The 47,130-nt window shown below is 71.9% G+C and carries 48 protein-coding genes, 3 tRNA genes and 1 pseudogene (1 of these 52 only partly in view); 23 read left to right on the top strand and 29 right to left on the bottom strand.

Features of this window, described 5'->3' with window-relative positions:
• The 13 genes and pseudogenes from ACERM0_RS12230 to ACERM0_RS12170 all read right to left on the bottom strand — a co-directional run.
• A pseudogene (locus ACERM0_RS12230) lies at positions 1 to 559 on the bottom strand (hypothetical protein); the annotation flags it as partial.
• Between the two features lies 1 nt (position 560).
• Positions 561 to 989, bottom strand: a complete 429-nt coding sequence (locus ACERM0_RS12225) for a pilus assembly protein TadG-related protein (protein ID WP_373678870.1) — start codon at positions 987 to 989, stop codon at positions 561 to 563.
• Positions 986 to 1,399 (bottom strand): TadE/TadG family type IV pilus assembly protein, encoded by a 414-nt coding sequence (locus ACERM0_RS12220; RefSeq protein ID WP_373678869.1) that lies wholly within the window; start codon positions 1,397 to 1,399, stop codon positions 986 to 988. Before ACERM0_RS12220 ends, ACERM0_RS12225 begins: the two co-directional genes overlap by 4 nt.
• Positions 1,396 to 1,782, bottom strand: a complete 387-nt coding sequence (locus ACERM0_RS12215) for a TadE/TadG family type IV pilus assembly protein (RefSeq protein WP_373678868.1) — start codon at positions 1,780 to 1,782, stop codon at positions 1,396 to 1,398. The genes ACERM0_RS12220 and ACERM0_RS12215 overlap by 4 nt, the downstream gene beginning before the upstream one ends.
• A 1-nt stretch (position 1,783) precedes the next feature.
• Positions 1,784 to 1,978 carry a hypothetical protein gene (locus tag ACERM0_RS12210; protein WP_373678867.1) on the bottom strand — a complete coding sequence of 65 codons (195 nt, stop codon included), beginning with the start codon at positions 1,976 to 1,978 and terminating at the stop codon, positions 1,784 to 1,786.
• 13 nt (positions 1,979 to 1,991) lie between these two features.
• On the bottom strand, positions 1,992 to 2,873 hold the full coding sequence (locus tag ACERM0_RS12205; protein WP_373678866.1) for a type II secretion system F family protein: 882 nt from the start codon (positions 2,871 to 2,873) through the stop codon (positions 1,992 to 1,994).
• Positions 2,873 to 3,721: a type II secretion system F family protein gene (locus ACERM0_RS12200; RefSeq protein WP_373678865.1), complete on the bottom strand. Its 849-nt coding sequence runs from the start codon at positions 3,719 to 3,721 to the stop codon at positions 2,873 to 2,875. The genes ACERM0_RS12205 and ACERM0_RS12200 overlap by 1 nt, the downstream gene beginning before the upstream one ends.
• On the bottom strand, positions 3,712 to 5,055 hold the full coding sequence (locus tag ACERM0_RS12195; protein ID WP_373678864.1) for a CpaF family protein: 1,344 nt from the start codon (positions 5,053 to 5,055) through the stop codon (positions 3,712 to 3,714). Before ACERM0_RS12195 ends, ACERM0_RS12200 begins: the two co-directional genes overlap by 10 nt.
• Positions 5,055 to 5,936, bottom strand: a complete 882-nt coding sequence (locus ACERM0_RS12190; protein ID WP_373678863.1) for a chromosome partitioning protein — start codon at positions 5,934 to 5,936, stop codon at positions 5,055 to 5,057. Before ACERM0_RS12190 ends, ACERM0_RS12195 begins: the two co-directional genes overlap by 1 nt.
• Positions 5,933 to 6,625, bottom strand: coding sequence for an SAF domain-containing protein (locus ACERM0_RS12185; protein ID WP_373678862.1), 693 nt, complete (start codon positions 6,623 to 6,625; stop codon positions 5,933 to 5,935). Before ACERM0_RS12185 ends, ACERM0_RS12190 begins: the two co-directional genes overlap by 4 nt.
• Positions 6,626 to 6,635: 10 nt before the next feature.
• Positions 6,636 to 7,220, bottom strand: coding sequence for a hypothetical protein (locus ACERM0_RS12180; protein WP_373678861.1), 585 nt, complete (start codon positions 7,218 to 7,220; stop codon positions 6,636 to 6,638).
• A gap of 251 nt (positions 7,221 to 7,471) precedes the next feature.
• Positions 7,472 to 8,422, bottom strand: coding sequence for a hypothetical protein (locus ACERM0_RS12175; RefSeq protein WP_373678860.1), 951 nt, complete (start codon positions 8,420 to 8,422; stop codon positions 7,472 to 7,474).
• Positions 8,423 to 8,588: 166 nt separating this feature from the next.
• Positions 8,589 to 8,795 carry a helix-turn-helix domain-containing protein gene (locus tag ACERM0_RS12170; protein ID WP_373678859.1) on the bottom strand — a complete coding sequence of 69 codons (207 nt, stop codon included), beginning with the start codon at positions 8,793 to 8,795 and terminating at the stop codon, positions 8,589 to 8,591.
• 882 nt (positions 8,796 to 9,677) lie between these two features.
• Between ACERM0_RS12170 and ACERM0_RS12165 the strand changes: the two genes are divergently transcribed.
• The 4 genes from ACERM0_RS12165 to ACERM0_RS12150 all read left to right on the top strand — a co-directional run bounded on the left by ACERM0_RS12165 (position 9,678) and on the right by ACERM0_RS12150 (position 15,659).
• Positions 9,678 to 12,965 (top strand): hypothetical protein, encoded by a 3,288-nt coding sequence (locus tag ACERM0_RS12165; protein ID WP_373678858.1) that lies wholly within the window; start codon positions 9,678 to 9,680, stop codon positions 12,963 to 12,965.
• 239 nt (positions 12,966 to 13,204) lie between these two features.
• Positions 13,205 to 13,846, top strand: coding sequence for a hypothetical protein (locus tag ACERM0_RS12160; RefSeq protein WP_373678857.1), 642 nt, complete (start codon positions 13,205 to 13,207; stop codon positions 13,844 to 13,846).
• A 268-nt stretch (positions 13,847 to 14,114) separates the two neighbouring features.
• Positions 14,115 to 14,666 (top strand): AAA family ATPase, encoded by a 552-nt coding sequence (locus tag ACERM0_RS12155; RefSeq protein ID WP_373678856.1) that lies wholly within the window; start codon positions 14,115 to 14,117, stop codon positions 14,664 to 14,666.
• A 567-nt stretch (positions 14,667 to 15,233) separates the two neighbouring features.
• Complete coding sequence (locus tag ACERM0_RS12150) at positions 15,234 to 15,659, top strand: hypothetical protein (RefSeq protein WP_373678855.1); 426 nt, start codon at positions 15,234 to 15,236, stop codon at positions 15,657 to 15,659.
• Positions 15,660 to 16,067: 408 nt separating this feature from the next.
• Here ACERM0_RS12150 and ACERM0_RS12145 read toward each other — a convergent pair whose 3' ends face one another.
• The 9 genes from ACERM0_RS12145 to ACERM0_RS12105 form a co-directional block, all read right to left on the bottom strand.
• Positions 16,068 to 17,219, bottom strand: coding sequence for a tyrosine-type recombinase/integrase (locus ACERM0_RS12145; protein WP_373678854.1), 1,152 nt, complete (start codon positions 17,217 to 17,219; stop codon positions 16,068 to 16,070).
• Positions 17,220 to 17,385: 166 nt separating this feature from the next.
• Positions 17,386 to 17,458: transfer RNA gene (locus tag ACERM0_RS12140), tRNA-Lys, on the bottom strand.
• A gap of 48 nt (positions 17,459 to 17,506) precedes the next feature.
• Positions 17,507 to 17,581 (bottom strand) — tRNA-His (locus ACERM0_RS12135).
• 100 nt (positions 17,582 to 17,681) lie between these two features.
• A complete protein-coding gene (locus ACERM0_RS12130) occupies positions 17,682 to 18,848 on the bottom strand; it encodes a response regulator (RefSeq protein WP_373678853.1) in 1,167 nt (388 codons plus the stop codon).
• Between the two features lie 76 nt (positions 18,849 to 18,924).
• Positions 18,925 to 19,101, bottom strand: a complete 177-nt coding sequence (locus ACERM0_RS12125; protein WP_373678852.1) for a hypothetical protein — start codon at positions 19,099 to 19,101, stop codon at positions 18,925 to 18,927.
• Positions 19,102 to 19,133: 32 nt separating this feature from the next.
• Entirely contained in the window at positions 19,134 to 20,378 is a 1,245-nt protein-coding gene (locus ACERM0_RS12120; RefSeq protein WP_373678851.1) for a DUF2254 family protein, read from the bottom strand.
• Positions 20,379 to 20,531: 153 nt separating this feature from the next.
• Positions 20,532 to 20,608: transfer RNA gene (locus ACERM0_RS12115), tRNA-Arg, on the bottom strand.
• Between the two features lie 58 nt (positions 20,609 to 20,666).
• Entirely contained in the window at positions 20,667 to 22,658 is a 1,992-nt protein-coding gene (locus ACERM0_RS12110) for a transglycosylase domain-containing protein (RefSeq protein ID WP_373678850.1), read from the bottom strand.
• Between the two features lie 70 nt (positions 22,659 to 22,728).
• Positions 22,729 to 23,145 (bottom strand): cytochrome c, encoded by a 417-nt coding sequence (locus ACERM0_RS12105; protein ID WP_373678849.1) that lies wholly within the window; start codon positions 23,143 to 23,145, stop codon positions 22,729 to 22,731.
• 145 nt (positions 23,146 to 23,290) lie between these two features.
• On the opposite strand from ACERM0_RS12105, the gene ACERM0_RS12100 reads away from it, so the two are divergent.
• A complete protein-coding gene (locus tag ACERM0_RS12100) occupies positions 23,291 to 24,088 on the top strand; it encodes an FkbM family methyltransferase (protein ID WP_373678848.1) in 798 nt (265 codons plus the stop codon).
• A 24-nt stretch (positions 24,089 to 24,112) separates the two neighbouring features.
• On the opposite strand, the gene ACERM0_RS12095 is transcribed toward ACERM0_RS12100, so the two are convergent.
• Both ACERM0_RS12095 and ACERM0_RS12090 read right to left on the bottom strand, forming a co-directional pair.
• Complete coding sequence (locus tag ACERM0_RS12095; protein ID WP_373678847.1) at positions 24,113 to 25,588, bottom strand: HD-GYP domain-containing protein; 1,476 nt, start codon at positions 25,586 to 25,588, stop codon at positions 24,113 to 24,115.
• Complete coding sequence (locus ACERM0_RS12090; protein WP_373678846.1) at positions 25,588 to 26,466, bottom strand: sigma-70 family RNA polymerase sigma factor; 879 nt, start codon at positions 26,464 to 26,466, stop codon at positions 25,588 to 25,590. Before ACERM0_RS12090 ends, ACERM0_RS12095 begins: the two co-directional genes overlap by 1 nt.
• A 293-nt stretch (positions 26,467 to 26,759) precedes the next feature.
• On the opposite strand from ACERM0_RS12090, the gene ACERM0_RS12085 reads away from it, so the two are divergent.
• Complete coding sequence (locus tag ACERM0_RS12085) at positions 26,760 to 27,164, top strand: hypothetical protein (RefSeq protein WP_373678845.1); 405 nt, start codon at positions 26,760 to 26,762, stop codon at positions 27,162 to 27,164.
• Positions 27,165 to 27,224: 60 nt separating this feature from the next.
• Here ACERM0_RS12085 and csrA read toward each other — a convergent pair whose 3' ends face one another.
• From csrA to flgN, 5 genes are read right to left on the bottom strand one after another with little or no spacing between them, the layout of a single operon-like run.
• Complete coding sequence (gene csrA / locus ACERM0_RS12080; RefSeq protein WP_373678844.1) at positions 27,225 to 27,485, bottom strand: carbon storage regulator CsrA; 261 nt, start codon at positions 27,483 to 27,485, stop codon at positions 27,225 to 27,227.
• A gap of 5 nt (positions 27,486 to 27,490) precedes the next feature.
• Positions 27,491 to 27,937 (bottom strand): flagellar assembly protein FliW, encoded by a 447-nt coding sequence (gene fliW, locus ACERM0_RS12075; protein WP_373678843.1) that lies wholly within the window; start codon positions 27,935 to 27,937, stop codon positions 27,491 to 27,493.
• Positions 27,934 to 28,869: a flagellin gene (locus ACERM0_RS12070; protein ID WP_373678842.1), complete on the bottom strand. Its 936-nt coding sequence runs from the start codon at positions 28,867 to 28,869 to the stop codon at positions 27,934 to 27,936. The genes fliW and ACERM0_RS12070 overlap by 4 nt, the downstream gene beginning before the upstream one ends.
• An 11-nt stretch (positions 28,870 to 28,880) precedes the next feature.
• A complete protein-coding gene (flgK, locus tag ACERM0_RS12065) occupies positions 28,881 to 30,347 on the bottom strand; it encodes a flagellar hook-associated protein FlgK (protein WP_373678841.1) in 1,467 nt (488 codons plus the stop codon).
• Positions 30,348 to 30,351: 4 nt separating this feature from the next.
• Entirely contained in the window at positions 30,352 to 30,864 is a 513-nt protein-coding gene (flgN, locus tag ACERM0_RS12060; RefSeq protein ID WP_373678840.1) for a flagellar export chaperone FlgN, read from the bottom strand.
• Between the two features lie 172 nt (positions 30,865 to 31,036).
• Between flgN and ACERM0_RS12055 the strand changes: the two genes are divergently transcribed.
• The 17 genes from ACERM0_RS12055 to ACERM0_RS11975 form a co-directional block, all read left to right on the top strand.
• Complete coding sequence (locus ACERM0_RS12055) at positions 31,037 to 31,702, top strand: C40 family peptidase (protein ID WP_373678839.1); 666 nt, start codon at positions 31,037 to 31,039, stop codon at positions 31,700 to 31,702.
• 133 nt (positions 31,703 to 31,835) lie between these two features.
• Positions 31,836 to 32,534, top strand: coding sequence for a response regulator transcription factor (locus ACERM0_RS12050; protein ID WP_373678838.1), 699 nt, complete (start codon positions 31,836 to 31,838; stop codon positions 32,532 to 32,534).
• 43 nt (positions 32,535 to 32,577) lie between these two features.
• Positions 32,578 to 34,593: an ATP-binding protein gene (locus ACERM0_RS12045; protein WP_373678837.1), complete on the top strand. Its 2,016-nt coding sequence runs from the start codon at positions 32,578 to 32,580 to the stop codon at positions 34,591 to 34,593.
• 1,048 nt (positions 34,594 to 35,641) lie between these two features.
• Positions 35,642 to 37,096, top strand: a complete 1,455-nt coding sequence (locus ACERM0_RS12040) for an HNH endonuclease (protein ID WP_373678836.1) — start codon at positions 35,642 to 35,644, stop codon at positions 37,094 to 37,096.
• Between the two features lie 329 nt (positions 37,097 to 37,425).
• Entirely contained in the window at positions 37,426 to 38,253 is an 828-nt protein-coding gene (locus ACERM0_RS12035) for a flagellin (RefSeq protein ID WP_373678835.1), read from the top strand.
• Between the two features lie 87 nt (positions 38,254 to 38,340).
• Positions 38,341 to 40,236 (top strand): flagellar filament capping protein FliD, encoded by a 1,896-nt coding sequence (fliD, locus tag ACERM0_RS12030; RefSeq protein WP_373678834.1) that lies wholly within the window; start codon positions 38,341 to 38,343, stop codon positions 40,234 to 40,236.
• Positions 40,237 to 40,247: 11 nt separating this feature from the next.
• A complete protein-coding gene (gene fliS, locus ACERM0_RS12025) occupies positions 40,248 to 40,643 on the top strand; it encodes a flagellar export chaperone FliS (protein WP_373678833.1) in 396 nt (131 codons plus the stop codon).
• The gene (locus ACERM0_RS12020; RefSeq protein WP_373678832.1) at positions 40,640 to 40,945 is read left to right on the top strand and encodes a flagellar protein FliT; all 306 of its coding nucleotides are present in this window, start codon (positions 40,640 to 40,642) and stop codon (positions 40,943 to 40,945) included. Before fliS ends, ACERM0_RS12020 begins: the two co-directional genes overlap by 4 nt.
• A gap of 164 nt (positions 40,946 to 41,109) precedes the next feature.
• A complete protein-coding gene (locus tag ACERM0_RS12015) occupies positions 41,110 to 41,448 on the top strand; it encodes a flagellar basal body rod protein FlgB (RefSeq protein WP_373678831.1) in 339 nt (112 codons plus the stop codon).
• On the top strand, positions 41,445 to 41,855 hold the full coding sequence (locus ACERM0_RS12010) for a flagellar basal body rod protein FlgC (protein ID WP_373678830.1): 411 nt from the start codon (positions 41,445 to 41,447) through the stop codon (positions 41,853 to 41,855). Before ACERM0_RS12015 ends, ACERM0_RS12010 begins: the two co-directional genes overlap by 4 nt.
• The gene (gene fliE, locus ACERM0_RS12005) at positions 41,855 to 42,160 is read left to right on the top strand and encodes a flagellar hook-basal body complex protein FliE (RefSeq protein ID WP_373678829.1); all 306 of its coding nucleotides are present in this window, start codon (positions 41,855 to 41,857) and stop codon (positions 42,158 to 42,160) included. The genes ACERM0_RS12010 and fliE overlap by 1 nt, the downstream gene beginning before the upstream one ends.
• A gap of 53 nt (positions 42,161 to 42,213) precedes the next feature.
• Entirely contained in the window at positions 42,214 to 43,707 is a 1,494-nt protein-coding gene (gene fliF, locus ACERM0_RS12000) for a flagellar basal-body MS-ring/collar protein FliF (protein WP_373678828.1), read from the top strand.
• Positions 43,704 to 44,711, top strand: a complete 1,008-nt coding sequence (gene fliG, locus ACERM0_RS11995; RefSeq protein ID WP_373678827.1) for a flagellar motor switch protein FliG — start codon at positions 43,704 to 43,706, stop codon at positions 44,709 to 44,711. Before fliF ends, fliG begins: the two co-directional genes overlap by 4 nt.
• A complete protein-coding gene (locus ACERM0_RS11990) occupies positions 44,704 to 45,261 on the top strand; it encodes a hypothetical protein (RefSeq protein ID WP_373678826.1) in 558 nt (185 codons plus the stop codon). Before fliG ends, ACERM0_RS11990 begins: the two co-directional genes overlap by 8 nt.
• Positions 45,258 to 46,556, top strand: coding sequence for a FliI/YscN family ATPase (locus tag ACERM0_RS11985; protein ID WP_373678825.1), 1,299 nt, complete (start codon positions 45,258 to 45,260; stop codon positions 46,554 to 46,556). The genes ACERM0_RS11990 and ACERM0_RS11985 overlap by 4 nt, the downstream gene beginning before the upstream one ends.
• Entirely contained in the window at positions 46,553 to 46,975 is a 423-nt protein-coding gene (locus ACERM0_RS11980; protein WP_373678824.1) for a hypothetical protein, read from the top strand. Before ACERM0_RS11985 ends, ACERM0_RS11980 begins: the two co-directional genes overlap by 4 nt.
• Positions 46,972 to 47,130, top strand: the 5' end (the start) of a protein-coding gene (locus ACERM0_RS11975) for a lytic transglycosylase domain-containing protein (protein WP_373678823.1). It continues 543 nt past the right edge of the window; 159 of the gene's 702 nt are visible here — the first part of the coding sequence; it begins with the start codon at positions 46,972 to 46,974; its stop codon lies off the right edge, out of view. Before ACERM0_RS11980 ends, ACERM0_RS11975 begins: the two co-directional genes overlap by 4 nt.

Below are 47,130 nucleotides of genomic sequence, written 5' to 3'. Positions count from 1 at the left end.
GCCAGGTCGGTGCCGCGCCTCGCTCTGGTGCGTCGGCGGGTGGTGCTTCGACGGACGTCGGCGCTGCGGCGAGGTGCATTCGTGGCTCACCGGTACTCCGGGGGAGGGGCGCCCCAGGGAGGGCCGGAGCTGGCGGCGCGGTGGCGAGCGCGACGTGGAGCTCGGGGGGTGGGGGTGTGGCGGCGTCGGCGAGACGTCCTGCCGAGCTGAACAGCAGCGCTGCGGTGGTGACGAGGTTCGCGGCCGCGTGCCGAAGGGCACGGGAGCTCGGCACGGTGGTGGCTCGGCGGCCACGCACGATGGCGACGAGCTCGACGATGGCGCTGGCCGCCAGCTGTGCCCAGGCGAGCCACACGAGGACCGTGAGCGCCTTTACGAGTGTCCAGGTGTCGAGTTCACCGTGGGTCAGCGTGCGTTGGAACGCGATCCAGGTCGGCAGCTCGGTGGGCAGGGGCCAGCCGACGGCGGTGACCAGGGCGATGGGCAGGCCGACGAGTAGCGCGAGGAGCAGGGTCAGCGCTGTGAGGCCGCGGAGGAGGTCGAGGTGTCGTAGGTGCACGTCAGCCTCCTGGTCCGGTGATGCCGCGCACGGCCCGGGCCTCGCCGGTGCCGGTGACGGTGCGGGTGTGCAGGCCGACGGCGCTGAGCAGGTGGGTCTCGACGGTGATGGCGACGACCACCTGGACCCGGTCCCCGTCGACGTTCACGGTGCCGGTGTGGCCGACGCGCGCCAGGTAGTCGTGAACGGCACGGCTGGCGGCTGCAGGGTCGAGGCGGGTCGTGCCGCTGCCGCGCAGAGCGCCGACGTCGAGGGCTTGGGCGCCGGCGCGGGCGGCGTTGTCGGCGACGGCGAACGCTTCCCGCCGGCCGGCGAGGATGTGGCCGCCGTCGTAGAGCAGCCCGGCGACCATCAGCAGGGCGGTGGCCAGCCCGACCACGAGGATCGACACGCTGCCGTCCTCGGCCCTGGAAGCAGCGCCGGCGGTCACGGGAGGCCACCTCCTCGGTACACGTCGACCACCTCCACGGCCCGCGAGCTCACGGTGCGCTGGCCGGGGAGGCCGGTGAACGCCACGTCGCCGAGCGCCACGGTGCAGGTCACCTCGACGGTTACGTCCCCGCCGGGCCGGAACCGGCTCGTGTCTACCGCCACGTCCAGCCGGCTGCAGGTGACACCGTGGTGGTCGAGGTTCGCCCGAGCCGTCGCGCCCGCAGCGGAACGGGCAGCGTCGGCGGTGCCGGTGAGCGTGCCGGCGCGGGCGGCCTGCTGGGCGGCGTGGGTCACGGCCCCGTCGACCTCGCCGATCCGGCCGGTCATGACCACGAACCCGAGCAGCACCAACAGGACCGGGGTGAGCAGCACGACCTCGGTGGTGATCGACCCGTCCTCGCGTCTCATCGGTCGGGCTCCGCCACGAACCGCTCGACCGGCCCCTCGGCGACCCCCGTGACGCCGAGAGCCGTACCCGGGATCACCGCCGGGGTGGTGCCGGTCACCACGACACGGGCGGTCGTCAGGTCCCGGGCGGCGTCGACGCGCACCTCGCGCAACCCGCCGGCCTGGGTGAGGAACGCCACGGCACGGCCGTGGCCGGCGGCGGCAGTGCCCGTCTCGACCTGCGCGGCGACCAGCCCTTCCTGTGCGGCGGCGGTGGCAACCTGGCGGGCGTGCAGCCACAGGCCAAACTGCACGATCAGCAGAACCAGCAGCAGCACGACGGGCATGAGCAGCACCAGCTCGGTGGTGGCGCTGCCGGACTGTCCACGGCTGCTGGCGGGCATGTCAGTCGGTCGGAATCGACTCGGCCTTGGCCATCACCTTTGCGACGATGATGGCGCCGGCCGCGAGCGCGAGCCCGGCCAGGATCGCGGTGATGATGGCCGTCTCGGTCGTGATGGCGCCGTCCTGGTCGCGGGAGGCGTCGAGGCGGGCCAGGTAGCGGTGCCACAGGACGGTGAGTAGGCGGAGCTCGTTCATGTCCTCCTCCTGTCTAGAACCCGAGGATCTCGTAGGCCGCCGGGTAACCGACGAACACGATGAAGCCGACGACCAGCACGACCGAGGGCACCGACATGCGCTCGGTGGCGGCCTCGGCGTGGCCTTCCATGTCGGAGAGGTCGCGGTTGCGCATTGCCTGGGCGCGAGCCTGCAGCGAGGCCCGCACGCGCGCGCCGTGGGTACCGGCCAGCGCGAGCCCCGATGCGGTCTCGCGCAGCTCCGGCAGGTCGAGCTCCTCGCCGAGCCGTTGGAAGGCCCGCCACGGGCTCTCGCCAGCGAGCCGGGCCCGGGCGAGCGCGGATCGCAGCTGGTCGAACGCCCAGCCGCGGCCGGCGTCGGCCGCGTCGGCCAGCGCGGTCTCGACCCCGGCGCCGGCCGCGAGGATCACGTTGACCAGGTCGAGGTAGCTCGACAGGGCGTAGCGGAACCCGCGACGGCGTTCGGCGGCCAGCCGGCGCAGCAGCAGGTCGGGCAGCACGAACCCGGCCATGGCCAGGCCGGCGGCGGCCAGCACCGTGAACCCGATCGGTACCGGCACCCCGCCGAGCGCGACGATGATCGCGAGGACGGGCGGGAGCGCGAGCCCGGCCACGAACGCGAGAAGCTTGTCGACCAGGTGTTGCTCGCGGGTCCGTCCGGCGACCTGCAGGTCGCGGTCGAGCTCGGGCCGCTCGAGCCCGGCTTGGGCGAGCAGGTCACCGGCCCGGCCGACCGACCTCGCACGGGCGTCACGCCGGTCGGGTGCCGGGGCCGGGTGTCCGTCGAGGCGGGCGAGTGCGCTCGCGAGCGGTTCGGGCCGGGCGAGCAGCCCCGCGGCGGCCAGCAGCAGCCCACCTGCGATCGCGGCGCCTGCCACCAGTCCGGCGGTGACCATCAGCTCCACCGCCCCTCGGACGGGCGGGCGAGGAACCGTTCGGGTGCCTCGATCGCGGCCATCTTCTGCAGCAGCCACCAGCCGGCCGCGAACACCACCCCGACCCCGAGCAGCACCAGCTGCCCGACCGCGGTGCCGTACGGGGCGAGGTAGGGGCGGTTGAACAGCAGCAGCCCGCCCGCGAACAGCCCGAGCGTGCCGACCACGACCCGCACCGCGGTGCGGATCCGGGCGCGGCTGACGTGCACCCGTAGCCGCATCTCGGCTTCCGCTCGTGCGGAGCGGGCGAGCTCGGTCAGCAGCGGCACCAGCTCCCGGGCTTCGCGGCGGGCGGCGGTCAGCAACGCAGCGACCACGAGGTCCGCGGCCGGGTTGGCGAGCTCGTCCGCGAAGCGTTCCAGCGCGTCAGGCAGCGTCCCGTGGTCTAGGCGGCGGCCCAGCCGCTGCACCTCGGGACGGATCGGTTCGGGGGCCGCAGTCGCGGTGGCGGCGATCGCTTCCTCGAGGCCGGCCGCAGCGGCGAGGGTGTCGCGCAGCAGCTCGGTCCAGGCCGCTACCGCCTCGGTGCGGGCGACCATGTCGGCCTCCTGTCGGATGCGGCCGAGTGTCCCCGGGACCACCACCGCGACGAGTCCGGCCAGCAGCGCCCCGACCGGCCAGCCGGTGAGCAGCAGGACGACGATCGCCGCCGCCACGGCGGCCGTCGCCTGCAGCAGCCACTGAGGCTGGCCCCCGTCGGCACGCCGGGGTTGACGGGGCGGCCCCGGTGGAGTTCCGCGGAGCCCGACCACGATCAGCAGGATCCCGAGGCCGAGGGCCGCGCCGCACACCGCACCGATCAGGACCATGCCGGCTGCCCTCCCAGATCGGTGAGCAGCGTCCGGTCGAACCCGGCCGCTTCCAGCGCCGCGAGGGACTCGTCGTGCATCGTCCCGGTCGGAACCGCACGGCCGTCGGGGCCGGGGCGGAACACCTCGTTGGCGACCACCTCGGTGCCGTCGACGTCGCGGACCTCGAGCACGCTGGTCGCGACGCGGCGGGTGGTGCCGGTCGCCGGATCGCGTTGCTGGTCGAGGTGGACCACCAGGTCGACCGCGTTCGCGATCAGCATCGCGGTATCGGGCGGGGTGAGCCGGTGGGGCGGGAGCATCGCGTACATCTGCAGCCGGCGGAACACCCCGCGGGCGGTGTTGGCGTGGATGGTGCACATCGAGCCGTCCTGCCCCTGGCTCATCGCCAGCAGCATCGGCAGGACCTCCGATCCCCGGACCTCGCCAACGAACACCCGGTCGGGATCCATCCGCAACCCCATGCGGACCAGCTGCTCGAGGGTGATGCCCCCGTGCCCTTCCATGTTGGGTTCGCGGGCTTCGAGCGTGACGACATTGGGGTGGAGCGTGTCGAACCGGTCGATGTCGAGCTCGAGGGCGTCCTCGATCGTGACCAGCCGTTCGTCGGGCGGGATCTCGTTGATCAGCGCCCGCATCAGGGTGGTCTTCCCGCAGCCGATCCCGCCACCGATCACGATCGAGCGGCGGGCCAGCACCGCCGCGCGCAGGAAGGCTTCCAGCGGCTGGTCGAGGGTGCCGCGACGCGCGAGGTCGCCGAGGTAAGCGAGGTCGAACTGGTGCTTGCGGATCGTCAAGCTCGGCCGTGCCGAGACGTCCATGATCGCGAACAGCCGCGAGCCGTCGGGCAGCCGCAGGTTCAGCTCCGGCTGGGACGAGTCGAAGCGCCGCTCGGTCCGCCCGGCCCTCGCCGCAGCGGTGCGCAACAGCTCGATCAGCTCCGCGTCGGAGTCCGCGACCGGCTCGCCCCGGTGGCGGGAGCCGTCGGCGTGCTTGAGCCAGACCGTGTCGTAGCCCTGGACGTGGATGTCGGTGATGCGTTCGTCGTCGAGGTAGCGCTGCAGCCGGCCGAGCCCGAACAGCCGGTCGAACGCCTGCCGGGCCACCTCGTCCTCGACGTGTTCCGGCAGCGGGTCGAGGTCGTCACGTAGCCGCCGGCGGGCCTCGGCGTCGAGCGCGGCGGCGATCAGACTGCGGGCGTAGGCCCGCTCGTCCGCGCCCGTGAGGTGACCGTTGCTGCCGGCCCCGTCGGGCTGGGTGTCGCGCTCGCGGGCGAGACGGTCCGCGGCCTCGGCTGCGAACCGTTGCGCTAGCACGGCCACCTCGGCGTCCATCAGTCGGGCTCCCTCGCGGTCGGTGAGCCGCGCGTGAGCGCCGCGACCCAGCCGGTCCGGTCACGGTGCCCGTTGCCACTCACGGATCGCTCACGAACGGCCGTGGTGGACGCTGGTGGAGCCGGCTCGTCACTCACGGACGACTCATGAGCCCCGCCTCCCGTGGTCTCGTCGGCGGCCCTGAGCTGCTCGGCGACCGCCCGGGCGGCGCGCAGCAGCGTCGTCCGTTCCAGCCGGCCCGCACGGCGCCGCTGGCCCGAGAGCTGGTCGGCCCCCGCAGGATCGTGTGGCAGCGTCGTGAGCACCGTGACGTCGAGTGCGGCCGCGACCTCGCCGGGCGGGTAGGGACCCTCGCCCACCAGCAGCAGCGCCGGCCGGGCGCCGACCGCCAGGAGCCGGGGGAGCGCCGGCCGCAGGTGCTGGAGCTCGTCCAGGCGAGGACGGGCCACCACCACGAGCACGTCAGCGGCAGCGGCCAGCGGCGCGGCAGGCGAGCCGGCCCGCAGGCGGCCACAGTCGACCAGCCCGTCCCGGTCCGGATCGCTACGCAGGGCGGTGGCGAGCGGCCCGCCGAGCAGTTGCAGCGCCCGGCTGGCGTGCTCGGGGTCGGCTGGCCCGACCAGCGCCGGCACCCCGCCACCCGGGAGCGGCTGGGTGTGCCGCTCCAGCTCGCCAGCTCGGAGCGTCCGACGGGCGGCCGCGGCGAGGCTCGTCAGCCCCGGCTCGGTGAGCAGCCCGGTACGGGCCGCGAGGCTGCCGCCGTCCGGGTCGGCGTCGACCAGCAGCACCGGCCGCTGGCCCGGCCAGGTGGCCGCCAGCGCCAGCAGCGAGGTCGTCACCCCCGGCGACGCCTTGACCGACGCGAGCGCGACCACCGTCATGACGCCGGCACCAGCACGAGCCGCACCCGGCCCTCGGCCGCCGCCGAGGCGATCGCCGGCCCGGTGTCCTGCGGCACCGTCAGCGACACCATCAGCCCGGCGCTGGTCTCCGATAACGGCCCGACCGCGTACACCTCCGCGTCATCGGTCAGCACCGCCGCACCGCTGCCACCGTCGCTGCGCACACCGGTCGGATCCGGGGTGCGGACCACCTCGACCCGATCCCCGGGCGTGAGCGCGGCGATCGGGTACTCGCCGGGCTGCAACGCCAGCCCGACCACGCTGAACCCGTCCGCGACCTGCGGCCCATCCGAGAACTGCTCGCGGGTCACGAGGCTGCCGGCCGGCAGCGGGCCGGTCGCCGTCAGCCCGACCAGCTGCAACCGGTCGTCGGCCGTCACGAGCGGGAGCTGCTCGTCGGCCGCGACGTCGACGACACGCAGGTGGTCGTCGGTGAGCGTCTCGCCGCGCTCGATCGGCATCGCCAGCGCCAGCACCGGGGCCCGGTCGGCGACCCGGGCGAGCGTGACCGCGCCGAACAACCCGCCCGCCAGCACGACCGCGAGTCCGAGCGCGACCCACGACAGCTTCGGGCGACGTGCCTGACCGGCTGGTGGGTCGAGGCGGAGATCCGGTGCTCGCCCGCGAGGTTGCCGGGTCTTGGCGGCTGGGGGAGTGGTGGTCGACACGGTCCACCTCCTACTGGTTGAGCGCCTGGACCTCGCCGACCGGGACTGTGGTCGAAGACGAGGTCGTCAGGCCGGGCAGCGCCCCGCCGCCCGGTGCGCCTGTGACGGTCCACCCGAGCTGCCACTCGACCGTGACCGTCACCGGGTAGCCGCGGCCGGGCCGGCCGGCCGAGCTGTTGTGGTAGGTGTAGGAACAGGACATCGACTGGGCGGCGTCGGCTCGAGACGGGTCGTAGGGCGTGCCCGGCCCGTCGCACGCCACCGTTTCGCCGTCGCCCATGTCCCACAGGGTGCGGGACGGGGTCGCCGTGACCGTGGCCGTCACCCCACCAGCGCTCGCCGAGCTCGAGTGCGGCCGCCACAGGTCGCCGTCGACCCACAGCCACGATGCGACGTGCACGACCTGCTCGCCTGGCGGGCTCATCGCGATCCGCGGGGTCGGCAGCCGCAGCTGCTCCTGCGCGCTCGCCCGCAACGCTTCCGGATCCGGTGCCGGGTCTGGATCCGAGGGCTCGACCGGGATGTACGTGGTGGTGACAGAACCGTCGGGATTGGTGCACTCCTGCAAGTACCAGACGTACTGTGCGTTCGGCATGCGCGTGAAGAGCAGCTCCGCCTGCTCGCCCACGAGGTCGGCTTCGACCTGCGTCCACGTGCAGGGCGTGCTCCCCCCTCCTCCACCAGCCCCACCGGAAACCGGGGTAGTGACGGTCTCCTCGGCGCCGACGGTCGCGCCGCTGTCGTCGGTCTCGACCCACCCGTAGGCTGAGTCTCCGGGCGACTGACCCAAAGCCGGTGCGGCAAGAGCCGCGGCTACTGCTCCCGACACGATGGTTGCTCGCAGAGTCAGTCGTAAGCGCATGAGCTGTCCTCCTCGACCACGCGCACGTTGACGACACGCCAGGCGTCCTCGATGAGCTCGAGGCGTGTCTCGAGCAAGGTCCGCTGCCCGGGCGCCGCTCCTCCCTCGATCCGCTCACCGCTCTGGACGTCGTAGACCCCGCCCTCGGGGTTCTCCTCGACGCAGTCGGTGGCCAGGGCCGCGGTGTCACGGTCGGTCACGTACGTGACGACCGGATGCTCCGTCCCGCGGCCGCGACGCACCTGCCCGGCGTCACGCAGTTGCGTCAGCTGCGCCTGCACGCCTTCGAGGTGGGTGCCGGCGGCGGTCTCTGCCAGGCCTCGGTGGTCCGGGTCGGGCGGATCGGCCGCGCTCCAGACGGCGTCCCAGAAGGCGAGGTACCGGTCGCGGACCTCGGCCGCGATCGCGGCGGGCGCGCAGACGTCTCCCTGCGCGAACTCGGTGACCCGCCAAGAGCCGCCATCTCGTTCCAGTCTGGCGGTGGCGGCGAATCGTGCGCCGCCGCGGTCGGCGACCTGCTCATCAGTGGCGGCGTCGTACTCGACGAGGTCGGCCCGGTAGCAGTCCTCGACGGTCGCCAAGTCGCCGATCACCTCGATCGACTCGAACGACGGGACGAACTCACCGCGAGCGACGCGACCCGCCTCGGTGAGGCTCACGACCATCGCCTGGGCACTCACGAGCCCCGCGCCATCGACGTGTTCCGTGAGTTCTGTGAGGTCGGGGTCGCCAGCTTCCATCGCGGCCGTGAGTGCGTCGAGGAAGGCCTCGTAGGCCGCACCGACCGCTTCGTCGTCGGTCGGCCGGTCAGGCTCGTCGAGCGGGTCGTCGGGGCCGTCCTCGTCGGTCGCAGGGGGCGCGGCTTCGGGCGGATCCTCGGCGGGGTTGGCACTGCCGGTCGAGGTACAGGCGGCGAGGGCAAGGCTTCCGGCCAAGATGACCTTCGCCAACCGGGAGCTTCTCAGTGAAACGTGTCGACAGCCCATGGCTGCCCCCACTCGCACCTCGCGTGGTCCCTCGACCACGCCCGGACGACGATACGGATGTCCAGGGCCGCTGACCAGTCCTTCTTAACCACCTGTGGATAACGCTGACGTAGTCCTACGCCGAGGCCCTCGTGGGTGCCCGGTCCGTGTGGGCGGCAACGAACTCCTCGAGCGCGGTGACAGCGATGCGCCGGGTCCGCCCGATGCGCACCGACGGGAGCTCGCCGTCGGCGAGTAGCTCGTAGACCTTCGATCGGGAAATGCCCAGCTCACGAGCTGCCTCGACCACAGTGAGCAGCTTGATCATCGTGCCGGTTGCCATGACGCGTCCCTCCTCGTCTGCTCGACACCAGGGCTGGTGGTGCCGTGCGTTGGACGTCGTGCAGCGTCCGGATAGAACTCACGGATGGCTCACACGGGCTGCCGTCCGGACCGAGAGTCGGTCCTCGTGCGGCAGCTTCGTAGGGCTCGGGCAGGATGCGGGAGCAAAGGGGACGGCAGCGGGGAGGCACAGGCCCCAGGCCGTCAACCGAGAGATTCAGCAGGGCAGTTCTCGCACTGGCTGTCTCCGTGCCGCAACTCGAATGCAGCGCCGGCAGCGGCGGGGGACGCGCCCTATGACGGGTGCGGCCGGCTACACCATCGGCCTCGTGCAGGCCTCGTGTCGTGAAGCAGCGGACCAGACTTGCCGAGCAGCCCGATCGTTCAGACTGCGTGGGCCGCATGATCTCGAGCCGGTCCGTTCGTCCTCGGCGCACTCCGGAGCGTCGTTGGTGGCCGCCCGTCCGACACGAGGGGATACCTGCACGCTAATTCCCGCTGTGCGCGTGGCCAGAAGGCTGTCGCTCGCGGCCCGACCGCCCATAGCCAGCGCGCAATCAAACTAATGTCGCAGGTGTCGTCGATCATGGCGTGTTAGTTGCCGCCTGTCTTCGGGGATTTAGTGGGACGCCAGAGCCGGAAGAAGCGCGAACGCCGGGAAGCTGCCTGGAGCGAGCCGTTCACTCGACTGCGGCAAGATTCGGCGTTGGAGGTGCTTGCTGCAGCATCGTTGTCCCCCACGGCGTCATCTCGGCTGGTCTCAATCCTGAATGCGTACATCGCGATACTGCGGCGTCCGCGGGATGGTGCCGTTGAGGCCCGTGCAGAACATCTCACAGAGTTGCTTGACGGGATCCCGAACGAAGTTAAGGCGTCGTTGCCGATGCTGGAGGACTTCGTTCCTCTCGATGTGCGCTCCGGGGTTCGGTCGCGCTGGCGGGACGGCCTGTACAGGCTCGTACCGGGTGGGTTTGAGGCACCGGTCTCGATCGTCGAGTCGGCGCGATTCCATTCATGGGTGCTCGACTCACGCCTGTACGAGCTGCTTGGCTTCGGGATCGGCGACTTGGTTGAGCTCGTGCTCCGGGCCTGCGACTCTGCTGTGGCGCGGCTGGAGCCGGGGTGGCCGCCGGACCCGGTCGACCGCGAGGCTGAGGTCCGGGTTTCAAGGGACGAGTGTGAGGCAGTGGCAGAGGTCCCGTCGCTGGAAGATCTCGTCGAGGACTGTGCCGACCCCGAAGCTGCCCGAGCGGCGCTCGCATGGGCGACGGTCCCACTCGAGGACGCAGCAAAGACCCTTGCAAATCAACACCACACCCTCGGTCCGGTGCTCGCCGTCGGCACGGACGGCGCCACCTATCCGGTGCCGCCCGGGATGCTGCTGGACGTCGTCTTTGAGGCCGTCCCCATCCTGCGGAGGCTCGCACTGGAAGAGGATGAGGTCGCCGAGCGGTGGCAACAGGCTGCGCGGCTGCAAGTGCTGTCCCATCTGGTCGCGCTGGGCCCATACGCGAAAGACTGCGAAATCGATGGCGAGGACCCCGTCGACTTCCTCATCCGAGTGTCTGCCGACCTGGTGCTTGCCGTTTGCGTCGTCGCGACCCCCGACAACCGTGAGTTGTCTCGCGCCAAAAGTCGACTCCGTCGCGTCGTCCCCGGTGCCAGCGTCCGAGTAGGTGAGGATGGCCGTATCGACATCGATCCGTCTGCGGAGGTGGCGAGGCTTGCCGTCGTAATCGACGGGGAGAACATGTTCATCGGCACTCTCGCGGGCGAGGTTCACGTGCAGACCGCGACGGTTCAGGAGCTCCGATGGATGGTCAGCACGTCGGACCGCCCTAGCGACGTGCCGCGCTTCCTTATCGACCGCACCGAGGACGACACACGCGGGATGGCGTTCGGAACGATTGACCAATGGGAGGTCTGGCGAACCGGCACCCCTGGCCCCTTCCAGATGGGGGTTTCGCCGACCTTCGTTAGCTGGGCGCCTCATTCCGAGAAGGCCGAGTGGGAGCACCATCGAGATACGGCGTGGGTCACCGAGGCGCTGTTCGAGGTTGGTCAGGGATCGGTCGCTGAATGGACCTCATGCACGCTGGACGACAACGGTTCCGTTGTCGTGGCCGAGTTGGTGGATGCTGCCCGTCACCGCGCGATCCGCGTAGCGGTCGTCGGGGGAGTTGTCGTCGCCGTGGCCTGGGGCTTGCTCGACGGGGCACGGTTGAGCGGCAGTGATATCGCACGCTCAATCATGTGGCGTCTAGTGCACGCGGAGCCGGCTGTCGCTGAACTGGCCGAACCGCGTGGTGTCCTGCGCCTCCAGGTGGCTCCCGGCGTGGACGGCCCCGAGACGGCGGTGGAGGCACGTCGGTCAACCGACGGCGTGGTGACGATCATCCACAGCACGGCCGAAGACCAAGAAGGCTTGGCTGCGTTCGAGGGACAGGTTGGCCGGGCGCTGGCCTCGCTATCCAGCGCCGACGCGGACACCGTCCTAGAGGCCTGGGAGAACGCGCCGCTGGGGCTGGTCGTCGAAACGCGTTCCGTGCCTTATGTAGTGACGGAGCCGCCCTTCTTCAGCCCGCCGCACCCGGCGATCGTTGCGGCCGAGCGTCGCGAACTCGCGCGTGCCCTGTACTCCGACGGCCAGCCGACAGGGTCTTACACGGGCAGTGACGCCGTGGAGCTGGAACGCCGCATCGACGAACACCTGCGACAGCGCCTCATGGTGCTGCTCGACGGGGTACGCAGCGGTTCGGTGATTCGAACTGCGACGAAGGCCTTGGAGCAGCTCCACGCCAGACGCGAGTTCGACGCCGCCAGCGACGTCAATCAGCGCAGGCTCCGCGACGCTGCCGGCCAGCCGACCGACTTCGACGAACTCTCCCGCTCCCGCCAGGAATCGACGATCTGGGTTCGCTCGCTGGCACACCTCGTCGAGCTTGCCCTGACCCGACCGACAGAGGCTGAAGGTGGCGCCAGCTTCGCCGGCAGGATCGAAGATCAAGCTGTAGCTGTCGCCAGTCTCGTACTCGAGTCCGGCCAGCGACGCGCCGCGGCGCACTTCCGCCTCACCGACATCGAAACACTTATCTCCGACTCCTACGAGGTCACCCTGACACAGTCGCCAGGCCAGATCGACATCGGCGCCTTTGTCCGAACCCGAGCAGCCGCAGAGGCCGACGAACGCGACGCACCCGACTCAGTGGCCTACTTCCGTCCCGAGGATGTAGAAGCGATCAGCCGGATCGTCGAGACCCACCTGGGCTTCTCGACCGCCGTGATGCGGACGCTCCTGGCGACGATGACCCGGTGGCCAGTCAGCACCCACGAGCTGGTAGCGGCGACCACTCTCGACGAGCTCGTCCAGCGCGCCAGCAGCGAAGCTCCTCAGAGCGAGTCGGAACTACAAGCCGCCGCCGAGTGGTTGACGCTGCGCGCCGACAACCTCGCAGACCCTCTAGACCACTGGAACGTCGATCAGCGCGACCACCGCCTCGCGACCCGACCGCTCATCGACCTCGGCTCCGGCCATCTCCTCATCGCACCCCGCGGCGCGGGGCAGTCCGAAGCAGTCATCTTCGGACACCTCACCGACTTCCGGTCGCCGTGGGGGTCGTCCGGACCAGAGAAGATGCGAAGCGAGCTGGCACGGCTTCGAGAGGCCCGCAACGTGCGGTTCGAACGCGAGATGGAAGAAGCGCTCGCCGACGCCACCGCGCTGACCGTCCGACGCAATCTGAAGCAAGGGTACTCGCTCGGAGCCTGGACACTAGAACGAGAAGTTGACCTGATCGTCGTTGACGGGCGTCGCCGCCGACTATGGATTGTCGACGTCAAGGATCCCACGATGCCGTTCGCTCCGAACCAGATCGGCAGGTCGCTGACTAGGTACTACGCCAAAGACGGACACGTCTCGAAGGTGCTGGGCTCGGTGGCACGCGCGCGCCCCCACGCCGCGTCTGTCGCCGCGGAACTCCTGGGAGAGAACCACGGCAACGAGTGGGACGTCCGTGGAGCAATCATTAGCCGCCGTATCGAAGCGGCCGCATTCGTCGAGGAACCGGGGCTGCACTTCATGACCTATCGGACCGCGGCCGAGAGCCTCGACGCCGATGTGCTGCCAGACGCCGACTACGGCGCAGTTCGTGCCCGTACCGGTCATGGCTGACAGCCGTCGTCGGACGGTGTCGCCACTGCCGTCTTGGATCCCTCCCATCTCCCAGGGACCGCCGTATCGGAGGTCGTTGGTGCAGCGGCGGGACGGGTAGCGCGTCCCATCCCCCGCAGCCCTGTTCGCTATGCGCGGGGGGCCGTCCGTAGGGCGGCCGCGCAGAATCACGGTGAAGAGCGATGTCCGCTGACGCTCCGGCTCGGCGCCGGCCGATGGGATGCAACTATGGTCGCGTCATGTCCAAACACGACCGCGACAACCGAGCGCACTTGGAAACGGCCGTCAAAGCCGCGCTTTCTCTTGTGCCCGGCATTGGCGGCGCGCTGGCCACCATCGTCGGTGATGAGTTGGACCGTCGACGTCAGTCGGGTCGTGAGACTGCTGAGTTCATCATCAAAGGTGTCGCGGACGGGGACGTGCTGCTGCAGCGCCTACGGGAGCACGAACAGTTGTCGTCCATTTTTGCGGCGGCGGTAGAGGCGGGGATGCGTACGACCCTGCGCGAGAAGCGTCGCGCCATGGCGGTGGCAGTATCGCGAGCTGTGCTCGACGAGGCGCTCGTAGACGAGGCTCAACTCATCGTCGCCGTCCTCAGCGATCTCGACGTACCGCACTTGCGAGCCCTCGAGGAGTTTCGACGGCGTGTCGACGCCGCAGACCCTACTCGGACCATCGCCCACCATCGCTCTATCGAGTCCCAAACATCAGGTCTCAGCTCTCCCATCGAGGCGGCGCTGGTACGTCACGGATGCATCTACAGCCAGAGCACAGCTGTCCTCGGCGGAGGCATCACCCACTGGGGCGTCACTTACTTCGGGAGAATGGTGCTGGACGAGTTGCGCAATCACAGCGACTCGGGTGATGACGACGCCGCATAGACCTCCCTCCGGAGTCTCCCGTCTCAGGGCAAGGGCGAAGAATGCTGCCGGCTCAAGTGGCGTGCTTCTACCTCGTCAAGCCGTCCCCCGCCCGAGTACGGCTTCGGGCGGCAGGTCACAGCGGCCCACTCGCGCGAAAGCACGGCGATGTGGCTGTTTCAGAAGGCCCCCCGCGAGATCAGTAGGTGGGAACTCCGAGTAGCGTGGCCACGAGTCGGCGATACCGAACGTGTGGCACGTAGGCGACCTCTGGCGCGGAGGTGTAACGATGGGTGGCCAAGAGCAAGGTCATCGCCTCGTACTGATCACCGGCGTTGCCGGGACGGGCAAGTCCACCCTCGGGGAGGCGGCCGCCGACCTCCTAGGCGCGGCGGTGCTCGGCTGGGACTGGGCAATGGCCTCACTGACGCGGTTCGAACCGATCCAGCGTGCCCTGCGGAACGGATCGCGTGAGCAGTACGTGGAACTGGGATGGGCCATCGTCTGCAACTTCGCCGTCGCTCAACTGCGGCACAGACGATCAGTCGTGCTCGACGGCGTAGCAGGGGCAGCGGAGATCGACATGGTCGCTCAGGTGGCGGCTGACACGGATGCGAGGTTGCTCGTCGTTGCCACCGACTGCAGCGACGTGGACGTGCATCGCGCTCGCGTGGAAGGGCGCCGCCGAGAGATCCCTGGGTGGCACGAGCTCGAGTGGTCGCTGGTCGCCGGTGCCCGTGAGCGGTGGAAGACACCTCGCGACGCCGACCTCTACCTCGACGCCGTCGATCCGTTGGCGCGCAACATCACTCGGCTCCGAGACGTCTTGACCAAGGACTGACCCCATAGAGGCCCACCGCGTCCGTCGCGCCCTCGGCTGACGCGCGCTGACTCGCGCCTCACCGTTAGCACGCCCACCGCGATTCAAGGTGCGGTGGGCTGCTTTCGTTCACTCCACGGTGTCTATCGAGCTTGGCGAAGACCCGAGTCCGTTATTCGCGTTGAACGTCACCGAGCCACGGACACACAATCACGGCGATGGCGCCGTTCGCCGGGCAGCTGCAACGGGTGCGAGTTCAACTATGTGCGGGTAGGCGTCGAAATCGACGCGCCCGAAGTCACGGTGATGTATCTGAGCGCCGCCAGTCGCCGGGAGGGCTGCTCTCGGCTCAGGCTGTCCGCTTTGTGCCAGGCGTGCCCGGAGCAGGAGTTGCCCACCGAGGTTTTCGCGACTGGTGCGGTCCGACGCAGAATGAGTTGAGCGGCGATAGCTCTGCCGCAATCTCCATCGAGACCGCAAGAGCAGCGGCCGTCAGAGGAAATCGCCTGTTCTCCTGCCGTCGTCGACGGGAGGCTGCGGTATCGTGCGCCACGAACAATCCGGTCTTTGACCCCCATAGGAGCGACCGTGCCCGCGAAGAAGACGGCCAAGAAGGCCACAAGGAAGATGTCGGACGAGCACAAGCAGGCACTAGCTGAGGGGCGTCGCCAGGGAAAGGCGGTTCGTGACTATCTCGCCGCCCTTGAGGCTGAAGCCCGTAGGCCCCGTGGACGTAAGCCGGCCCAGGGGCCTAGCGAGATCCAGGCTCAGATCGACGCGGAACCCGACCCTGCCAAGCGACTCGACCTGATCCAGAAGCGGCTCGACATCGAGGAGCGGCTCGCGTCCGAAAACGAGTCGGCCGACCTCGAAGCGCTCGAGCAGGACTTCGTAGCAGCGGTCAAGCCCTACGCCGAACGCAAGGGCATCTCCTACACCGCGCTACGCGAGGCCGGTGTGCCCGCAGCCGTCCTCAAGCAAGCCGGCGTCGCCCGTACTCGCCGGACGAGCTAGTGAGCTGAGCTGCCGGGGCACGAGCCGGCGTCACCGCCCACGGGAAGCAGGGGGCGACCTTCGCTTCCGCGATGACGCGTCGGTTCCGTCGCAACCACTGGCAGGGAGACGTGCCTTCGCCTCGGCGTTCGAGCAAGCAGCAAGCGATTTCTGAAGCATGACGAGTGGCAGTGATCTCGCTCCGGTGGAGGTCGAGGCTCGAAACGCACGTTCTGCGCCCCCGGCCACGTGCTGCCGGCGGCCTCCGGTCACTACTCGCCGGCGGCGCACGGTCACGCCGTTCCTACTCAAACCCTTGCGACGGAGTTCGTCTGATGTGGACGTCGAGGCAGTGACCGGTGGTCGTCGCCGTCGGGTTCGGAGTTGAGTGGAGGTCGGTGAACCTCGGTTTCGATTCGAGGTAGCAGCTCAGGGCAGGTCTGGAAGGAGGGCGGCGGCATCGTCGACGTCGCTGACGGCGGTGTAGTACTTCATCGTGGTGCTCATGTGGGCGTGGCCGAGGAAGGTCTGCGCCTTGCGCGGGTGCAGGCCGCCCTCGGCGAGCTGGGTCGCAACGGTGGACCGCAGGGTCTTGAGGGTGCCGTGCTCGACGCCGGCAGCCTTGCAGGCGCGCTCGAACGATCGCGCGATGTTGCGCTTCGAGATCGGCCTGCCAGTCTTGGTCGTGAACACCAGCCCGTGCTCGTTCACGAAGTGCTCGCCCAGCCGGTCCGCCCACACTTCTTGGAGATCTCGCCACCTCACGACCTCGCTCACGACCTCCTCACGGAGCGGGATCGTCCGTCGTGAAGTCGGCGACTTCGGGTCGACGATCTGGCCCCACTTGTCCAGCTGCCACACCACCGTCAGCCGCGGCGGGGCCGTCCTGAGCGCCATGTCGCGCCACCGCAGTCCGCAGGCCTCACCTATCCGCAGGCCTGTCCGGGCGAGCAGCAGGATGATGGGGTAGTAGTGCTCGTCGCGCGCGGCGGCGAGGATCGCGCCGAGCTCCGCGTCGGAGAACCGGTCGACCGGGGGAGGGGCGGCGCCGACGCCGCCGCCGTAGCGCGCGACGTTCCGGATGAGTCGGTCCTGCCGCACCGCTGTCGAGAGCGCCGAACGGAGCGTCTCGCGTATGCGGTTGACCGTCGAGGGGGTGTAGCCCTCGGCGAGCTTGCGGTTGGCGAAGGCGTCGAGGTCGCTGACGGTCAGTTGTCCGACCCGCTTCTGGCCGAGCGCCGGGATCAGGTGCCGCTCGATGTTGATCCGGTAGCCCTGCAACGTGGTCGCGGCGAGGGGGGCGCGGCCCGGCTTGCCCTTCGGTGCCTCATGCTCGAGCCACCAGCGCAGGTACTCATCGAGTCGCTGGTCGGCGACTGGAAGGATCAGCTCCTCGGAGTGGGAGCGCTGCTGGTCGATCCATGCCTGCGCCTCGCGCCGGGTATCGAACGACCGGTTGCGTCGGATCCGCTTGCCGTCGGCATCGAGGCCGAGGTCGACGCGGGCGAAGAAGCGCTGCCCGCGCGGCGTGATGCTGCCGCTGCCCCGACGAGCCCGCTGTCGTCGTCTGTTGGTCGCCACGGCGCCCTCCTCCCAACCCGCTCGCTTGTGCGTCGAGACGGTAAGCAGGCAGCACGGGGACTTAGGGCGCAGTTAGGGCGCAGCCTGGGGAAAACCGGGGCGAGTGCCGATCGGCGACTACCCGCGAAAAGCCGAGAACCGACCCGTAGGGGCCGGTTCTCGTGGGTGCGCCGCCAGGGACTCGAACCCCGAACCTGCCGGTTAAGAGCCGGATGCTCTGCCAATTGAGCTAGCGGCGCGTGATCGCGGGCCGGAACGGTACACCATCCGGGAAACCGCGATGCCAGGGTGGATGAGGGGACTTGAACCCCCGGCCTCTTGGATCACAACCAAGCGCTCTAACCAAGCTGAGCTACACCCACCATAGGGCGTACCGGTCGCCCGGCACGATCGCGGAGGGTATGCCAGGGGCGGGAGCCGGTCAAAGCGCGCACCGGCGCGTGCGCCACGGCCACGTCGCCGTCAGCCGCCGTCGGTCAGCCGGTCGATCACGCCCTGCAGCTCGTCGAGGGAGAACGGCTTGCCCAGCGCGGGGCACCCGTCGAGCTCGCCCGAGCGCGGCGGGTCACCGGTGAGGTACACGATCCGACGTGCGACCCCCGGATGACGCTGCTCGAGGCGCGCGGCGACGTCGGTGCCCGAGTCGGTCCCGAGGTGCAGGTCGAGCAGGACGAGGTCGACGGAACGTTCGGCGACCGCCGCTTCGGCGTCGGCGGCGTCGGCGGCGGAGACGACCTCCCACCCCGAACGCTCCAGCACCATCGTCAGCAACGTGCGCGTCGGTTCCTCGTCGTCGACCACCAGGGCGCGACGCGACGTCATCGGTAGTGCCGGGGTGTCGGCCGCCGCTCGAGGTTGGGCGACCGGGCCGACGACCCCCGGGATCGTGACGATCACGAGCGTCCCACCGCCCTCGGCCGCTCCGACGCCGATGCGTCCGCCGTGGGCCGCGACGATCGACCGGGCGGTGGCGACCGCCAAACCGACGCCCCGGGCCACGGGTGCGTCCGGGAGGTAGGCCGGGAAGGGACGCGCTGCGACGGACTCGGGCAGGGGCTCGCCGTCGTCGGCGATCGTCACGGTCAGGTCACCGTCCACCACCTCGACGCGGACGCGGACGGGACGTCGCCGCCCGGGTGCGGTCGCGGCATCGGCGAACAGGGCCGCGAGCGCGGCCGTCAGCAACGCCGCGTCCACCTGCAACAGGCGTTCGAGATCGGCGAGCACCTCCAGCTCGACCTCCGCGTCGCCGGCGCCGCCCGCGCCGCCCGCGCCGCCCACGCCGCCCATGCCGCCCACGCCGCCCGCGCCGCCCACGCCAACCACGCGCTCGCGGAGCGCCGTCACGAGGTGGCCGACAGACACCGTCGGCGACTCGCCGAAGGGACCGGCGAACCGTGCGGACGCGTCCGCGGCCAGCGCACCGGCACGCATCGCCTCGCGCTCGACGATGTCGACCAGCGACGCGCGTTCCTCGTCGTCGGTGGCCGACCGCAGGGCCGCCGCGGCCATCGTGACCGTGGCCAGCGGCTGGCTCAGGTCGTGGACGAGCCCGCGCAGCACGGCGTGCGCGACCGCACGCCGGTAGCGCTCGTCGGCGTCGGGTCCGCCCTCGTTCACTGCCGCCACGCGCCTCCCCAGGTCCCGAGGCTCAGGCTAGACGCGCCCGATCCGGCCCGGCCGGATCGAAGGGGGAGGGGGCGGGTCAGGCCTCGCCCTCGTCGGGGTCGACACCGGGAGCCGTCTCGTCCTCGCGGAAGTTGTCCGACCCGGTGACGTTGTCCTCGCTGGCACCCTCGGCGCGCTCGCGGAGCACGGCCTGCTCGTCCGGGTGGTGGGGTTCGTTGCTGCGCGGGTCGTCGCCAAGCGGTTGATCGGACATCTCGTCCTCGCTGCGTCGGTCGAGCCAGCACCCTACGAGGTGGCGTGGGACACCGCCGGGAACGTCGGGGACGGGGAGCCACCGGCCGCCGGCTCGACCTGGCTCCGGTGGCGGTGCAGGACCTCGACGCTGGTCTCGTCGCCGACCTCGCGGGCCGTCACCTCCAGTCCCTCGAAGGTGCGCAGCAGGGCGCTGCCGGCCGCCGGGTCCGCCGTCGAGCGCAGCCGCAGCCGCCCGAACACCGCGTCGAGGTGGTCGGCGACGCTCCAGGCCGCGACGGAGACGATGCGCTGGTCGCGCTCCCCGTGCCGGCAGCCGGAGGCGGTCCCGCGCCGGATCAGCGTGTGCAGGACGGCCCGGAGGTGGACCAGCGCCTCGTGGGCCGTGGAGGTGTCGGCGGAGTGTGGCGCCATCGCGTGCGCCGCCACGTCCACGAGCTGCTGGATGGCATAGGCGAGGTCACAGTCGGTGGAGCGTGTTCGCGCCAGCGTGAACGCCGCCCGCAGGTCGTCGAGTACGACCGGCTCCACGTCCCGGTCGACGTACGCGACCCGCTCACCGATGGCGATGAACTCGCCGACGTCGGCCTCGACGACCAGCGTCACGCCGTCGGGCAGCGCCTCCATGACGGCCTCGTGGTCGATGTCCTGCACCCAGCCGAGGCTGCGGCTGCGGATGACGGCATCCTCACTGGCAGGTGCCGGGATCTGCGACGGTGGCGCGTCGTTCGGCCGCGGGTCCCGCTCGAGCAGGTTCAGCACCTGGTCGGTGAGCGTGCGGATCACGCTGGGCATGGACAGGCTCGTGACGGCGTTGCGCATCGCCAGCAGCACCCCGATCAGGGCCGCCACCACCACCGCGACGCTGACCACCGACGTCACCAACGGCACGCCGTCGCCCTCGTCCGGCAGTAGGACGGTCGCCGTGACGAGGTAGGCGAAGGCCGCCACCATCGCGCCGATGATCTGGCGCTGGAAGCGGTCGTCGAGGTAGGCCGCCAGCACCCGCGACGACACCTGGCCGGACGCGAGCCCGACCACGACGGTGCGCATCCAGAGCGCGAACACGGCGATCGTGAGCACGCCGCCGACGAAGGCACCCAGCAGGGCCTGGGCCGTCTGCGGCGACAGCGGCACGAGCAGGCCGAGCAGACGGTCCCCGAACCAGATGGCCGTGCCGGCGGCCGTGCCGACCACGAGGCCCACGGCGCTGCGCAGGGCGAGTTCGGCCGCGAAAGCGCGCATGCGGCCGCCGTTGTCCGAGAAGTCGTGCGCCACGCTGGCTCCCGTCGACACGAGGCTCGCACAGCGTGGTCGCGCGACCGGGCGTCGTCGCGTCCGCGATGCCGACGCCCGGACAGGCGTCTCACACGAAACGTGCATCCTGCCGCGCAGGCACTGCGGGGTGGGGTGCACGGATCGCGGCTGCCCTGGCGCGCCCGGCAGGACTCGAACCTGCGACCATCGGATTAGAAGTCCGGTGCTCTATCCAGCTGAGCTACGGGCGCCCGTCTCGCGGCGGGATGGTAACCCTGCGGGTTCCGACCGCCCGTGGAGGCCGGGAGGTCAATCCAGGATCGCCGCCATGTAGTCGGCCCACATCGGGGCCGGCACGGCCCCACCGGTGACGCGGTCGTGGTAGGTGCCGCCGATGGTGATGTCGGTCAGTGGTGTGGGCTGCTCGAAGCCGATCCAGGCCGCCGTCGAGTAGGGGCCGGCATAGCCGACGAACCACGCGTCGACGAAGTTCTGGGTCGTCCCGGTCTTGCCACGCGCGTTCTCGACCTGCGAACCGACCACGGGGGCGGTGCCGTCGGAGCTGACGGGCTCCTGCAGCAGCGAACGCATCTCCTGTGCCACGTCCTCGTCCACGACCCGCTCGCAGCGGTCCTCGTGCTCGTAGAGCACCTCGCCGAAGCGGTCCTCGACCCGCTCGATCAGGTAGGGCGCGCAGTACACGCCCTCGTTGGCCCACACCCCGTAGCCGGCCGCCATCTCCAGCGGGAAGATCTCCGCCGTCCCCAGCGCGATCGAGCACGAGCGCGACCCGAAGCCGTCCAGGCTCGGGGACGCCACCAGCCCGTGTTCGCGGGCCACCTCGACGACCCGCTCGACGCCGACGTCGCGGGCGAGCTTGACGAAGTAGACGTTGTTGGAGCGTTGCATCGCCTCGACCAGGTCGATCTCGCCGGCGTCCGCGTCGTCGAAGTTGCGCGGCTCGTAGTCCTGGCCGACCTCGCCACACTCCTCGATCGGCTCACCCGAGGGCGAGTCGTACTCCTCGTCGCGGTCGAAGCCGTCCGCCAGCGCCGCGGCGGCGACGAACGGCTTGAACGCCGATCCCGACTGGCGCCCGGAGCCACCGGCGTCCGGCATGGCCGGGTTCACCTGGGTCGTCAGGCACGGCTCGTCGTCGTCGAGGTCCTCGGGGCAGGGACCGAACTGGCGCGGGCCGAGCGCCAGCGCCCGCAGCGCCCCGGTGTCGTGCTCGACGGTGATGATCGAGCCGAGCGGGTCGTTCTCCGGGTCGTCGAGGTAGGCCGCCAGCGTCTCGTTGGCCTGGGAGTGCAGCGCCGGGTCCAGAGTCGTGTGGATGCGCAGGCCCCCCTCGAAAAGTGCGTCCACGCGTTCCTGGCGGGTCTCGCCGATCGCTTCCTGCAGGCCGGGTTGCAGCGTCATCGCCTCGTCGTAGATCAGCCGCTTCACGTAGTCGATCCAGAACGGTTCGGCGACCTCCTCCTCCTGCACGTCGAGGACGAGTTCCTCGTCCATCGCCTCCTCGGCCTCCTCGGGCTCGATACGGCCCTGGGCACGCATCTGGCGCAGCACGAGGTCGCGCCGGCTGGTGGCAGCCTCCGGGTTGGCGACCGGGTTGGTGGTCGACGGCGCCTGGATCGCACCGGCGAGCGCGGCGGCCTCGGCCAGGGTCAGCTCACCGACGGGCTTGTTGAAGTAGTGCTGGGCGGCCGTGCCGACCCCGTACACCCCGTCGCCCAGGTAGACGGCGTTGAGGTAGCGCTCGAGGATGTCGTGCTTGTCCAGCCGCTGTTCGAGTTCGACCGCCCACACGACCTCGTGCAGCTTGCGGTCCATGGTCTGCTCGGGCCCGAGCAGCGTCATCTTCACGTACTGCTGGGTGATCGTGGAGGCGCCCTCCTCGATGCCGCCGGCCGCGAGGTTGCGGGCGGCCGCCCGGAGCACCGACTGGTGGTTCACGCCGTTGTGCTCGAAGAATTCGTCGTCCTCGATGGCCAGCACCGCGTCGATGAGCACCTGCGGGACCTGGGCGAGGTCGACGGGTTCGCGCCGCTCGACGCCCGACAGCTCGGCGATCGGCTCGCCCGACGCCTCGTGGACCGTGGAGATCTCCGCTGCGACCGGCAGGTCCTCGGGCAGTGGCGGACGGTCGATCAACTGCTCACGCGTGGTGTCGACCGTGTCGGCGGCCGCCACCATGATCGGGATCACGGGTGCGATCGCCAGCACCCCCAGTACGAACACGACCACCAGCACGCCGGTGAGGGTGCGTAGGCCACGGCTGAGCGATCGGAACGACATGGATCCGAGGATGACGCATCGCGACGCGACGCCCACTGCGCGTGCCCGACCGTCCGGTCGGGCACTTCGGTCACTCGATGCCGGCGGCGCGTTGCTGCTGGCGCACCCACGCGACGATGTCGTCCACCTCGCCGCTGCTGAGACCCGGGATCGGCGGCATGTCCCCGAAGTTCCAGTGGTGTGCCCGCACCCCCTGGTTCACCGCCAGGTGGAACGACGCGTCGGAATGGTGGCCCGGCTCGTAGATCTCGTGCACGAGCGGGGGACCCGACGCGGTGCCCTGCCCGGCGCTGCCGTGACAGACGGCGCAGTGGGCCGCGAACAGCTGCTCGCCCCGCTCGGGGTCGGCCGCCGCGCTGGCCGCCCCGGCACCGTCCGCCCCGGCGCCGTCCGCCCCGGCACCGTCTGCGGTGTCACCCCCGCCGCAGCCCGCCAGCGCCGCCGCGAACAGGGCCGCGCCGACCATCCCGGTACCTCGACGCACCATCGACTTCCCGTGTCCTTCGTCTTCGAGCGGTCGTGACGGTAGTCCGTGCGCCGACGGCGGACGCCCGTCGACCGGCCCGACCCGCCGGGTCCTTCGACCCGGGAGCCGGCATAGATTCCACGCCACTCCTGACCGAGGAAGCGCCGTGGCCGGCCCTGACCGCCCCGCACGCCGTGACGACGGCCGCCCGAGCCTGCTCGAGCGCGCCGTCGACCGCGTGCCGTTCCTGGAGAAGGAGCTGTTCCTGCTGCGCCGGTTGGTGCGCCCGGGCGACGTCTGCGTCGACGTCGGCGCGGCCGGCGGCGCCCACCTGCTGGTGATGGCGGCCGGCGTCGGCCCGCACGGACGGGTGCTCGGGTTCGAGCCGCGTCCGGGCTCGCTGGCGATGTTGCGCCGGCTGGTGGGCCTGAGCCGCCTCGGTGACCGGGTCACGCTGCACCAGCTCGCGCTGTCGGACGCGGAAGGGACGCTGCCGCTGCGGATCCCGGTGGTGCCGACCCGTGCGCACTTCCACGGGGCGACCGACGACCGGCGCGCGACGGCGGCGTTCGGCAGGCTCCCGCACCGCGAGATCGAGGTCCCGACGGCACGCCTGGACGACGTCGTCGCGCGCGCGGGCCTGTCACGCGTCGACCTGGTCAAGTGCGACGTCGAGGGTGCCGAGCTGCGGGTGCTGGCCGGCGCGAGCCGCGTGCTCGACGAACACAGGCCCGTCGTCGTGCTGGAGGCCGACGACCTGCACCAGGTCCGTGCGAACGCCACCAGCGCCGACGTCCTGGCCGCCGTCGTCGCCCACGGCTACCGGGCCTACCGCTACCGGCGCGGCGCGATCGAGCCGGTGGACGGGCCGGTGCCCGGCGAGGACGACTACCTGTTCGTCCCGACGGAACGTGACGTGCCCGTGTCCGAGCGTCGAGGTGCGTCGGCCGTCGACCGGGTGTGACGCGGCTCGGCAGCGTTCGCTCGGTCAGCCGTGGCGGGCGTGCAGCAGGGCCGTGAGGTTGTCGACGGCCAGGTCGACCAGTTCCGGATCCAGCTCACTGCCGCCGCGTTCGCGCAACCGGCTGCCCACCGTGCCGGAGCCCACACCGGCGGAGGCGAGTTCGTCGATCGCGTGCGCGACGGCCAACAAGCGCGCCGGCTCCGGGATGTCGGTGCTGCGCACCCCGTCGGGAAAGCCGTCGCCGTCCCAGCGTTCGCACTGGGCGCGGACCGCGGCGGCAACGTCGCTTCCCGCGGTCAGCTGCAGCAGCGACGCCGAGCGGGCCGGGAACGTCCGCCACGCCTCCAGGAGCTCGCCGGTGAGCCGGGCTGGTCCGGCCATGGCCTCGGAGGGCAGCCCGGCCCGGCCGACGTCGTGGAGGTGGCCGGCGAGCTGGGTCCGGGCGACCGCTCCCGGCGACCAGCCACGCAGCCGGGCGAGCTCGGCCGCAAGGCGCCCGACCCGCTCGCCGTGGCCCCGCCCCTCGGGCAGGAACGGTTCGACCTGGTCGAGCATCCGCACGACCACCTCGAGCTCCGTGGTGGTCGACACCCCGAGCGACAGTTCCTCGGCCCCGAGCACCTGGCTGGCCCCGTCCGCGGCCGCCACCTCGACGGCACGTCGGGCGAGTTCCAGCAGCTCCTCGGCGTCGCTCGAGGACTCGACGCCCGCGTGGCCCACGACGGAGCGCAGCGGCAGGCCGCGGTCGCGGAACGTGGCCACGATCGCGACGAGTCGACGGCCCAGTCGCTCCATGTCGGGCGGGCCCAGCGTGGTGCCGACCAGGCCGAACTCGCCGTGGCCCGTGGCGTACAACTCGCTGGCGGTGGTCGATGCCAGGTGCGCGAGCGCCGTCGCCAGGCGGCGCCGCTGCACCGACACGACCGGGTCGGCGTCGGGGAGGGTCCAGCGCTCGGAGAGGACCCTCACGAACGCGATGCGCGGGACCTCGTCGGTGTCGCCGATGGCCGCGATGCGGCGCTCGAACGTGCCACGGTCGAGCAAGCCGGTGGCAGGGTCGACGCCGCGGGTGCTGCCACCGGCCGAGCCGAAGCGGCGCTCGTAGGAGCTCAGCAGGGTGCTGGGGGCACGGGCCTCGTCGATCAGGCCCAGCAGGGCCTCCTCGTTGCCTTCGCCGACGATGGCGTCCGCGCCTGCGGCGACCAGCTGGACGGCCAGCCGCTCGGCGCCGGTGTGGGCCAGGACGACCGTGTGCTGGGCGTGGACGGCGAGCTCGGCCTCCAGTGCGGCCAGCGCGGCAGGCGCCAGGCGGGTCGAGACGACCAGCGCGTCGACCGGCGCGGACGGGTCGTCGACCAGGTCGGCGCCGATCGCCATCAGCCGGGTGCGCGCGCTGTCGGGCACCCCCTGGCAGCGCAGCTTGAGAGTGGTGCCGGCAGGGGCGGGACGGCCCAGCTGCTCGAGGCGGGCGGGTGGGACCTCGGCCTCCACGGCGGCCATCAGGCGAAGGCGGGAGCGACGTCGGCCGGCACCTTGCCCTGCAGGCGGGTCCGCCACGTCGTGTCGGCCGACAACTGCGCGACGTAGGCGGCGCGGCGACGCTTGCCCGGCGCGTCGGTCGGCACCTCGGGCACGCCGTCGTAGGCGGTGCCGAAGTAGGCCTGCAGGGCGTGCAGGGCCTCGTGGCGCAGCTGCGAGGCGCGGGCCTCGGTGACGCCGAGGTCGTCGGCGATGTCACGCAGCAGCCGGCCCTCGAAGTGGTGCTCGACCAGGACGCGGCGCGGCAGCTCGGGCAGGTGCGCGATCGCGGTCCGCAGCGTGCCGACGAGCTCGTTCTGCTCGAGCGACGCCTCCGGCAGCCACGCCCGGTCCTCCTCGAGGAGCCGGTCGCCCAGCACGCCGCCGCCGGTCTCGTCGTCGCGAACGGGACGGTCCAGGGTCAGCAGCGTCGAGGTGACCGCGGCGGCCCGGCGGGCGCGCACCGCCGCCTCGTCGGTCCCCATCGCCTCCGCGATCTCCGCGTCGTCGGGACGCCGCTGCAGCTTCTCCTCCAGCGACGCCTGGGTCGACTCGATCGTGCGCAGGTCCCGGCGCAGACGGCGGGTCGCCCAGTCGCGGGAGCGCGTGGCGTCGAGGATCGCCCCACGGATGCGGATGCTGGCGTAGCGGGCGAAGGGCACACCGGTCGACGGGTCGTAGCGGTGGGCCGCGTCGACCAGGCCGGCGGCACCGGCGCCGCGCAGCTCGTCGCGGTCGACGTGGCGCGGGAAGCGGGCGGAGAGCTGGTTCACGACATGGTTCACCAGGTGCAGGTGCTCCTCGACCAGGGCGTTCACGTCGGTCGTGGCGCTGGTGGGGGTCGCCGTCGTCGCGGTCATGATGGGTTCCTCGTTCCCGGCCCGTCTGGGTGTGACCAGTGGCTTCGGGCGGCGGGTCGGGGACCCTGAGGGACCTTCACGGGTCCTTCACAACGGGCTTCACAGGCCCTTCACGAACGAGGCACCGTGACCGGCCGGGCGGGGAGGTGAGGAGACTCCCGGGCCAGGCGTCGTGGCCTGCCGTCGTAGGAGGTCCATCGGCCGCTCGCCGCGGCGGAATAGGACTACAGATCGACGGGCGGATGCCGATAGGAGAGGACGGCGTCCCGTATCGCCGAAGCGAGGAACCCGTCGTGTTCGACCAGCTCGTCAGTCTCCTGCAACGCCAGGTGGCCGCTCTCGAGGCCGTCGAGTCCCGATTGCGGGCCCTGGAGCTGCTGGTCGTGGCCGACGAGCAACGGTTCGTCGCCCGGGCGATGGACGAACTCGAGCAGGCCGCCGAACGGCTGGCGGCACTGGAGCTCGGGCGTGCGCTGGTGCTCAGCTCCGCCGGTCTGCCGGTCGACGCCGCCGCCACGGACCTGGTTACCGCAGCGGACGAGGAGACGGTCGCCGTCTTCCGGGACGTGGTGGAGCGTCTGCGCAGCGCGGCCGCGCGGGTCACCGAGGCACGCGAACGCACCTACGCGGTCCTGAAGCCGGGCGCGGAGGAACTGCGCCAGCGCCTCGTCGCCACGGAGGCCTACGCCGGCGCCTGACGGCGTGCGGTCCCGCGGCGGTGTGTGACGCCGCCTGGCCGCGGCTCGCGCGGTGACGGGTCAGTCGTGGCGCGGGCTGCCCTCGGGACGTCGCGCTGCCTGGGGCATGCGGGCGACGAGCCGGCGGGCCCGTTCGGCGGTGTCGGCGGCGCGGGCGTTCTCCGCCTGCAGGGTCTGCCACACCTCCTGGCGGTGCACCTGGACGTCGCGCGGCGCGTCGACGCCGATGCGGACCTGGTCACCACGCACCTCGAGGACGGTGATGGTGACCTGGTTGCCGATCACGATGGACTCGCCGACCCGGCGAGAGAGAACGAGCACGCCGGTCAGCCTCCTGCGGTGACGGTGGCGCGCAGCGGCAGCTCGGTGTCGTCCAGCACCACCTGCCGTGCGGCCAGGGTGCGGGCGTTCGCGACGAACGGGGCCCGCAGGTTCAGGTGCAGGGCCTCGGTCTCCTCGTCGGCGGTGACCGTGCAGAACAGCACGGCGTCCTCGGGGCGTTCGATGCCCAACACGTCCTGGTCGCTGCCGGGCAGCACCGGGGCGTAGTCGGGGAAGAACAGCCACGGCGAGGCGACGACCAGGGAGAGGTCGGGATCCTCGACGCTGCTGAGCAGCTGGAAGGTGCCGTCGTCCGTGAGGTCGGACAGCACGAACCCGTGCGCGTCGGGGAAGCCGGGGATGCCGTCGGTGAAGCGCAGGACGGTGTACCCGTCCGGCTGGTTCATCGGGATCCCTTCCACACCGGCGGGGAGCGTAGCGGGGGACGTCATCGGAGGAACGCCACCAGCGACGGCGGCAGGGCCCGGCCGAGTGCCTGCAACGTCGCCTCGTAGGCCACCTGCTGCACCTGCAGCTCCATGATGCCCTGGGCCATGTCGACGTTCTCCACCTGGGACAACTCCGTGCGAAGGGTCAGCTGCAGGTCGAGCGCCCGGGCGCGGGCCGACTCGACCCGGTTCGTCGCCGTGCCGATCGTGGCCAGGCCGTCGGTGACGCGCACGCTCGACGTACGGACGGTCTCGAGGTGGCCGCTCAGCACGGCCTGCGGCGCGCCGTTCTCCAGGTCGGTGGCCAGCCGCTCGAGGAAGTTCAGCAGTTGCGGGCCGTAGACGGGGGCGCCGTCCGCGTCCGTGCCCACCACCTCGGCGCCGAGCCATTCCGCGGCCGTGACGTTGATGCGCACCTGCTCGCTGTCGCTGACGCGGCGCATGATCTGGTCGGGGGCGCCGGTCGTGCCGGCCTCGGGGTACTGCCACGTGCCGTTCACACGGACGACCGGGTCGCCCGCACCGAAGCCGCCGAAGAGCGGCCGGTCGAGGTGCTTGGCGTTGGCGATGCCGGCGAGCTCCTCGGTGATCTGGCGGATCTCGCTCGCCAAGGCGCGTCGCACGTCGTCGTTCTGGTGCGAGGCGCCCTGCGTGGCCAGTTCCTGCACGCGTGCCAGCCGCGCGGTCACCGTCTGCAGTTGCGAGTCCGCCGTGTCCAGCCAGCCGCGGGCGTCGTCGATGTTGTGCAGTTCCTGCTCGCGGGCCTGCAGCGAGGAACGCAGCGACAGCGCCCGACGGGTGCCCGCCGGGTCGTCGGACGGCTGCAGGATGCGGCGGCCGGTCGACAGCTCGCTCTGCGCCCGTTCGTAGCGCGACAGGCGGGTGTGGAGGCGGTCGAGCGACCGCAGGACCATGGCTTCGCTGGTGATTCGCATCGTCATCCCCCTCAGCGACCGACGATGCCGGTGCGGTTCACCAGCACGTTCAGGGCTTCGTCCACGGTGGTCATCACGCGGCTGGCCGCCTCGAGCGACCGCTGGTAGCGCACGAGACCGACCATCTCCTCGTCCAGGCTGACCCCGTGTTCCTGCATTCGCGCCAGTTCGGCGCCGACCGACACGGCGCGGGCGCTGTCGGCGGTCGCCCGGGCCGAGCGCACGTCGCCGGCCAGCCCGACGACGAGGTCGGCGAAACGATTTTCCAGGCTGGCGCCGGCCGGGTCGGCCGCGCCGCCGTCACCGATCTTGGTGGTGCGCAGGTCCGCGAAGGCACGCGCGTTGCGCCCGTCGTGCGGCGCCGGCGGCAGGCTCGGGTCGTGGCTTCCGCCGGCACCGGTCGGCAGGGCCGAGGCCGCCAGGGAGGCCACGTCGACGCCATCGGCGAGGCGGAGGCTGCCGGCCGGGTCGGCGGCGTCGAAGGTGAGCAGCGCCCCGCCCGGTTGCGAGCCGCCGGCGCCGTTCCCGATCGCGCCTTGCGCGTTCACGGTGTTGACCGCGTCGGCCAGGGTCCTGGCGAAGGCGTCGAGTTCCGCGCGCCACCTCGGCAGGTCGGTGACCAGCACCTGGTGGAGCCCGCCGACCTCGCCGCCGACGGCCACGGACGGGCCGGTGGCGGGATCGACCGCGGTCGCGTCCAGCGCGGCGACATGGATGCCGCCACCGGCCGGGTCGACCGCCAGCCGCTGCCGTTCACCGGCGCGCAGCAGGTCGACCGGCTGCCCGTCGGCGCCCGGCAGGGTGACCAGCGCACGGTTGTTCTCGTCGATCTTGACGTCGGCGCCGGTGAGCCGTGCCACCTCGTCCAGCAGCAGGTCGCGCTGGTCGAGCAGCTCGGGCCCGATCCGCGTGGGGTTCATGTCGGCGATGCGCCGGTCCAGGTCCGCCAGCGACGCGAGCGTGTCGTTGGCCATCGTGACCTGCGTGTCGCGTCGCGCGCCGGTGTCCGCGGCCAGGGCGTCCCAGGCCGCGGCCGTGGAGCGGATCGTGTCGCTGACCGACGACAGCTCGCTCAGGACCTGCCGGCGGGTGGCGGCGTCCGCCGGGTTGTTGGCCCAGGACTCGGCGGCCTCCCACAGGCGTCCGAGGCGGACGGAGATGCCCTGCTCGGGTTCGCCGGTGAGGTGCTCGAGCCGCGCGAGCAGGTCGGAGCGGACCGAGGCGGCGGCATGGTCGGCGCTCGACGAGCGGAAGCGCGCGTCGAGGAAGCCGTCGCGCAGCCGGCCGATCGTGGAGATGTCGACGCCGGTGCCGATCATCGCCCCCGGCGCCTGGTAAGAGGGTCGCGCCGCCAGCTCGACGCGCTGGCGCGTGTAGCCGGGCGTCGCGGCGTTGGCGACGTTGTTGCCGGTGATGTCGATGCCGACCTGGGCGGCACGGACGCCGGTCAGTCCGGTGTAGAGCCCGACGAAGGACACGGCGTCAGAACACCTCCCGCAGCCGGGCGCCGACGCCGCTGCTGGCGTCGAGCTGTCCCGATGCGTCGTAGGTCGTTGCCAGCGGCACCCGTGGGCCGCTGATCTGGTCGAGTTGTCCGGCGACGACCTGCAGGTCGCCCGCCGCCAGGACCCGGTTCTCGCGCGCGACCTGCTCGATCTCGCCGGCCAGCTCGCGGAACGCGGTGGCGTGGTCGCCGAAGACATGGTCGTAGGGCGGCGGGGAGCGTCGGGCCAGCTCGACGAGGCTGAGCGCCTCCGGGTCGGTGGTCCACAGCGCAGCGAGCGTGCGCAACGCCTCGTCGCGCTCGTGCTCACCCTGGCGCAGGGCCTCGACCGCCGTCTCGACCTCCTGCAGCGCCTGGGGCACGAACCGGCGTTCGTCGGCAGCGAGCAGCAGCCGCGTCACCGTGAGCTTGAACAGCAGGTGGCTGACCACCTGCCGCTCCTCCCACAGGCGGCGGCTGAGCGCTTCGAGTGCACGACGGTCTCGTCTCATGCCGAAACGGGTCGGCAGCCGGTGCCCTGGCTCTAGGACTTGGGTCGTGGGTGATGCCCGCTTCGTCGGCCTGCCGCCCGGGGCGGGCACGCCGAGCGTCTTGCGCACGTGCGCGGCTCACGGGTACAGCCCGCCTCCGTGCCGCCGACACCGGTGGCGAGGAGGTCTGTCCGTGCCCGTCACGTCCGTCACCGCGCCGAGCGCGCCGCCGGCCAGCGCGACGACACCGCCGGCCGCGGCGCTGCCGCCGGCGTCGTCGGGCTTCGCCGCGGCGCTCACGACGGCGACGGCGCGCTTCGACCCGGCCCGGTTGCCGACCGTGTCGCTCGGGACGATGGTCTCCGCCCTCGCCGGTGCCGATCCCGCCGGTGTCGCCGATGCCTACGCGTCGGCGACGGTCGCCGCGCCGGCCGGGGTCGGTGCCGCCGGGAATGCCGGGGCCGTCGACGGTTCGCCTGCGGCGAGGGGCGCCGGCGGCATGGCCGCGTCACGCATCCTCGCCGCGGGGGAGCGCTACCTCGGCGTGCCCTACAAGTGGGGCGGCACCAACCCGGACGTCGGGCTCGACTGCTCGGGGTTCGTGCAGCGGGTCTTCGCCGACCTCGGTGTGCGTCTGCCCCGGGTGAGCGTCGACCAGGCCAAGGCGGGCAAGGCCGTCGCGGGCCTGTCCGAGGCGCGACCGGGCGACCTCGTGTTCTGGTACGGCAACGGGCGCCGGCCCAACCACATCGGCATCTACGCCGGCGACAACAAGATGCTCGTGGCACCGCGCACCGGCGACGTCGTGCGCTACCAGGAGATGAACCGCACGCCGGACGTCATCCGCCGCGTGGCGTGACCGGGCCGGATGCCGTGACCCGGCCGGATGCGGGACGTCCCGGAGCGAGCCGGACGTAGCAGCAGGATGCCGTGCGCCGAACCGCGAATTAGTCTGCGGCGCCGGGTGCATCGCGAGAGGGGCGGACAGAGACGTGGCCAAGGTCCTCGCGGTCGACGACGAACCGCAGATCCTCACCGCCCTGTGGCGAGGTCTGTCGCGCGTCGGTCACGAGGTGATCGTCGCCCGCGGTGGCGAGGAGGCCCTCACCGCCGCGGCCGCGTCGGCGCCGGACCTGATCCTGCTCGACCTGCGCCTGCCCGACGTCGACGGCATCGAGGTGGTCCGGCGGCTGCGCGCATGGACGAGCGTGCCGATCGTGCTGCTGTCCGGGGTCGGCTCCGAACGCGCCCGGGTCATGGCCCTGGATGCCGGCGCGGACGACTTCGTCGACAAGCCGTTCTCCATGGAGGAGTTGCGGGCACGGGTCGGCGCCATCCTGCGGCGAGCCGGCAACGGTGGCCCCGCTCTTCCGGAGCAGCCGGCCGTGAACGTCGGCGATCTGCAGGTCGACCTCGTGGCACGGCGGGTGCGCGTCCGTGGCGACGACGTCCGGCTCACGCCGCTGCAGTGGAAGCTCCTCGAGGTCCTGGTCGCCAACTCCGGCAAGCTGCTGACCTACCGGGACATCATCTCGGCGGTGTGGTCGGAGAAGCACGGCGACGAGGCCCGCGACAGTCTGCGCGTCCACCTCCGTGCCCTGCGCAAGAAGCTCGGCGACGACGCCACCGCACCGCGCTACATCGTCACCGAGGCCGGCGTGGGCTACCGCTGGGTGGGGGACGACGCGTGATGCCTTGCTCTGGCGCGGGCTTCGTCGAGTCTCGGTCCGCGGCATGACCGCCATCCCGGAACCCATGTCGTTGGCCGAGGCCCGCCGGCTCGAGGCGCTGCGGCGGCTGAACATCCTCGACACCCCCCGCGAGTCGGAGCTCGACGACGTGGCCGCGCTGGGCGGCGCCCTCCTCGGCGCCCCCTACGCCGCGGTCACGTTCGTGGACGACACCCGGGCCTGGGCCAAGGCCGTCCGCGGCGTCGGCGACCGCCGGGACGTCCCACGCGATTGGTCGATCAGCTGGCACGCCATCTGCTCGTCGGACGGGCTCTGCCACACCACCGTCGACGAGCTCCCCGCCCTGGCCGAGCATCCGGCCGTCCGAGGGCACGACCTGCGCACGCTGGCCGCGGCCGCCATCAGCGCCCCCGACGGCCAGCGGGTCGGTGCGGTCGAGGTGGGCTGGTCCGACCCGCTCGCCGACGACGGCGCCGTGCGTGCCACGCTGCGGCGCGTCGCCGCGCACGCGACCCGCCTGCTGGAACTGCGCGCCGAGGCGTCCGAGTACCGCCGCTTCATCGAGCTCAGCCCGGACGCGGTCCTGGTGCTCGACCTCGACGGCGCCATCGAGCTGGCCAACCCGATGCTCGCCGAACTGCTGCGCCTGGAGGCGCCCGGCGAGGTGCTCGGTCGCAACTTCCTCGAGCTGGTGGCGGCCCCCGACCGTGCCCGCGTGGCGAAGGAGCTCGCCCGCGTCCTGTTCGCCCGCACCCCGGCCGCGCAGCTGGACATGCGCCTGCTGCGTCCCGACGGCAGCACGGTGGCGTGCGACGTCAGTGCCGGGCACCTGCGGGCGAGCCGACGCAGCCTGCAGCTCGTCGTCCGTGACCTCGACGAACGCATCCGCGGCGAGGAACAGCGCGCGCGGCTGTCCGAGCAGCTCGCCCAGGCCCAACGGCTCGACCTCGCCGGCAAGCTCGCCAGCGGCCTCGCGCACGACCTCAAGAACCTCATCACCGTGATGAGTTCCTACCTCGACCTCGCCGAAGGGTCCGTCGAGGACCTCGTCCCCAGCGTCGGGACCGAGCCGATCGAGCCGATCCTCGACGACTTCGAGCAGCTGCGCCGAGCGGTCGAGCGCGCGGGGTCGCTGACCACCAAACTGATGCAGTTCGCGCGTACGGAGGGCTCCACCGACGAGGTGGACCTGGCCAAGGCCGTCGAGAGCGTGCGCACGCTCATCGAGTCGGCCCTGGCGCCTGGCGTCCGCCTGCAGATCGACCTGCCCGACGACCTGCCGCCGGTGCGTGCCGATGCCGTCGCGCTGGAGCAGGCGCTGGTCAACCTGGTCATGAACAGCAGCGACGCGTTGCCGGACGGCGGGACCATCATCGTGCGTGCCCGGCTCACGGACAACGCGGCCGCCAGCGGGGTCACCGCCGGCCCGCGCACGCCATTGGACGAGGGACGTCGCTTCGTGCGCATCTCCGTCATCGACGACGGCACCGGCATGGACCAGGAGACGCTCGCGCGCGCCTTCGAGCCCTTGTTCTCCACCAAGGGCGCCGCCCGCGGCACCGGTCTCGGGCTGCCGACCGTGCTGGCGTTCGCCCAGCAGGTCGACGGCATGGTGGACCTGCACTCCGTCAAGGGCGAGGGCACCACCATCTCGCTGCTGCTGCCCGCCGAGGCCGGCGAGTCGGCGATGCCGGACCGGCACCGCCCGATCGGTGGTGCGCGGGTGGTGCTGGTCGATCCCAACGAACGGGCCCGGCGCGTCATCACGGAGATGCTGCAGTCGGCCGGCTACCGGGTCCTGGCCGCGGCTGACGGCGAGGAGGGCCTGCGCCTGCTGCGCGAGCAGGGCGCCGACGTGCTGGTCACCGAACTCGCGCTGCCAGGTCTGCCCGGCTGGCGGGTCGTCCAGCGGGCGCGCGACGAGCGGCCGGAGCTGCCCGTGCTCGTGTTCGCCTCCGCCCAGGCGCCCGACCGTGTCACCGACGACGTCCGCACGCTGGTCAAGCCGTTCAGCAACGACCGACTCCTCCGGACGATCTCCGAACTCCTGCCGGAGTGACGCTGTCGACGGGTCGGTCGCGGCGCGCGGCGACCGACGTCGGAGTCGGGGCGCAAGGTCGGCTCGTGGCCGCAAGGTCGGCCCAGCGCCGAAGGTCGGCCCAGCGCCGCACGGTCGGTCCAGCGCCGCATCGGTGCGTCATCGGTTCGACCGTGCGTCACTACCTCGACATCGAGGTGCCGCAGTTCGCTGGCGGTGCCATCGGGTCTCGTCGGCCCGGCGCGCGCGGTCGGCCCAGCGGCGCACTGTCGGCCCAGCGTCGCTCGGTCGGCCCTCGGTCGCATCGGTGCGTCATGGGCTCGACCGTGCATCACTGCCTCGACATCGAGTTGCCGCAGTTCGCTGGCGGTTCCACCGGGTTTCGTCGGCCCGGCGCGCGCGGTCGGCTCAGCGGCGCACGGTCGGCCCGGCGGCGCTCGGTCGGCCCAGCGTCGCATCGGTGCGTCATCGTTTCGACCGTGCGTCACTGCCTCGACATCGAGGTGCCGCGGTCGCCGGCGGCCGTGGTGTCTGGGAGTGGCGTCGGCTTGGCGGCGCACTGTCGGTCGAGCGGCGCTCGGTCGGTCCAGCGTCGCGTCGATGCGTCATCAGCTCGACCGTGCGTCACTGCTTCGACATCGAGGTGTCGCAGGTCGCCGGCTCCGGCGCCCTCGAGTCGGGTCGCCGGTCGGCTTCGGACCGCTTCGCGGGGCATGCGTCGTATTGGTCGTGCGGTGCTGCAGGCTGTGGAACGCTGACCGTCGAATCCACAAGGAACCGCAGATCCAGCGGCTGAATCGCGAACTCAGCGGGTAGAATCCGACCCATGTTCAGCCCCACTCCCACCCCGCCCAGCACCCGCAACGCGGTGCCCGCGACCGTCACTCGCGCGGGGTATAGAGCATCGGTCCGACGGCACCACGCCATCGCCCGCGAACACGGCAGCGGTTACCACGCCGCGCTCGACGACACCGCCGATCACGGTCCTACGGCCACTCACGGTCCAGCGCGGGCCGCCGTTCCTACGACCGACTCCGGCCACACCGATGGTGATGGTGGGGACCTGCGGGTGGCGATCCGGCATGCGGCGGCCGCGGTGGAGCGGGTCCGGGTGTTGGCGGCCGACCGGGCCGTGACTGGTAACGGGGAGCTGGCCGGGCTGCTGGAACTGCTCGCCACCGCTGACACCTGTCAGGCCGCGGTGGTGGAGCTGGTCGACCGCATCGAGGCCGGGTCGCTGTCCGAACGCCGGGCCGGTCTGCCGTTGGAGGGGCTGTTGGCGTTGCAGTCCAAGGCCACGTTCGGGGACCGGCGGTTCTTGCACACCGTCCGGGACGTGCTCGCCTGTATGCCCAACGTCAAGGCCGCGTTCCACGCGGGTGCGCTGGGGTGGGGGCAGGTCCGCGCGGTCGTGTGCGAAGCCGGTCCGTTGACGGTGGCGCTGCGGGCCGAGTTGGACCAGCGGTTCGCGGATCTCGACGAGCTCGAGCGGCTGCAGGCCGACGACCTGGTCGACCACATGCGGGTCGCGGCCAGCCGGCTGCGCGAAGACCTCGAACAGGCCCGCAGCGTCCGGCGGGTCGAGCGGCGCTATCTGCACGTCCAACCCGACTTCGAAGGCGGGGTGCGCGGCAGCTTCGCGTTCCCGGCCACCGACGGGGCGCTGATCCGGGAGGCGCTCGAAGCCGCCGCCGGACCGCCCACCGGTGATCGGGACGTGACCCGCGATGCCCTCGACCCCGTGACGGACGACGCGACCGACGCCGCGAGCCGAAGCGGGGGCACCGACGGCAGCTGCGCCGGCAGGCCGGGCGAAGCCCGGCCTGCCGGTGGCACTGCAGAGACGGAAGCCGATCACCACGCCTCTGCCAGCGGCCGCGCCGACGCGACCAACGGTGACGGCGACGTGTCGGATCCGCTGGGTGAGGGGTTCGATCGGCCGCGGGGCCGGCAGTTGGCGGATGCGTTCGTCAAGCTGGCCGAGGTGTTCCTGTCCGGCCGCCGGGCCGACGGCACGATGGTGCGGGCCCGCCCGTCGATGATGGTGGTCACCGACATCCAGTCGCTGGTCGGTGACTCCGAGGCTGCGCGGCGGGCGCGGCTGTTGTGGCGGCTGCCCGGGGCGCCGCCGGCGCTGACCCCGTTGGCGTTGCGGCGGCTGGCGGATGACTGCCGGCTGCAGTTCGTGCTGACCGACGGGCACGAGGTGCTGGGCATCAGCGCCCCGACCACATCGATCCCAGCCCGGCTACGTCAGGCGGTGCTGGCCCGCGACCAGGGCTGCCGGTTCCCGGGCTGCCGGATGCCGGCCGCCTGGACCGACCTGCACCACGTCATCCCACGCGAACACGGCGGCCACACGGTGGTGCACAACCTGGTCGCGCTCTGCCGCCGCCACCACACCGCCGTCACCGAAGGCCGCTGGCAACTCGACATGACCGCCGACGGGACCGTCACCGTCAGACGCGGACGTCGGCGGGCGACCTCGGACCCGCCGCTGCGGCGACAACCGGTCACCGCCTGACCTCGCCGCTGCGGGCGGAACCCGCTGCACCTTCCAGCCGTCCGAAGCTCCCATCGGTGCGACCGGATTCGTCGCAACAGCGCCGCTCCAGCCGCATCCGCCTGCCCGAGCAACCTCGGGCAGGCGGTCGTGCTGCGTCGCGGACTCACGTTCGATGTCGTTCGTCGGCTGGGATCGTGCCGTTCACCTGCATGCGCTCGTCGGGTGCGTCGGCGGTCGGAGAAAAAGTTCGGGGCGACTGCTTCAGCGCTCGGAGGGCGGTGCCGATGGTCCACGCGAGCCGGCATCGACGCCGGCGCCACCGGGGACAGACATGGAGGTCACCCCACATGCGTATCAACAACAACATCGCGGCGTTCAACGCCTACCGCAACCTGTCGACCACCAGCGGTCAGATGGGCAAGTCGCTCGAGAAGCTGTCCAGCGGCTTCCGCATCAACCGTGCGGCCGACGACGCGGCCGGCCTGACCAAGTCCGAAGGCCTGCGCGCCGAGATCCGCGGCACCAACCAGGCCATCAAGAACGCGCAGGACGGGATCAGCCTCGTCCAGACCGCTGAGGGCGCCCTCAACGAGGTCCACTCGATCCTGCAGCGGATGCGCGAGCTCGCCGTGGGCGCGGCCAACACCGCCACGTCCGACGGTGCGGCCGAGCAGGCGGAGATCACCGAGCTGATCGCCGAGCTCGACGCCATCGGCACGCGCACCCAGTTCTCGGGGAAGGCGGTCTTCGACGGGGAGAGCCGGACCTTCCAGGTCGGCGCGAACAGCGCTGACACCCTGTCGATCCAGTTCAACGCCCTCTCGTCGACCACCGTCGGTGGCAGCGGCGAGGACGTGGATGCGGTGAGCGTGGCCGACGTCGACGTGACCGGCGGCGGTGCTTCCGATGCCATCAATACCCTCGACGAGGCGATCGCGGCCGTGTCGGCTCAGCGCTCGCAGCTCGGTGCGTCGCAGAACCGCCTCGAGCACACCATCGCCAACCTGCAGGTCGCCTCGGAGAACCTGTCGGCCTCCGAGTCCCGGATCCGCGACGCCGACATGGCGCAGGAGATGGTGACCTTCACCCGCAACCAGATCCTGCAGCAGGCCGGTACCGCCATGCTGGCGCAGGCCAACCAGGTCCCGCAGTCGGTCCTGTCCCTGCTCCGCTGATCCAACGCAACACCGTAGGACCCGGTGGGGCGCCCCGTTCCGGGGCACCCCACCAGCCGTTCCAGCCGGATCGGGAGGGAGAGATCCGTGTCGACACCGTTCGCCTCGATCGGCGGGATCGCCTCCGGGCTGGACACGGCGACGATCGTCCAGCAGCTCATGCAGCTCGAGCGGCAGTCGATGGTCCCGCTGCAGACCCGGCAGCAGACCTACCGGGCCGCGGACGCTGCCTGGGGCAGCATCGTCACCCGACTCTCCTCGCTGCGCTCGGCCACGGACGCGCTGCGCGATCCGCAGGTCCTGGCCGGCACCGTCAAGGTGTCCTCGTCCAACCAGGCCGTGGCCTCGGCGAGCGTGAAGGGCGCGGGCGCGCTGCCCGGCACGGCCGTGCTGAACGTGACCCAGCTCGCGGCCGCACACCAGGTCGCACTCGGCGGCACCTTCACCGGCAACGACCAGGTGCTCGGCGCCGGCAGCATCACCGTGTCCCGTGGTGACACGCAGCACACGGTGACCCTCGGCGAGGGCGCCACGCTGGCCGACGCGGCCCGCGCGCTGAACGGCGTCGAGGGGCTGCAAGCTCGCGTCGTGCGGGTCGGCGAGGGAGAGCACCGCCTGGTCGTCAGCAGCCGCACCACCGGCGCCGGCTCGGCGTTCACCGTCACCAGCGACGTGGCCGCGTTCAACGGCGGCGGCACCACCAACCTCGAGGTGCTCCAGGCCGGTCGCGACGCCGTCCTGTCCATGGACGGGCTGACCGTCACCCGGTCGAGCAACACCGTCGACGACCTGCTCGAGGGCATCACCCTCAGCCTGTCCGACGTCGGCACCACCACCGTCCGCATCGAGCAGGACCTCGAGGGCGCCACCAAGAAGGTCAAGGCGCTCGTCGACGCGATGAACGGGCTGCTGAACGAACTCAACCGGCAGGGCGCGACGTCGTCGGAGGCCGGCGCCCGGGGCCCCCTCAGCGGTGACCCGCTCGTGCGTAGCCTCACCACCCAGATCCGCGGTTCGCTGAGCCAGATCGTCACCGAGGACGGCCCGTTCCGGACGTTGAACGACCTCGGCATCTCACTGACCCGTCAGGGCAGCATCACGCTGGACGAGTCGAAGCTGACCGCCGCGCTCACGTCCGACCCGCAGGCCGTCGGCAAGCTGCTCGGCCGCGCCGGCTCCACCAGCGACGCACGTCTCTCGCTGACCACCTCGGGACGTGCCCCCGCCGGCGACTACCAGCTGCAGATCGACACGGCCCCGAGGATCGCGGTCGCCACCGGCGCCGCGTTCTCGCCGCCCGGTTCGATCCAGCCGAAGACCTTCACGATCACGGCCGCGGACGGGACGTCGGTGAGCGTCGTCATCGACGAGACCGTCGACGTCCAGGCGTCCGTGCTGAAGATCAACGCGGCCCTCGCCGGCACGAAGCTCTCCTGGCTGAGGGCGGAGACGGTCGAACACGAGGACGGCACCGTCGCCGTGTCGCTCAAAGCGGACCGGGCCGGGACCAGCCGCAATTTCACCGTCGACGGCTCCGAGGAGCTCGACCTCGACGGCACGGCCGCCGGTGCCAATGTCGCCGGCACGCTGACCAACCCCGCGACCGGCGAGTCGTGGCAGCTGTCGGGCACCGGACAGACGCTCACCGGACCGACGGGCTCGGCGATCGCTGGCCTGGTGCTGCGCGCACCCCTCGACGCCACCGGCGACCTGGGCAGCGTGCGGATCGACAACGGCCTCGCCGGCGTCCTGGACGGGATCCTGCGTGCGGCGGAGGGCTCGGGCGGATCCATCGCCGGCGCGCGCGAAGCACTTCAGTCGCGCATCAAGGCGACGACCGACAGCTTGGAGGCGTTCGAGCGCCGGCTCGAGCTGCGCGAGACGACGATCCGCCGGCAGTTCACGGCGCTGGAGTCCGCCATGGCACGGATGAACAGCCAGGCCATGTGGATGGCGCAGCAACTGACCGGGATGACGCAGTGACCGGAGCGACGGTGAACCCCTACGCGGCGTACCAGACCCAGGCGGCCCAGACCGCCTCGCCCGCCCAGCTCGTGGTGATGCTCTACAACGGCGCGCTCGCCGAGGTGAGCCGTGCCACGCGCGGGCTGGAGGCGTCCCCGGTCGACATCGAGGACGTCAACGACTGCCTCGGCCGGGCGCAGGCGATCGTGACCCACCTCGCCGTCACGCTCGACATGGAGCGCGGGGGAGCGGTGGCCGCCAACCTCGCCTCGCTCTACGACTTCTGCCGCGACCGGCTGGTCGCCGCCAACGTCGCCAAGTCGGCCGACGGGCTGGAGGCCGTCACGTCCGTGCTGACGGACCTGCGGGACGCATGGGAACAGGGCTGCGTGAACGGGCAGGCGGCCGCGGCGGTGGCCGGATGAGCGCGCCGACGACGATGGACGGCCAGCCAGAAGGCGCCTGGGTCGAGGTGCTCGACCAGCTGGAGGTCGACGTGGTCGAACTGGATGCGGCGCTGGCCAGCGGCGACGTCGTGCCGCTGCACACGTGGGTGCCGCCGCGCGACCTCGGTCCGTTACCCGAAGCGCTCCAGCCGCGTGCCCAGCGCATCGCCGCCCGCATCGCGCAGGTGCAGCAGCACATGCGCGAGCGGCTGGGCGAGCTGAGCGCGGAACTGCAGGACGTGGACCAGCGCCGGCGGGCCGGATCGGCCTACGCCAGCTGACACGTCGGTGGACCGGACACCGACATCGCACGACATCGCTTCAGTCGTCACGGGGCACGGCCGACAACCCTCGTGACAACTCGGTACGGAAACCAGACTCGGCTCATGGAGGAGGCGTTCGCCTCCTCCTTTTCGCGTTGTCGGAAGGCTGCACCATGTGGGACGTGACGACCACCGCGGCGCTGCGCGCGCTCGACGGCCTGGCGCTGCGTGGCACGGTCCGCGCCAACAACATCGCCAACAGCGAGACCCCGAACTTCCGCGCCAGCACCGTCGACTTCGAGACCACGCTGCGCGACGCGCTGCGCCGCCGCGACCCTGCCCAGGCCCCGAGCCCCGAGGTCGTCGCCTCGCCGACCATCGTCGACGCGCAGGGCAACAGCGTCGACATGGAGACCGAACTGATCGGCTCCATGAAGGACGGCCTGCACCGCGACGCGATGGTGTCCGCCTTCAACTACAAGGTCGGCCAGCTCCGCGTCGCGATGGGTGGCCGCCGATGAGCTTCTCCAGCATGAACATCGGGCGGACCGGTGTCGGCTTCGCGCACCACTGGCTCGACACCATCGCCCACAACATCGCCAACGCGAACACCGACACCGCACCCGGCGAGGAGTCCTTCCGCGCCCTGCAGGTGGTGGCCCGGCCACTCGGCGGCGGTCCGTTCGCGAGCACCGGTTCCGGGGTCTACCTCGCCCAGAAGGTGCGTGCCGGCGGTGAGCCGCCGCGCACCCACGACCCGGACCATCCGCTGGCCGACGAGCAGGGCAACGTCACCCGCGCACACGTCGACCTGGGCTCGCAGATGGTGGACATGATGGTCGCGCAGCGGGCCTACCAGGCGAACCTGCGCACCGTCGAGTCGGCGAAGGAGGCCTACCAGGCCGCCCTGCGCCTCGGAGGCCAGTGATGTCGATCCCGCCCATCGGCAGTCCGCTGCCGATCCAGCCGCTGCCGCCGACCCCCGCCGCCGGTGCCACCGGCGCCACGGCCGCGCCCGGCTTCGCCGAAGCCCTCGGCAACGGCCTGCAGCAGGTCTCCGCGATGGAGCACCGCGCCGACGCGCTGGTGGAGGACGTCGCCTCCGGCGGCTCGACCCGCATCCACGAGGTCATGGCCGCCACCTCCCAGGCCGGACTGGCCGTGGACATGCTCGTGCAGGTCCGCGACCGGGCCCTCGAGGCCTACCACGAGGTCATGCGCCTCCAGGTCTGACCCGCGCAACGACCTGATCGTCGCGCTGACACTCACACAGGACTGAACGCCACGTGGAGCTCAAGGACCGCCTGACCGGCCTGGTGCGCTCGCTGCCGCCCGCGCAGCGGGTCGGCATCGTGGTGGCCGTCGTCGTGCTGGTGATGGCCGCCATCCCGTTCATGCGCTGGGTCACCACGCCGAGTTATGCGCTGCTGTACGCCGGGCTCGAGGACAAGGAGCTGTCCGAGGTCGTCGGCGAGCTGGAGAGCCGCGGCATCGCCTACCAGCTCGACGGCTCGCGCATCCTCGTCCCGCAGCAGCAGCTGTACCGCGTGCGCGCCGACCTGGCCTCGGCGGGCGTCAGCGGCACCCCCAGCGTCCCCGGCTACGAACTGCTGGACAACCAGGCGCTCGGCGTGTCCGACTTCCGTCAGCGCGTGGACCTGCAGCGCGCCGTCGAGGGGGAGCTGTCGCGGACCCTGGGCGCGATGGACGGCATCGACAACGCCACCGTCCGCCTGGTGCTGCCCGAGGAGTCGCTGTTCACCGAGCAGCGCGAGCCGGCCTCCGCCAGCGTGCTGCTGCGTTCCGCCCGGCCGCTCGACAGCAACCAGGTCGAGGCGATCACCCTGCTCGTGTCGTCGGCCGTGGAGGGCCTGTCGCCCGACAAGGTCACCGTCGCCGACACGGCCGGCAACGTCCTGCACGCGCCCGGCGACGGCGTCGTCGGCGGGGTCAGCGACCGTCAGCAGCGACTCACCCGCGAGTACGAGTCGGCGATGAACGCCGACCTGCAGGCACTGGTGCAGCGGGCTACCGGCTTCCCCGCGTCGGTGTCGGTCCGCGCCTCGCTGAACTTCGACGAGTCCGAGATCCAGACCGAGACCTTCGACGCCGAGGGTACGCCGCTGCGCGAGTCGACCAGCGCCGAGCAGTTCGAGGGCGAGGGCGCCCCCGCCGGCGGCGTCACCGGCGTCGACGGGGGGCCGCTGCCCACCGGCAACGGGCCCAGCAACTACACCCGTGACGAGAACAGCACGGAGTACGGCGTCGGGCGCACCACCACCCGCACGGTGCAGGCGCCCGGCACGGTCGAGCGGCTGTCGGTCGCGCTGGTCGTCGAGGACGGCTCGGCCGTCACCGACGCGCAGCTGCGCGAACTCGTCGGCGCCGCCGCCGGCGTGGACGTCGACCTGCGCGAGGAAGCGATCGCGATCACCCGCGTGACCAGCCCCGCCGACGCGACGGCACCGCCCGAGGAGGCCGAGGCGGGCGGGTTCGCCCAGCTCGAGAGCTACCTCGCCATGGGGCTGATCGTGCTGATCGCCGTCATGCTGTTCCTGATGACGCGGCGCAAGAAGGACAGGACCGCGGCCGTGGCGGAGAAGGTGGTGCCCGCCCAGGTGCGTGCCGCGCCCGTGCCGATCGACCCCGTCGACGAGACCGAGCAGCTGCCGGTCGGCCCGAACATCCAGGACGAGGTCGCCGCGATGGTCGAGCGCCAGCCCGAGGAGATCGCGGCCCTCCTGCGCGGCTGGCTCGCGGACCGAAGGGCGGGCGTATGAGCGCCGGGACCGCGCTGGTGCTCGGACGGGCACAGAAGGCCGCCGCCGTCCTCGTCGCGGTCGGAACGCAGCGGTCGGCCCGGGTCCTCGAGCACCTCACCGAGGAGGAGGTCGAGCAGGTCGCCGTCGAGGTGGCCCAGCTCGGCGACGTCTCGCCGGCGCAGCTCGAGTCGATCCTGACCGAGTTCCGCGACGACGCGGTCGCGCACGCCGCCCTGCTCAGCGGCGGCGAGCACCACGCCCGCGAACTGCTGCGGTCGCGCTACGGCGACGAGGCCGACGAGATCGTGGACCGGCTGCTGGCCTCCACGCAGTCGACGCCATTCCACTTCCTGCGGATGCACGAGCCCTCGGAGATCCTGCAGCACCTGCGCGACGAGAGCCCCCAGACCATCGCGGTCGTGCTCGCCCACCTGCCGGCCCGGCTCGGCGCCAGCCTCATGGGCGGCCTCGACCCCGAGGTGCAGGTGTCGGTCGCGACCCGCCTCGCCACCCTCGAGCGTGCCGACCCGGACGTGGTCCGGCGCATCGAGGAGTCGCTGCAGTCGCGCCTCGGTGAGGTGCGCCGCCGCAGCGGCCGGCGCGACGGCGTGAAGGAGCTGGCCGACCTGCTCAACCAGAGCGACCGGGCCACCGAGCGGGCCATCCTGCAGGAACTGGAGACCACCGACCCGGCGCTGGCCGAGCGGGTCCGGGCCCTGATGTTCGTCTTCGAGGACCTCATCACCCTGGAGGACCGGGCCCTGCAGGAGCTGCTGCGCCAGGTCGAGCCGTCGCTGCTCGCCACCGCGCTCAAGGGCGTGTCCACCGAGCTGCACGACGCGCTGATGCGCAACCTCTCCGAGCGGGCCCGCACCACCGTGGCCGAGGAGATGGACCTCATGGGCCAGGTGCGCGTTCGCGACGTCGAGGCGGCCCAGACCTCCATCGTGCGGATGGTCTACGAGCTCGAGAAGGAAGGGCTGATCACCATCTCACGCGGCCAGGAGGAGTTCGTTGGCTGAGCTGCTCCGCCTGACCGTCAGCGACGACGTGCGGACGCTGGCGCCACCCGCCCCGGTGCTGGACCCGGCCACGGCCGCGGTCCTGGACCGTGCCGTGGCCGACGCCCGCGCCCAGGCCTACGCCGAGGGCGAGGCCGCCGGCCGTCGCGCCGCGGCCGCCGCCGCCACCCAGGTCGCCGGCCGGCTCGAAGCCCTGCTGCAGGAGACCCTGGCGCAGCGCGACGCGGCCCGGACCGCCGACCTGGCGCTGGCCGCCGAGCTGGCGTCCGAGGTGCTGGCCGCCACGCCGCCGACGCCGGCGCTGGACCTGCTCGACCGTGCCCGCGAGGCCGCCGCGCTCCTCGACGACGACCCGCTGGAGGTGCGCCTGCACCCCGACGACCACGCCGCGCTCGCCGGCGCGCCGCTCGACGCGCGGCTGCGGTTGAGCGCCGACCCGGCCGTCGCACGCGGAGACGCCCGACTCGTCGGGACGTGGGGCGGCGCCGAGGTGACGCGGGCCGCCCTGCTGCAGGCCGTCACGGCCCTGCGCGTGGAGTCGGGCCTATGACGGCGCTGCTGCGGGCCGTCAGCCACGGCTCGGTGTCCCGCGTCGTGGGCACCGAAGTGGAAGTGCGTGGCCTGCGCCTTGCGGTCGGCGACGCCGTCGACGTCGAGGCGCGCGGCGGCGTCCGGGTCGGCGAGGTCGTCGCCGTGGACGACCACGCGGCGCGGGCGCTGCTGCTGGGCGACACCACCGGTATCGCCCGTGGTGACCGTGTCCGTCCCCGGCCCGGGCCGCTGACCTCACCGGTGGGGGAGGCCCTGCTCGGACGCATCGTCGACGCGCTCGGGCGGCCGCTGGACGGCAAGGGCCCGATCGCCGCCCCGCAGCGGTCGGTCGACGCGGCCACGCCACACGCCCTCGCCCGCCAGCGGGTGACCGAGCCGCTGGACACCGGCGTGAAGCTGATCGACACGCTGTGCACGGTCGGTCGTGGGCAGCGGATGGGCCTGTTCGCCGGCTCGGGCGTGGGCAAGTCGACGCTGCTGGCGATGATGGTCCGCGGGACCGCCGCGTCGCGGTCGGTCATCGCCCTGGTCGGCGAGCGCGGCCGTGAGGTCCGCGAGTTCGTCGAGGACGTGCTCGGACCCGAGGGCCTGGCCCGCAGCGTGGTCGTGGTCGCGACCTCCGACGAGCCGGCGCTGCTGCGGCTGCGGGCGGCGTTCCTCGCCACTCGCGTCGCCGAGGAGTTCGCCGACGGCGGCCACGACGTGCTGCTGACCGTCGACTCCCTGACGCGGCTGGCCACGGCCCAACGCGAGATCGGGCTGGCGGCCGGCGAACCGCCGACCTCCAAGGGCTATCCGCCCTCGGTCTTCGCGCTGCTGCCCCGGCTCCTGGAGCGCTCCGGGCCGCGCGAGCACGGCACCATCACCGCCTTCTACACGGTGCTGGTGGAAGGCGGCGACAACGACGAGCCGGTCGCCGACGCCGCCCGTTCCATCCTCGACGGCCACCTCGTCCTGGACCGGGCCCTCACCACGGCCGGGCGGTTCCCGGCCATCGACCCGCTCGCCAGCCTCAGCCGGCTCGCCACGACCGTGACGTCGTCCGAGCAGCAGGCCGCCGCCGTCACGTTGCGACGGGCGCTGGCCGCGGCCGACCGGGTCCGCGACCTCGTCGAGGTCGGCGCCTACGTCGCGGGGAGCGACCGGGCCGCCGACGCCGCCCTGGCCATGATGGGCGACCTCGTCGACTTCCTCACCCAGCCAGCACACGAGGTGGTGGCTGCCGAACACGCATGGATGCGGATCGCCGAGCTCGCGGCACGGCTGCGGGCAGCCGAGGAGATGGCGGCGTGAAGCGTGATCGTATGAAGGTCGTCCTGCAGGTGCGCGAGGGCATCGAACGCCGGCGCCTCGCCGAGCAGGCCGCCGCGCAGCTGCGGCTCGAGCTGGCGCGGGAGCGCCACGAGCAGGCCGTCATCGCCCTGGAGGGCCGCGGCGTACCGGTCGACGTCGCCGGCGTCGACGGTCTGCGCCAGCACCGCCTGGGCAGCCTCGCGCTCAACGACGCGGTCGAGCGGGCCCGCGAGCAGCAGCGCCTGGCCCGGCAGGACGCCGAGGTCGCCGAACGGCAGCGGATCGACGCCGCCATCGCGCGGCGCAGCGCCGAGCGGCTGGCCGAACGCCGGCAGGCCGAGGCGGCGGCCCGCGCCAGCCGGGCCGCGGAGATCCAGCTGGACGCCGTCGCGCTGGAGACCTGGCGGCGGCGCGCATGATCGCGACCACCGGCGCCAGCGGGATGGTCGACGTCCAGGCCCGCATCGCCGCCATCCAGGGCCGCATCCAGGCCTTCGTGCCCGCAGCCCCGGCGGTGGCCACCGCGACGTCCGACGCGACAGCCCGATCCGCCTCGTTCGCACAGGCGCTGGCG

The organism is Egicoccus sp. AB-alg2 (assembly GCF_041821065.1).
In the GTDB taxonomy this organism is placed as follows: domain Bacteria; phylum Actinomycetota; class Nitriliruptoria; order Nitriliruptorales; family Nitriliruptoraceae; genus Egicoccus.
This window is presented reverse-complemented; position numbering and strand designations above follow the sequence as displayed.

Coding starts and splice junctions, on each gene's coding strand:
- ACERM0_RS11985 (WP_373678825.1), top strand. CDS start 45,258: ATGACGGCGCTGCTGCGGGCCGTCAGCCACGGCTCGGTGTCCCGCGTC.
- fliG (WP_373678827.1), top strand. CDS start 43,704: ATGAGCGCCGGGACCGCGCTGGTGCTCGGACGGGCACAGAAGGCCGCC.
- ACERM0_RS12105 (WP_373678849.1), bottom strand. CDS start 23,145: ATGGTGCGTCGAGGTACCGGGATGGTCGGCGCGGCCCTGTTCGCGGCG.
- ACERM0_RS12215 (WP_373678868.1), bottom strand. CDS start 1,782: ATGCCCGCCAGCAGCCGTGGACAGTCCGGCAGCGCCACCACCGAGCTG.
- ACERM0_RS12210 (WP_373678867.1), bottom strand. CDS start 1,978: ATGAACGAGCTCCGCCTACTCACCGTCCTGTGGCACCGCTACCTGGCC.
- ACERM0_RS12160 (WP_373678857.1), top strand. CDS start 13,205: ATGTCCAAACACGACCGCGACAACCGAGCGCACTTGGAAACGGCCGTC.
- ACERM0_RS12045 (WP_373678837.1), top strand. CDS start 32,578: ATGACCGCCATCCCGGAACCCATGTCGTTGGCCGAGGCCCGCCGGCTC.
- ACERM0_RS12035 (WP_373678835.1), top strand. CDS start 37,426: ATGCGTATCAACAACAACATCGCGGCGTTCAACGCCTACCGCAACCTG.
- ACERM0_RS12095 (WP_373678847.1), bottom strand. CDS start 25,588: ATGGCCGCCGTGGAGGCCGAGGTCCCACCCGCCCGCCTCGAGCAGCTG.
- ACERM0_RS12165 (WP_373678858.1), top strand. CDS start 9,678: ATGCTGGAGGACTTCGTTCCTCTCGATGTGCGCTCCGGGGTTCGGTCG.
- ACERM0_RS12010 (WP_373678830.1), top strand. CDS start 41,445: ATGAGCTTCTCCAGCATGAACATCGGGCGGACCGGTGTCGGCTTCGCG.
- ACERM0_RS12205 (WP_373678866.1), bottom strand. CDS start 2,873: ATGGTCACCGCCGGACTGGTGGCAGGCGCCGCGATCGCAGGTGGGCTG.
- ACERM0_RS12110 (WP_373678850.1), bottom strand. CDS start 22,658: ATGTCGTTCCGATCGCTCAGCCGTGGCCTACGCACCCTCACCGGCGTG.
- ACERM0_RS12070 (WP_373678842.1), bottom strand. CDS start 28,869: ATGCGAATCACCAGCGAAGCCATGGTCCTGCGGTCGCTCGACCGCCTC.
- ACERM0_RS12090 (WP_373678846.1), bottom strand. CDS start 26,466: ATGACCGCGACGACGGCGACCCCCACCAGCGCCACGACCGACGTGAAC.
- flgN (WP_373678840.1), bottom strand. CDS start 30,864: ATGAGACGAGACCGTCGTGCACTCGAAGCGCTCAGCCGCCGCCTGTGG.
- ACERM0_RS12195 (WP_373678864.1), bottom strand. CDS start 5,055: ATGGACGCCGAGGTGGCCGTGCTAGCGCAACGGTTCGCAGCCGAGGCC.
- ACERM0_RS12155 (WP_373678856.1), top strand. CDS start 14,115: ATGGGTGGCCAAGAGCAAGGTCATCGCCTCGTACTGATCACCGGCGTT.
- ACERM0_RS12180 (WP_373678861.1), bottom strand. CDS start 7,220: ATGCCGAACGCACAGTACGTCTGGTACTTGCAGGAGTGCACCAATCCC.
- ACERM0_RS12170 (WP_373678859.1), bottom strand. CDS start 8,795: ATGGCAACCGGCACGATGATCAAGCTGCTCACTGTGGTCGAGGCAGCT.
- ACERM0_RS12220 (WP_373678869.1), bottom strand. CDS start 1,399: ATGAGACGCGAGGACGGGTCGATCACCACCGAGGTCGTGCTGCTCACC.
- ACERM0_RS12020 (WP_373678832.1), top strand. CDS start 40,640: ATGAGCGCGCCGACGACGATGGACGGCCAGCCAGAAGGCGCCTGGGTC.
- fliW (WP_373678843.1), bottom strand. CDS start 27,937: ATGACGTCCCCCGCTACGCTCCCCGCCGGTGTGGAAGGGATCCCGATG.
- ACERM0_RS12190 (WP_373678863.1), bottom strand. CDS start 5,936: ATGACGGTGGTCGCGCTCGCGTCGGTCAAGGCGTCGCCGGGGGTGACG.
- ACERM0_RS12125 (WP_373678852.1), bottom strand. CDS start 19,101: ATGTCCGATCAACCGCTTGGCGACGACCCGCGCAGCAACGAACCCCAC.
- fliE (WP_373678829.1), top strand. CDS start 41,855: ATGTCGATCCCGCCCATCGGCAGTCCGCTGCCGATCCAGCCGCTGCCG.
- ACERM0_RS12200 (WP_373678865.1), bottom strand. CDS start 3,721: ATGGTCCTGATCGGTGCGGTGTGCGGCGCGGCCCTCGGCCTCGGGATC.